General features: G+C 73.1%; 54 protein-coding genes (2 of these 54 only partly in view). 14 read left to right on the forward strand and 40 right to left on the reverse strand.

What is annotated here, in order from left to right:
- Positions 1–263: the final stretch of an SURF1 family protein gene (locus IEZ05_RS11690; protein WP_189229989.1), read on the forward strand. The gene continues 568 nt to the left of window position 1, outside the view; 263 of the gene's 831 nt are visible here — the last part of the coding sequence; the start codon falls outside the window, past its left edge; it ends in the stop codon at positions 261–263.
- A gap of 51 nt (positions 264–314) precedes the next feature.
- Here IEZ05_RS11690 and IEZ05_RS11695 read toward each other — a convergent pair whose 3' ends face one another.
- The 7 genes from IEZ05_RS11695 to IEZ05_RS11725 all read right to left on the reverse strand — a co-directional run bounded on the left by IEZ05_RS11695 (position 315) and on the right by IEZ05_RS11725 (position 6,719).
- Positions 315–1,472 (reverse strand): hypothetical protein, encoded by a 1,158-nt coding sequence (locus IEZ05_RS11695; RefSeq protein ID WP_308426925.1) that lies wholly within the window; start codon positions 1,470–1,472, stop codon positions 315–317.
- Positions 1,469–2,143 (reverse strand): SigE family RNA polymerase sigma factor, encoded by a 675-nt coding sequence (locus IEZ05_RS11700; RefSeq protein WP_373298749.1) that lies wholly within the window; start codon positions 2,141–2,143, stop codon positions 1,469–1,471. Before IEZ05_RS11700 ends, IEZ05_RS11695 begins: the two co-directional genes overlap by 4 nt.
- Before the next feature lie 375 nt (positions 2,144–2,518).
- On the reverse strand, positions 2,519–3,595 hold the full coding sequence (locus IEZ05_RS11705) for an aspartate-semialdehyde dehydrogenase (protein WP_189229991.1): 1,077 nt from the start codon (positions 3,593–3,595) through the stop codon (positions 2,519–2,521).
- Complete coding sequence (locus IEZ05_RS11710; protein ID WP_189229992.1) at positions 3,595–4,872, reverse strand: aspartate kinase; 1,278 nt, start codon at positions 4,870–4,872, stop codon at positions 3,595–3,597. Before IEZ05_RS11710 ends, IEZ05_RS11705 begins: the two co-directional genes overlap by 1 nt.
- 194 nt (positions 4,873–5,066) lie before the next feature.
- Positions 5,067–5,726, reverse strand: coding sequence for a DUF5063 domain-containing protein (locus IEZ05_RS11715; protein WP_189229993.1), 660 nt, complete (start codon positions 5,724–5,726; stop codon positions 5,067–5,069).
- The gene (recR, locus tag IEZ05_RS11720; protein ID WP_189229994.1) at positions 5,719–6,318 is read right to left on the reverse strand and encodes a recombination mediator RecR; all 600 of its coding nucleotides are present in this window, start codon (positions 6,316–6,318) and stop codon (positions 5,719–5,721) included. Before recR ends, IEZ05_RS11715 begins: the two co-directional genes overlap by 8 nt.
- A 59-nt stretch (positions 6,319–6,377) precedes the next feature.
- Positions 6,378–6,719 (reverse strand): YbaB/EbfC family nucleoid-associated protein, encoded by a 342-nt coding sequence (locus tag IEZ05_RS11725; RefSeq protein WP_189229995.1) that lies wholly within the window; start codon positions 6,717–6,719, stop codon positions 6,378–6,380.
- 275 nt (positions 6,720–6,994) lie between these two features.
- On the opposite strand from IEZ05_RS11725, the gene IEZ05_RS11730 reads away from it, so the two are divergent.
- Positions 6,995–7,747, forward strand: coding sequence for an SLATT domain-containing protein (locus IEZ05_RS11730; protein ID WP_189229996.1), 753 nt, complete (start codon positions 6,995–6,997; stop codon positions 7,745–7,747).
- A 505-nt stretch (positions 7,748–8,252) separates the two neighbouring features.
- On the opposite strand, the gene IEZ05_RS11735 is transcribed toward IEZ05_RS11730, so the two are convergent.
- The 3 genes from IEZ05_RS11735 to IEZ05_RS11745 form a co-directional block, all read right to left on the reverse strand.
- Entirely contained in the window at positions 8,253–10,328 is a 2,076-nt protein-coding gene (locus IEZ05_RS11735; RefSeq protein WP_189229997.1) for a serine/threonine-protein kinase, read from the reverse strand.
- A gap of 77 nt (positions 10,329–10,405) precedes the next feature.
- Positions 10,406–10,870 (reverse strand): MarR family winged helix-turn-helix transcriptional regulator, encoded by a 465-nt coding sequence (locus IEZ05_RS11740; RefSeq protein WP_189229998.1) that lies wholly within the window; start codon positions 10,868–10,870, stop codon positions 10,406–10,408.
- Positions 10,867–11,490 (reverse strand): DJ-1/PfpI family protein, encoded by a 624-nt coding sequence (locus tag IEZ05_RS11745; RefSeq protein WP_189229999.1) that lies wholly within the window; start codon positions 11,488–11,490, stop codon positions 10,867–10,869. The genes IEZ05_RS11740 and IEZ05_RS11745 overlap by 4 nt, the downstream gene beginning before the upstream one ends.
- A 165-nt stretch (positions 11,491–11,655) precedes the next feature.
- Here IEZ05_RS11745 and IEZ05_RS11750 point away from each other — a divergent pair, with 165 nt between their 5' ends.
- The 3 genes from IEZ05_RS11750 to IEZ05_RS11760 all read left to right on the forward strand — a co-directional run bounded on the left by IEZ05_RS11750 (position 11,656) and on the right by IEZ05_RS11760 (position 14,616).
- Positions 11,656–13,011: an aspartate aminotransferase family protein gene (locus IEZ05_RS11750; protein ID WP_189230000.1), complete on the forward strand. Its 1,356-nt coding sequence runs from the start codon at positions 11,656–11,658 to the stop codon at positions 13,009–13,011.
- Positions 13,012–13,127: 116 nt separating this feature from the next.
- Complete coding sequence (locus IEZ05_RS11755) at positions 13,128–13,823, forward strand: GntR family transcriptional regulator (protein ID WP_189230338.1); 696 nt, start codon at positions 13,128–13,130, stop codon at positions 13,821–13,823.
- Positions 13,824–13,965: 142 nt separating this feature from the next.
- A complete protein-coding gene (locus IEZ05_RS11760; protein WP_189230001.1) occupies positions 13,966–14,616 on the forward strand; it encodes a hypothetical protein in 651 nt (216 codons plus the stop codon).
- 15 nt (positions 14,617–14,631) lie between these two features.
- Here the strand turns inward: IEZ05_RS11760 and IEZ05_RS11765 are convergent, their stop codons facing one another.
- The 3 genes from IEZ05_RS11765 to IEZ05_RS11775 form a co-directional block, all read right to left on the reverse strand.
- Positions 14,632–14,922, reverse strand: coding sequence for a hypothetical protein (locus IEZ05_RS11765; RefSeq protein ID WP_189230002.1), 291 nt, complete (start codon positions 14,920–14,922; stop codon positions 14,632–14,634).
- Between the two features lie 101 nt (positions 14,923–15,023).
- Entirely contained in the window at positions 15,024–15,224 is a 201-nt protein-coding gene (locus IEZ05_RS11770; RefSeq protein ID WP_189230003.1) for a hypothetical protein, read from the reverse strand.
- Between the two features lie 77 nt (positions 15,225–15,301).
- The gene (locus IEZ05_RS11775) at positions 15,302–16,585 is read right to left on the reverse strand and encodes an adenylosuccinate synthase (RefSeq protein ID WP_189230004.1); all 1,284 of its coding nucleotides are present in this window, start codon (positions 16,583–16,585) and stop codon (positions 15,302–15,304) included.
- 185 nt (positions 16,586–16,770) lie between these two features.
- On the opposite strand from IEZ05_RS11775, the gene IEZ05_RS11780 reads away from it, so the two are divergent.
- Positions 16,771–17,655, forward strand: coding sequence for a diacylglycerol kinase family protein (locus IEZ05_RS11780; RefSeq protein ID WP_189230005.1), 885 nt, complete (start codon positions 16,771–16,773; stop codon positions 17,653–17,655).
- A gap of 380 nt (positions 17,656–18,035) precedes the next feature.
- Here the strand turns inward: IEZ05_RS11780 and IEZ05_RS11785 are convergent, their stop codons facing one another.
- Positions 18,036–18,539, reverse strand: a complete 504-nt coding sequence (locus IEZ05_RS11785) for a GbsR/MarR family transcriptional regulator (protein WP_189230006.1) — start codon at positions 18,537–18,539, stop codon at positions 18,036–18,038.
- Between the two features lie 74 nt (positions 18,540–18,613).
- Between IEZ05_RS11785 and IEZ05_RS11790 the strand changes: the two genes are divergently transcribed.
- Together IEZ05_RS11790 and IEZ05_RS11795 are read left to right on the forward strand one after the other, a co-directional pair.
- A complete protein-coding gene (locus IEZ05_RS11790; protein WP_189230007.1) occupies positions 18,614–19,522 on the forward strand; it encodes an ABC transporter ATP-binding protein in 909 nt (302 codons plus the stop codon).
- Positions 19,519–21,135 (forward strand): ABC transporter permease, encoded by a 1,617-nt coding sequence (locus tag IEZ05_RS11795; RefSeq protein ID WP_189230008.1) that lies wholly within the window; start codon positions 19,519–19,521, stop codon positions 21,133–21,135. Before IEZ05_RS11790 ends, IEZ05_RS11795 begins: the two co-directional genes overlap by 4 nt.
- A 357-nt stretch (positions 21,136–21,492) precedes the next feature.
- Here the strand turns inward: IEZ05_RS11795 and IEZ05_RS11800 are convergent, their stop codons facing one another.
- From IEZ05_RS11800 to IEZ05_RS11845, 10 genes are all read right to left on the reverse strand, one after another.
- Entirely contained in the window at positions 21,493–22,698 is a 1,206-nt protein-coding gene (locus tag IEZ05_RS11800; RefSeq protein ID WP_189230009.1) for a cytochrome P450, read from the reverse strand.
- A 46-nt stretch (positions 22,699–22,744) separates the two neighbouring features.
- Positions 22,745–23,419: a response regulator gene (locus IEZ05_RS11805; protein ID WP_189230010.1), complete on the reverse strand. Its 675-nt coding sequence runs from the start codon at positions 23,417–23,419 to the stop codon at positions 22,745–22,747.
- Positions 23,416–24,798, reverse strand: a complete 1,383-nt coding sequence (locus IEZ05_RS11810) for a sensor histidine kinase (protein ID WP_373298766.1) — start codon at positions 24,796–24,798, stop codon at positions 23,416–23,418. The genes IEZ05_RS11805 and IEZ05_RS11810 overlap by 4 nt, the downstream gene beginning before the upstream one ends.
- 53 nt (positions 24,799–24,851) lie before the next feature.
- Positions 24,852–25,538, reverse strand: a complete 687-nt coding sequence (locus IEZ05_RS11815; RefSeq protein ID WP_189230012.1) for a response regulator — start codon at positions 25,536–25,538, stop codon at positions 24,852–24,854.
- On the reverse strand, positions 25,535–26,911 hold the full coding sequence (locus IEZ05_RS11820; protein WP_189230013.1) for a sensor histidine kinase: 1,377 nt from the start codon (positions 26,909–26,911) through the stop codon (positions 25,535–25,537). Before IEZ05_RS11820 ends, IEZ05_RS11815 begins: the two co-directional genes overlap by 4 nt.
- Complete coding sequence (locus IEZ05_RS11825; protein ID WP_373298751.1) at positions 26,904–28,118, reverse strand: acyltransferase family protein; 1,215 nt, start codon at positions 28,116–28,118, stop codon at positions 26,904–26,906. Before IEZ05_RS11825 ends, IEZ05_RS11820 begins: the two co-directional genes overlap by 8 nt.
- On the reverse strand, positions 28,111–29,100 hold the full coding sequence (locus tag IEZ05_RS11830) for an alpha/beta hydrolase (RefSeq protein ID WP_189230014.1): 990 nt from the start codon (positions 29,098–29,100) through the stop codon (positions 28,111–28,113). Before IEZ05_RS11830 ends, IEZ05_RS11825 begins: the two co-directional genes overlap by 8 nt.
- Positions 29,101–29,253: 153 nt before the next feature.
- The gene (locus tag IEZ05_RS11835) at positions 29,254–30,135 is read right to left on the reverse strand and encodes an alpha/beta hydrolase (protein WP_189230015.1); all 882 of its coding nucleotides are present in this window, start codon (positions 30,133–30,135) and stop codon (positions 29,254–29,256) included.
- A 172-nt stretch (positions 30,136–30,307) separates the two neighbouring features.
- Positions 30,308–31,522: a kynureninase gene (kynU, locus tag IEZ05_RS11840; RefSeq protein ID WP_189230016.1), complete on the reverse strand. Its 1,215-nt coding sequence runs from the start codon at positions 31,520–31,522 to the stop codon at positions 30,308–30,310.
- Positions 31,515–32,378: a tryptophan 2,3-dioxygenase gene (locus IEZ05_RS11845; protein ID WP_189230017.1), complete on the reverse strand. Its 864-nt coding sequence runs from the start codon at positions 32,376–32,378 to the stop codon at positions 31,515–31,517. Before IEZ05_RS11845 ends, kynU begins: the two co-directional genes overlap by 8 nt.
- 241 nt (positions 32,379–32,619) lie before the next feature.
- Here IEZ05_RS11845 and IEZ05_RS11850 point away from each other — a divergent pair, with 241 nt between their 5' ends.
- The 3 genes from IEZ05_RS11850 to IEZ05_RS11860 all read left to right on the forward strand — a co-directional run bounded on the left by IEZ05_RS11850 (position 32,620) and on the right by IEZ05_RS11860 (position 35,233).
- Positions 32,620–33,639, forward strand: a complete 1,020-nt coding sequence (locus IEZ05_RS11850; protein WP_189230018.1) for a hypothetical protein — start codon at positions 32,620–32,622, stop codon at positions 33,637–33,639.
- A gap of 13 nt (positions 33,640–33,652) precedes the next feature.
- Positions 33,653–34,735: a hypothetical protein gene (locus tag IEZ05_RS11855; protein WP_189230019.1), complete on the forward strand. Its 1,083-nt coding sequence runs from the start codon at positions 33,653–33,655 to the stop codon at positions 34,733–34,735.
- A gap of 84 nt (positions 34,736–34,819) precedes the next feature.
- Positions 34,820–35,233 carry a DUF3151 domain-containing protein gene (locus tag IEZ05_RS11860; protein ID WP_189230020.1) on the forward strand — a complete coding sequence of 138 codons (414 nt, stop codon included), beginning with the start codon at positions 34,820–34,822 and terminating at the stop codon, positions 35,231–35,233.
- Positions 35,234–35,303: 70 nt separating this feature from the next.
- On the opposite strand, the gene fbaA is transcribed toward IEZ05_RS11860, so the two are convergent.
- The 9 genes from fbaA to IEZ05_RS11905 form a co-directional block, all read right to left on the reverse strand.
- Complete coding sequence (gene fbaA, locus IEZ05_RS11865; protein ID WP_189230021.1) at positions 35,304–36,335, reverse strand: class II fructose-bisphosphate aldolase; 1,032 nt, start codon at positions 36,333–36,335, stop codon at positions 35,304–35,306.
- A gap of 120 nt (positions 36,336–36,455) precedes the next feature.
- Positions 36,456–37,004: an orotate phosphoribosyltransferase gene (pyrE, locus tag IEZ05_RS11870; RefSeq protein WP_189230022.1), complete on the reverse strand. Its 549-nt coding sequence runs from the start codon at positions 37,002–37,004 to the stop codon at positions 36,456–36,458.
- Positions 37,005–37,014: 10 nt separating this feature from the next.
- On the reverse strand, positions 37,015–37,803 hold the full coding sequence (locus IEZ05_RS11875) for an aldose epimerase family protein (protein WP_189230023.1): 789 nt from the start codon (positions 37,801–37,803) through the stop codon (positions 37,015–37,017).
- Between the two features lie 94 nt (positions 37,804–37,897).
- Positions 37,898–38,671 (reverse strand): SRPBCC domain-containing protein, encoded by a 774-nt coding sequence (locus IEZ05_RS11880; protein ID WP_189230024.1) that lies wholly within the window; start codon positions 38,669–38,671, stop codon positions 37,898–37,900.
- Positions 38,672–38,723: 52 nt separating this feature from the next.
- Positions 38,724–39,482, reverse strand: a complete 759-nt coding sequence (locus IEZ05_RS11885; RefSeq protein ID WP_373298752.1) for a response regulator — start codon at positions 39,480–39,482, stop codon at positions 38,724–38,726.
- Positions 39,479–40,651: a sensor histidine kinase gene (locus tag IEZ05_RS11890; protein WP_189230025.1), complete on the reverse strand. Its 1,173-nt coding sequence runs from the start codon at positions 40,649–40,651 to the stop codon at positions 39,479–39,481. Before IEZ05_RS11890 ends, IEZ05_RS11885 begins: the two co-directional genes overlap by 4 nt.
- Before the next feature lie 268 nt (positions 40,652–40,919).
- Positions 40,920–42,719, reverse strand: coding sequence for a polyamine aminopropyltransferase (locus IEZ05_RS11895; protein WP_373298753.1), 1,800 nt, complete (start codon positions 42,717–42,719; stop codon positions 40,920–40,922).
- 88 nt (positions 42,720–42,807) lie between these two features.
- Positions 42,808–43,344, reverse strand: a complete 537-nt coding sequence (locus tag IEZ05_RS11900; protein WP_189230026.1) for a DUF2617 family protein — start codon at positions 43,342–43,344, stop codon at positions 42,808–42,810.
- Positions 43,345–43,742: 398 nt separating this feature from the next.
- Complete coding sequence (locus tag IEZ05_RS11905) at positions 43,743–44,051, reverse strand: hypothetical protein (RefSeq protein ID WP_189230027.1); 309 nt, start codon at positions 44,049–44,051, stop codon at positions 43,743–43,745.
- Positions 44,052–44,217: 166 nt separating this feature from the next.
- On the opposite strand from IEZ05_RS11905, the gene IEZ05_RS11910 reads away from it, so the two are divergent.
- Positions 44,218–45,408, forward strand: a complete 1,191-nt coding sequence (locus tag IEZ05_RS11910) for a pyridoxal phosphate-dependent aminotransferase (RefSeq protein ID WP_189230028.1) — start codon at positions 44,218–44,220, stop codon at positions 45,406–45,408.
- 79 nt (positions 45,409–45,487) lie between these two features.
- Here the strand turns inward: IEZ05_RS11910 and IEZ05_RS11915 are convergent, their stop codons facing one another.
- The 3 genes from IEZ05_RS11915 to IEZ05_RS11925 all read right to left on the reverse strand — a co-directional run bounded on the left by IEZ05_RS11915 (position 45,488) and on the right by IEZ05_RS11925 (position 49,511).
- Positions 45,488–46,021 (reverse strand): YbjN domain-containing protein, encoded by a 534-nt coding sequence (locus IEZ05_RS11915; protein ID WP_189230029.1) that lies wholly within the window; start codon positions 46,019–46,021, stop codon positions 45,488–45,490.
- 319 nt (positions 46,022–46,340) lie between these two features.
- Positions 46,341–48,938 (reverse strand): ATP-dependent chaperone ClpB, encoded by a 2,598-nt coding sequence (gene clpB / locus IEZ05_RS11920; protein ID WP_189230030.1) that lies wholly within the window; start codon positions 48,936–48,938, stop codon positions 46,341–46,343.
- 237 nt (positions 48,939–49,175) lie between these two features.
- Positions 49,176–49,511 (reverse strand): Rieske (2Fe-2S) protein, encoded by a 336-nt coding sequence (locus IEZ05_RS11925; protein ID WP_189230031.1) that lies wholly within the window; start codon positions 49,509–49,511, stop codon positions 49,176–49,178.
- 326 nt (positions 49,512–49,837) lie between these two features.
- Between IEZ05_RS11925 and IEZ05_RS11930 the strand changes: the two genes are divergently transcribed.
- Both IEZ05_RS11930 and IEZ05_RS11935 read left to right on the forward strand, forming a co-directional pair.
- Entirely contained in the window at positions 49,838–50,854 is a 1,017-nt protein-coding gene (locus tag IEZ05_RS11930; RefSeq protein ID WP_189230032.1) for a helix-turn-helix transcriptional regulator, read from the forward strand.
- Positions 50,851–51,834, forward strand: coding sequence for a helix-turn-helix transcriptional regulator (locus IEZ05_RS11935; protein WP_189230033.1), 984 nt, complete (start codon positions 50,851–50,853; stop codon positions 51,832–51,834). Before IEZ05_RS11930 ends, IEZ05_RS11935 begins: the two co-directional genes overlap by 4 nt.
- Here the strand turns inward: IEZ05_RS11935 and IEZ05_RS11940 are convergent.
- The 4 genes from IEZ05_RS11940 to dnaJ form a co-directional block, all read right to left on the reverse strand.
- Positions 51,797–52,819 (reverse strand): helix-turn-helix transcriptional regulator, encoded by a 1,023-nt coding sequence (locus tag IEZ05_RS11940; RefSeq protein WP_189230034.1) that lies wholly within the window; start codon positions 52,817–52,819, stop codon positions 51,797–51,799. The two genes, IEZ05_RS11935 and IEZ05_RS11940, sit on opposite strands and share 38 nt — an antisense overlap.
- Before the next feature lie 139 nt (positions 52,820–52,958).
- Complete coding sequence (locus tag IEZ05_RS11945; RefSeq protein WP_189230035.1) at positions 52,959–54,074, reverse strand: sugar ABC transporter substrate-binding protein; 1,116 nt, start codon at positions 54,072–54,074, stop codon at positions 52,959–52,961.
- A 248-nt stretch (positions 54,075–54,322) separates the two neighbouring features.
- Positions 54,323–54,778 carry a heat shock protein transcriptional repressor HspR gene (locus IEZ05_RS11950; protein ID WP_189230036.1) on the reverse strand — a complete coding sequence of 152 codons (456 nt, stop codon included), beginning with the start codon at positions 54,776–54,778 and terminating at the stop codon, positions 54,323–54,325.
- 5 nt (positions 54,779–54,783) lie between these two features.
- Positions 54,784–55,799 carry the 3' portion of a molecular chaperone DnaJ gene (gene dnaJ, locus IEZ05_RS11955; protein ID WP_189230037.1) on the reverse strand. Its footprint extends 175 nt past the window's final position, so 1,016 of the gene's 1,191 nt are visible here — the last part of the coding sequence; its start codon lies beyond the right edge, outside the window; its stop codon occupies positions 54,784–54,786.

Genomic DNA, 55,799 nt, shown 5'->3' on the forward strand with positions numbered 1-55,799 from the left:
GCGCCTCCGGGATGCGGGCCGTGCCGGTGAGCGCGCCGCAGGACACCGGCCTGGACCTGAAGGCGTTCCAGAACCTCGGTTACACGGCCGAGTGGTTCGCCTTCGTCGGCTTCGTCGTCTTCATGTGGTTCCGGCTGCTGCGCCGGGAGGCGGAGCTCGCCCGGGACGCGGAGCTGGGCCTGGTCCCGGAGGGGAACGAGGGCGAGGACGTCACCGACGCCGAGGCCGGGCAGGAGTCCCGGCCCAGCCCGACCGGCGTCTGAGCACGGCGCACCCGGCACCGCCCGAGCGTCTGCCGCCGGCCGGTCCCCCGGTCACGTCCCGGCCAGCACTCCCGTCCAGTACACGGTCCCGGCGCACGCGTTGGGCACCGTGACCGCGGCCGATCCCGAGCCCCCCTCCGGGGTGTACGAGACCGTCACGCTGCCGTCGGCCGGACCCTCCTCGGTGACCAGCTGCGTCGTGGTGCCGGTGTCACCGCCCGTGGAGGTGCCGGCGGTGGCGGTCGGCTCCTCGGTGGGCGACGGGTCGGGCGTGGGCTCGCCCGTGCCGCCCCCCGTGGTGCCGCCGGTGGTCGGACAGGTCTCCGAGGGCACCCAGGCGAACTGCACCTCGTAGGAGGCGCCGGACGCCAGCGTCAGCGAGGCCGACTCCAGCGACGGGTCGGGCAGCGCGGCCGCGGCGTCACCGGCGGCGTGCCGTGCCGTGCCGATCTTGGCCGGGTCCGCCGCGCCCTGCGGGGTGGCGGCCACGCTGCCGGGGCCGGCGACGGTACAGCTGTCCGAGGAGACGTTGGTGACGCGGAAGGAGCCGTAGACGGCGCCCGCCGAGTCGGGGCCCGCGCTGTTCGCGACGGCCGGGCCGAGCTGCTGCGTCATGCACAGCGGGAGGTCGGCGGGGCTGCTGGCGGAGGGTCCGACGCCGGTGGCCGACCCCGTGGCGGAGCCGGTCGCCTCGTCCGTCGGCTTCTCCTCCGGGTCGGACTTCTCCTCGTCCTCGGGCTTCCCGGAGGAGCCGGTGATGCCGCTCTGGCCGCCGGCCGGGTCCTTGCCCTGGCTGGTGCCGCCCTGCGCCTGCGAGGCGTTGCCCGCCACGGACGGGTCGGCGCCGGGGCCGGTGGAGTTGGACACGTGGACGAGGGCGGGGACCGCCGTGCCGATGAACAGGGCGGCGGCCGCCATGCCGACGACGGCCTGGCGTTTGCGGGCCCGCCGGGCCGGTACCGCCCGGCGGAGGTGGTCCAGGGTGCCGTCGCTCGGCTCCATGTCCCGCACGGCGCTGTGCAGCATCCTGCGCAGCGCCAGCTCGTCGGGGGCGAGCCCGGCGGGCCCCTGAGTGTCGGGGCCCTGGTCGGCGGGGCCGTGGTTCACAGTTCCGTTCCCAGCGTGCGTGTGCTTCGGATCTTGCCCGGTCGGCTCGGCCGGCTCGTGACCCTCGTGGGCGTCACGCCGTGCCTCGTTGCCGTCGCTCATGCCGGCGCCTCCATGGCCACCCTGAGCGCCGCGATACCGCGCGATCCGTACGCCTTCACCGAGCCCAGCGATATTCCGAGCGTCTCGGCGACCTGTGCCTCGGTCATGTCCGCGAAGTAGCGCAGGACCAGGACCTCGCGCTGGCGGCGCTGCAGTCCCTTCATCGCCTTGATCAGGGAGTCGCGCTCCAGCAGGTCGTAGGCGCCCTCCTCCGCGCTCGCCATGTCCGGCATGGGCTTCGAGAGCAGCTTGAGGCCGAGGATGCGGCGGCGCAGTGCCGAACGCGAGAGGTTGACGACGGTCTGCCGCAGGTAGGCCAGCGTCTTCTCCGGGTCGCGCACGCGTTTGCGCGCCGAGTGGACGCGGATGAAGGCCTCCTGGACGACGTCCTCGCAGGAGGCGGTGTCGTCGAGGAGGAGGGCGGCGAGACCGAGCAGCGACCGGTAGTGGGCGCGGTAGGTCTCGGTGAGGTGGTCGACGGTGGTGCCCGCCGCCACGACGTCATCGGCGCCGTCACGCTGATTCGATATGCGGGCCGGCCGCGCTGCGGGCATCGGCGCGATCACCGGCATGCCACCGGCCGCGCCGGCCACCCGGGGACGGACGGGCCGGACGGGAGCCCGCACTGCGGGGCCACGCGGTGTCGCGGTGAATTCGAGTACCTCTGCCACGCCAGTTGGACACGTCCGACCCCCTGAGGGTTGTACGTGCCGGGCGTCACGTTCCCGCGTCTGCCGGGCAGCCAACCGACCGACGGTGCGTCATAGGCCCTCATTGTCCCGCTCTTCCCCTATGTCCCATGTGAACGAGCGTCCCCACGCCCGCCCTCGGCGTCCCCGCGCCGATCCACGCGCCCCGCACCCTGAATGGGTGACCGCAAAGACGCTCCCCGCCCTCCGCACGGTTGCGGAGGGCGGGGAGGAAATCCTCTGATGCCACAGGTGCCGGTTACAAGTAGTCCGGACCTACTTCCGGATCACATCTCGTTCATGGATCCTACAAACGAACCCCACAGCTGCCAGGGCTTTTTGGCCCCGCCGGCCCGTTCAGCCGAGCTCGGCCGCCACCAGCTCCGCGATCTGCGCGGTGTTCAGCGCGGCGCCCTTGCGCAGGTTGTCGCCGCACACGAAGAGTTCGAGGGCCGTCGGGTCGTCCAGGGCCCGCCGCACCCGGCCGACCCAGGTCGGGTCGGTGCCGACCACGTCGGCGGGGGTGGGGAACTCACCGGCGGCCGGGTTGTCGAAGAGGACGACGCCGGGCGCGGTGGCCAGGATCTCCCGCGCCTTGTCGACGGTGACCTCGCCCTCGAAGCGGGCGTGGACGGTCAGGGAGTGCGTGGTGACCACGGGGACCCGTACACACGTCACCGCCACCGGCAGCTGCGGCAGTCCGAGGATCTTGCGGGACTCGTCCCGCACCTTCATCTCCTCCGACGACCAGCCGTCCTCGCGCAGCGAACCGGCCCACGGTACGACGTTCAGCGCGACCGGCTCCGGGAACGGCCCGGTGTCGTCGCCGACGGCCCGCCGCACGTCGCCGGGGTGGGTCCCCAGCTCGGTCCCGGCCACCAGCGACAGCTGCCGGCGCAGCGTGTCCACGCCGTCCCGCCCGGCCCCGCTCACCGCCTGGTACGAGGAGACGACCAGCTCGCGCAGCCCGAACTCGGCGTGCAGCGCGCCCAGCGCCACGATCATGGACAGCGTTGTGCAGTTGGGGTTGGCGACGATGCCGCGCGGCCGCATCCGCAGGGCGTGCGGATTGACCTCGGGCACGACGAGGGGCACGTCCGGGTCCATCCGGAACGCGCCCGAGTTGTCGACCACCACCACGCCCTTGGCGGCGGCGACCGGCGCCCACTGGGCGGCGACCTCGTCGGGTACGTCGAACATGGCGACGTCGACCCCGTCGAAGGCCTCCTCGGTGAGGGCCAGGACCTCGACCTCCTCACCGCGCACGGCCAGTTTGCGGCCGGCCGAGCGGGGCGAGGCGATCAGACGGATCTCGCCCCAGATGTCCGCATGCTGGGACAGGATCTGGAGCATCACCGAACCGACGGCGCCGGTCGCTCCGACGACGGCCAGGGTCGGCCGTCCGGTGCGCCCGGCGCCTTGGATGTCGGACATCAGCGCCCGGTGCCTCCGTAGACCACGGCCTCGTCGCTGTCGGAGTCCAGCCCGAAGGCGGTGTGCACGGCGCGCACGGCCTCGTTCACGTCGTCCTTGCGGGTGACGACCGAGATGCGGATCTCGGAGGTCGAGATGAGCTCGATGTTCACGCCGGCGTCGGACAGGGCGGTGAAGAAGTCGGCGGTGACGCCCGGGTTGCTCTTCATCCCGGCGCCGACCAGCGAGATCTTGCCGATCTGGTCGTCGTAGCGCAGCGAGTCGAAGCCGATGCCGGCCCGGCTCTTCTCCAGCGCGTCGATGGCCTTGCGGCCCTCGGACTTCGGCAGGGTGAAGGAGATGTCCGTCAGACCCGTGGAGGCGGCGGACACGTTCTGCACGACCATGTCGATGTTGACCTGGGCGTCGGCGATCGCCCGGAAGATCGCGGCCGCCTCGCCCGGCTTGTCCGGCACGCCGACGACCGTGACCTTGGCCTCCGACGTGTCGTGCGCGACTCCGGAGATGAGGGCCTGCTCCACCTGCTTTTCCCCTTGCTTGATCGGCTCGCTGCTGACCCACGTGCCCTGCAGCCCGCTGAAGCTGGACCGCACGTGGATCGGGATGTTGTACCGGCGGGCGTACTCCACGCAGCGGTGGAGGAGCACCTTGGAACCGGAGGCGGCGAGCTCCAGCATGTCCTCGAAGGAGATCCAGTCGATCTTCTTCGCCTTCTTCACCACGCGCGGGTCGGCGGTGAACACGCCGTCGACGTCGGTGTAGATCTCACAGACGTCCGCGTCGAGCGCGGCGGCGAGAGCGACGGCCGTGGTGTCGGAACCGCCGCGGCCCAGCGTGGTGATGTCCTTGCTGTCCTGGCTGACACCCTGGAAGCCGGCCACGATGGCGACGTTGCCCTCGTCCACCGAGGTGCGGATGCGACCCGGCGTCACGTCGATGATCCGGGCCTTGTTGTGGACCGAGTCGGTGATGACTCCGGCCTGGCTGCCGGTGAACGACTGGGCCTCGTGACCCAGGTTTTTGATCGCCATGGCCAGCAGCGCCATGGAGATGCGCTCTCCGGCGGTCAGCAGCATGTCGAGTTCCCGCCCGGCAGGGATCGGGGACACCTGCTCGGCGAGATCGATCAGCTCGTCCGTCGTGTCGCCCATCGCGGAAACGACGGCGACCACCTGGTTGCCGTTCTTCTTCGCTTCCACGATCCGCTTGGCGACGCGCTTGATGCCCTCGGCATCGGCTACGGAGGAGCCTCCGTACTTCTGCACGACAAGGCCCACGTGCGCTCCTCGCTCAATCCGTCTCTTTCCGCACGTACGTACATGTACTGCGGTCGGTTCATTCTATCGAGCGTCCGAAATTCCCCCCTGCGGTATCGCATGGTGAGACCTCCGGTCCGTCCAGGCAGGCTCATGCCCAGGTGGAGGCGGGTCACTCGGAAAAGTGCGGTGAGTCACACGTTCACAAGCGGGGGCTACGTGACCGGGCGCAGGCCCAGCGGGCCCGCGATCTCCTGCACCATGACCCGGCCGGCCTCCCGCTCCAGGGCGTCGTCACCGAGGTCCTGGTCGGTGTCGAGGCCGTCCAGTTCCTCGAGCGGCTGGTTCAGCCGGACGTGGGCGACGACCGACTGGAGGGCGCGCAGGGTCGCCGACGCCGTGGAACCCCAGTTGGAGAAGTAGGAGAACTGCCACCACCACAGCGCCTCCGTGGTGCGGCCCGCCTTGTAGTGGGCCATGCCGTGGCGGAGGTCGGTGATGACGTCGGTGAGGTCGTCCGAGATACGGGCCGGGACCGGGGCCTTGCGCGGCTCGTAGGGGTCGAAGACCTCGGAGTAGACGTCGATCGGCTCCAGGAGGCGGGCCAGGTTCTCGCGGAGGTCGTCCACGTCCAGCTCCGGGCCCGGGTCGGGCTCGTAGCGCTCGTCCGGGACGATGTCCTCGTGGGCGCCCAGGCGTCCGCCGGCCAGCATGAGCTGGGAGACCTCGAGGAGAAGGAAGGGGACGGCCGAGTCCGGTTCGTCGCCCTTGGCCACCTCCGTGACCGCGACCAGGAAGCTCTCGATCTGGTCGGCGATCTGGACCGCGAAGTCGTCGGGGTTCTGGTTGGTCGCGTGCAGCGTGGCGTCAGACATCTAGGAGTCGTCTCCCCTCGAAGGCGCGGCCGAGGGTCACCTCGTCCGCGTATTCCAGGTCGCCGCCCACCGGGAGGCCGCTGGCCAGGCGGGTGACCTTGAGGCCCATGGGCTTGATCATGCGGGCGAGATACGTGGCCGTGGCCTCGCCCTCCAGATTCGGGTCCGTGGCCAGGATGAGCTCCGTGACCGTGCCGTCCGCGAGGCGGGCGAGCAGTTCACGGATGCGCAGGTCGTCGGGGCCCACCCCGTCGATGGGGCTGATCGCGCCGCCGAGCACGTGGTACCGGCCGCGGAACTCGCGGGTGCGCTCGATGGCGACGACGTCCTTCGGTTCCTCCACCACGCAGATGACGGCAGGATCACGGCGCGGGTCGCGGCAGATGCCGCACTGCTCCTCCTGCGCGACGTTGCCGCAGGTCGCGCAGAAGCGGACCTTGGCCTTCACTTCCATGAGGGCCTGGGCGAGGCGCCGTACGTCGGTCGGTTCCGCCTGGAGGATGTGGAAGGCGATCCGCTGCGCGCTCTTGGGACCGACGCCGGGCAGCCGCCCCAGTTCGTCGATGAGGTCCTGGACCACGCCTTCGTACAACGGACTGCCGTCCTTCCTGAGGTTCCTTCACTACGTACGGTAGAGGGCCCCGGCCCGTCTTAGAAAGGCAGACCGGGGATGCCGCTGCCGCCCAGACCCTGGGCGAGGGGGCCCAGCTTCTGCTCCTGGAGGCTCTTCGCGTTCTCGTTGGCCGCCTGCACGGCGGCCACGATCAGGTCGGCGAGGGTCTCGGTGTCCTCCGGGTCCACCGCCTTCGGGTCGATCCTGAGGCCGCGCAGCTCGCCGGAACCCGTGACGGTGGCCCTCACCAGGCCGCCGCCCGCCTGTCCGTCGACCTCCGTCTGCGCCAGTTCCTCCTGCGCCCTCGCGAGGTCCTGCTGCATCTTCTGCGCCTGCTGGAGCAGCTGCTGCATGTTGGGCTGGCCACCACCGGGGATCACGTTCAGCTCCTGTCACCGCTGTCGCCGCGCTGTCGCGGCGGGTTTTTCCCGTTCGGCACGAGCCTACGTGGTCCGGGCGGCCCTCGCCCCAGCACTCTTTCGAGTGAGTCGAGCGGGCGCCCTATACCTGATCAAGGACCTCTTCCGGGCGGACAAGAGGGCAAAGCCGGGTCTTCGCCACCCATTGGGCGGTAGGAAGGGTCCGGCGCGTCAGCCTCGCGTGTCACACGAGCGCCGCGAGGTCTTCACGGACGGTGAGCAGTAGGGAGTGCCGGGTGGGTCAGCCGGAGATGCAGCCCGAGGGGCCGCCGCAGGACGGACCGCACGGCGAGGGGGCGGCCGGGCCGTGTCCGGGCGACCTGACCGGACGGGCGCTCCCGCTCGGCGACTGGGCGCTGCCCGCCGAGCGGCTGGACGAGCTGTACCGGTGGGTGGAGCGGGGCGCGCTGGAGACGGCGGCCTGGTATCTCGCGGACCGGGTGTGGAAGCGGCGGGGAGCACGGCTGCTGCGGGGCGGGGCCGCGGTGGGGGCGCTCGCCGGGGCGGTGCTGCCGTTGCTGGACATGACGGGGGTCGCGGGCGGGGTCGGGCCCTGGGGGTATCTCGCGCTGCTGCTCGGGGTGGCGTGCGTGGCCGGGGACCGGTACTTCGGGATGACCGCCGGGTGGATGCGGGACGTGGCGACGGCGCAGGCGGTGCAGCGGCGGTTGCAGGCGCTGCAGTTCGACTGGGCGTCGGAGAGCGTCCGGGAGGTGCTGGGGCCTGCGGACGGGACGGCGAGCGAGGCGGCCGAGCGGTGTCTGGGGGTGCTGCGGAGGTTCTCCGAGGACGTGACGGAGCTGGTGCGGGCGGAGACGGCGGACTGGATGGTGGACTTCCGGTCCGGGTCGGCGCCGTTGGGGCTTCAGTCGGTGGGGGGCGGCGGGGGGCGGTCGGACGTGGGGGCGGGGGTGCCGGGGAGGTTCTCCGTGGCGTCGAACGGGGCTCGGCCGAACATGCCTCGGCAGCGGCCGCCGGAGCCGAGGTGAGCCGGCGGGGGTGAGGGTGGTCGCGTGGTCCGGCGTTCGGCTGTGCCCGCGTGCTGGTGCGGGCCGGGTGGTGGGTCGGTGACCCCATGCCGACGGGGTGCCCGGCGCTGAGGCTGAGCAGGTGGGTCGCGTGGGCCCGCGCCGGCGGGGTGCCGCTGCGCCCACCCGTGCCGCCCCAGCGGCACGACTGCCCGCAGCTGCGGTGGCATGGGCAGCGGCCCACCGCTACGGCGGCGAGGGCGGGGCCCGCAGCTACGGCGGCGACGGCCCACCACTACGGCGGCACGACTGCCCGCAGCTGCGGCGGCACGGGCAGCGGCCCACCGCTACGGCGGCGAGGGCGGGGCCCGCAGCTACGGGGGCACGACTGCCCGTAGCTGCGGTGGGTTGCCGGGCGCGGCCTGCGGGGGTGTGGGGCGGCTGCCCGCAGCCGTGACGGCGAGGGCGAGGTGCCCGCGGCTGCGGCGGTGGGGCGGTCCCAGCTGGGGAGCGTTGCTGCGGCGGCTTACTGGCGGGTGTAGTTCAGGGTTTCTCCTGTTGTCGTGTTCGTGCGGGTGAGGGTGCCGTCGGGCAGGAGCGTGACCTCGGTGGGTTCCCCCGGGGTGCAGGAGGAGGCCGGGCCCGTCGTCACCGTGGAGGGGCCCAGGCGCAGGGGGCCGTCCGTGCCCGGGTCGGTGGTCAGGTCGGCCTCGAAGACGCAGTGGTAGGTGCTGTTGCCGGCGGGGCCGTCGGCGACGAGGGACATGACCGTGTCGCCGACCTCCCCCTGCTGGATGGTCAGCCGGCGACTGTGCACACCGGAGGCGTTGTCGATGGTCGTGGCCCACGTGCCCAGGTACGCGGCGGGGATCGTGCCGTCCGGGGAGGACGGGGACTCCGGCGCGCTCGACGTGCCGTTCGTCGGGGCCGGCCCGGACGTGTCGGTGCCCGGGGTCTCGGGGGCGGCCGACGAGGTCGCCGGGTCGCCGCCGGCCCCGTCGTCCTCCTTGCCGCCGCTCATCAGCGCGTAGACCGAGCCGCCCGCGCCGAGCGCGACGACCAGGGCGACGGCGACCAGCAGCGCGGTGGAGCGGCCTCTTCGGGACGGTTCCCGGACCGGCCCGTAGGGCGGGGGCGGCCCGTACGGCGGGGTGCCGCCGGGCGGCGGCCCGTAGGGCGGGGTCGAGCCGAGACCGCCGTACGGGTGGTACTGCGGTGGCGGCGCCCCCTGCGCTCCGGGCGGCTGGACCCAGGCCGGTGCCGGGGCGTAGCCGTGCGCAGGCGGGTGAGAGGGGTGCTGTTGCGGGTGGCCGTGTGCGGGCGCGGGGCTGGTGGGCGGGGGCGCAGGGGCGCCCGGGCCGCCCGGGCCGCCCGCGACCAGCGTGGGGAGGTGGTTCGTCGGCGCACCGCTGCCCGGCTGCCGCGGGGGCGGGGGCCCCGGATTCCCGGCCACGCCCGGATCAGGGTCGCCGGGGTTCCGGTCCGGAGCCGCGTCGCCGGGGTCCGGCGAGGGCGTCCGCCCCGGGCGGCCGGAGTCCGGCCCGGCGGCGGCGGATCCCGCCGCTGCGGAGCCCACGGCGGCAGGACCCCCGGCAGCAGGCAGCCCCGACGCCGGAGGGAACGGTGGCGGCGTCCCCGGCGCCGGTGGGACCGGGGCCGGCGGAACCGATGCCCCCGCGTCCTCCGGGTTCTCCGTGTCCAGCAGCCGTACCGCGTGGCGGCCGAGCTGGGCCACCAGGGCGCTGGGCAGCCAGGGTTCCCTGGAGCGGCCCTCCGTGACGGTGTCCTGCGCGCCCGTGCGCTCCAGCACCTCGGCGAGGGAGGGACGCGCCGCCGGGTCCTTCTTCAGGCAGTCGCGGACCAGGTCGGCGATGCCCTCGGGCACGCCCTCCAGGTCGGGTTCCTCCTGCGCGATGCGGAACATCAGCGCGTGCACGCCGCTGTTGGCGGTGCCGAAGGGCAGGTCGCCGGTGGCGGCGTAGGCGAGGACCGAGCCGAGGCAGAAGACGTCGCAGGCGGGCGTGATCCGGTCGCCGCGCACCTGCTCGGGCGCCATGAAGCCGGGCGAGCCCACGAGCGCGCCGGTGCGGGTGAGTCCGCCGTCGGTCACCGTCTCCAGGGCCCGCGCGATGCCGAAGTCGATCACGCGGGGGCCGTCGATGGTGACGAGCACGTTGGACGGCTTGAGGTCGCGGTGCACGATCCCGGCGGCGTGGATGTCCTGCAGGGCGTGCGCGAGCCCGGCCGCCAGGGTCTGTACCGAGCGTTCCGGGAGGGCACCGTGGTCGTGCCCGACGACCTGCTGGAGGCTGGGCCCGGCGACGTACCCGGTGGCGACCCACGGCACGGCGGCCTCGGTGTCGGCGTCCAGCACGGGCGCCGTCCAGTACCCGCCGACCCGGCGCGCGGACTCGACCTCCTGGCGGAACCGCTGGCGGAACTCCTCCTGCGCGGCCAGTTCCTCGCGCACCAGCTTGACGGCGACGGTGCGTCCCCGGTCCGACCGGGCGAGGTAGACCTGCCCCATGCCGCCTGCGCCGAGCCGCCCCAGCAGCCGGTAGGACCCGATGTGCTGCGGGTCCCCGCCCCCGAGCTTGTGCATGTTGCGCCGCCTTCCCCCCGCACGTGAGCAACATCCCGAGGATAGTGCGGGGTGGGCCCGGGGAGAGGCGGCCTTGTCTACGTTTCCGTAACAGCAGGGCCCTCGAGCACTTCCAGTGCCTTCGACAGGCGTTCGAGGACCTCGACCGCCGTCGCCAGTTCCGCCTCTCCCCCGTACGCCTCGGCCAGCCGGTCCGCGAGGGCCGCGTGGCCGGGATCTATCCGGGAGACGGCCGCGCGGCCCGCGTCGGTGGGCGCGAGGAGTTTGGCGCGGCGGTGGGCCGGGTTGGGCCGGTACTCGGCGAGGCCGCCGTCCACCAGCAGGTCGGCGATGCGCTGCACGCTCTGCCGCGTGATGCCCATGACGCGCGCGACACCGGAGACGGGCAGCGGCTCGCGCAGCACCGCGCCGAGCACCTGCCACCGGGCGGCGGTGAGTCCGGCGGGGCCGGCCAGCTCCTCGGCGACGGCGAGGAACTGGCCGTTGAGCCGGAAGACGCCGAGGGCGCTGCGGCTGAGCAGGTCCTGCCGCCGGCGGCTCACGCGGCGCCCGCCTTCTCCAGTACGGCGTACGCGGTCGGGTCGGAGTCGTGGAACAGCCGGTACCAGGCGTCGAGCACCTCGCCCTCGTACACGCCGAGCAGGCCGAGGACCTCGCGGGCGAAGGCGACCGGCTCGGTGGGACCGGCGGTGATCAGGCCGCCGTCGGTGACCGCGTCGGCCTCGACGTACCGCGCGCCGCCCGCGTAGCCGGTGGCCGCCAGATAGAAGGAGACGGCGCTGGTGTGGGCGCGGTCGTCGAGCAGGCCCTCGCGGGCGAGTCCGGCGGTGGCGCCGCAGATGGCGGCGACGGGCACGCCGGCGTCCAGGAAGGCGCGGGCGGCGCGGGCGAAGGGGGCGAGATCATCCGCTGTGTCCCACAGGTCGGCGCCCGGGAGGATCAGCAGGGAGCTGTCCTCGGGGCGCAGGCCGGCCAGCGCCAGGTCGGGCTGGACGCGCAGGCCGCCGATGCTCGTGACGGGGGAGGTGGTGGGGCCGACGGTGCGCACCTCGTACCCGCCGCGGGCCAGGTACGCCGTGGTGTGGCCGGTCTCCCAGTCGGCGAGGGTGTCGTACACGGCGAGGTGGACGGGCTTGCGGGTGCCGTTCGTGGTGCCGTTCATGACTCCTCCTCGGAGCAGGCTCTTATGACAGAAGGCTGTCATTTCGACAGCATGCTGTCAATAGAGGCCGGTCCCCGCGGTGTCGACAACCTGTCGTGGAAAGCCCCCGACCCCATACAGGACGCCGATTCCGTTTCCGCATCGCGGACATCTACCCTCGGCCGCATGACCCCTCAGCCCCATCCCCAGGCCGGCGCCGCCGTGAAGGCCGCGGACCGTGCGCACGTCTTCCACTCCTGGTCCGCGCAGGAGCTCATCGACCCGCTCGCCGTCGCGGGCGCCGAAGGGTCGTACTTCTGGGACTACGACGGCAAGCGCTACCTCGACCTCGCCAGCGGACTCGTCTACACCAACATCGGTTACCAGCACCCCAAGGTCGTCGCCGCGATCCAGGAGCAGGCCGCGCGGATGACGACGTTCGCGCCCGCGTTCGCCGTCGAGGCGCGCTCGGAGGCGGCGCGGCTGATCGCCGAGCGGACGCCCGGCGACCTGGACAAGATCTTCTTCACCAACGGCGGTGCCGACGCCGTCGAGCACGCCGTGCGCATGGCGCGGCTGCACACCGGGCGGCCGAAGGTGCTGTCGGCGTACCGCTCGTACCACGGCGGCACCCAGCAGGCGATCAACCTCACCGGCGACCCGCGCCGCTGGGCCTCGGACAGCGGCACGGCCGGTGTCGTGCACTTCTGGGCGCCCTTCCTGTACCGCTCGCGCTTCTACGCCGAGACCGAGGAGCAGGAGTGCGCGCGGGCCCTGGAGCACCTGGAGTCGACGATCGTCTTCGAGGGGCCGGGGACCGTCGCCGCGGTCATCCTGGAGACGATCCCGGGCACGGCGGGGATCATGATGCCGCCGGCCGGTTACCTGGCCGGGGTCCGCGAGATCTGCGACAAGTACGGGATCGTCTTCGTCCTGGACGAGGTCATGGCCGGCTTCGGGCGCACCGGCTCGTGGTTCGCCGCGGACCTGTACGACGTCGTGCCGGACCTGCTGACCTTCGCCAAGGGCGTGAACTCGGGCTATGTCCCGCTGGGCGGTGTCGCGATCTCCGCGAAGATCGCCGAGACGTTCGCCGAGCGGCCCTACCCGGGCGGGCTGACGTACTCCGGGCACCCGCTGGCCTGCGCCGCCGCCGTCGCCACGATCGGCGTGATGGCCGAGGAGGGCATCGTCGAGCACGCGGCCCGGCTCGGAGCCGAGGTCGTCGGGCCCGCGCTGCGGGAGCTGGCCGAGCGCCACCCGAGCGTCGGCGACGTGCGCGGCACCGGCATGTTCTGGGCGCTGGAGCTGGTGATGAACCGGGAGACCCGGGAGCCGCTGGTGCCGTACAACGCGACCGGGCAGGACAACACCCCGATGGCCGCGTTCGCCGCCTCCGCCAAGGCCCACGGCGTGTGGCCGTTCGTGAACATGAACCGGACCCACGTGGTGCCGCCGTGCAACGTCAGCGAGGCGGAGCTCAAGGAGGGCCTGGCGGCGCTGGACACGGCACTGTCCGTGGCGGACGAGTACACGGAGTAGACCCCCGTCGGCCGACCGGCCCCGGGGGCGCCCCGGGCGCGTAAGGTGACGTGCTCGTACACGCCGACCAGGTGTACGAGCACGCCGCCCGCACCCGACGAGGAGAACGCCCGACCATGCCCGGCCCCAGCGGCGCCGTGACGCGCAGCACCCTGCGGCGCCAGATCGCCGACGCGCTCCGCGACGAGGTGCTGGCCGGACGGCTCCGGCCCGGGCAGGAGTTCACCGTCAAGGAGATCGCCGAGCAGTACGGGGTGTCCGCGACGCCCGTGCGCGAGGCCCTGGTCGACCTGTCCGCGCAGGGGCTCCTGGACACCGACCACCACCGCGGCTTCCGCGTGCACGAGTACTCCGTCGCCGATTTCCGCGGCATGGTCGAGGCCCGCAGCCTCGTCACCGACGGGATGTTCGTCGCCCTCGCCGACGACCACCGGGGCCAACGGTTCCCCGACGGCCAGCGGCTCGTCGCCGCCCTCTCGGGGGTGCGCCGGCGCGGCGAGGAGGCCCAGCGCGCCGCCGTGGCCGGTGACCTCACCGTCCTCATCGGCTACGACCTGCGGTACTGGCGGGAACTGGCCGTCCTGTTCGGCAACCCCTACCTCTCCGACTTCCTGCACCGGCTGCGCGTGCAGAGCTGGGTGTGCACGGTGCAGCACCTGCGCCGGCTCAGCGACCTGCGCGGCGCCCTGTGGTCCGGGCACACCGAACTGGTCGACGCCCTCGCCCGGCGCGACGCCCCGGCCGCCCGGGCGCTCGTCGACGCGTACAACGCCCACTCCCTCGCCCTCATCGAGCGGCTCACCGGGGGATGAGCGGCGGACGGACGGCGCACGAGCACAGGCCGATGACCAACGCCCGACGTGTCGTGGCCCGGCCCCAGATGGGTATGGGACCTGCACGCACCACGCACCGACTACGCTTTCTTGACCACCGTGCTGTGTGAGGAGCCCTCTTTTGGCCTGTGACCTGTGGCTGGTCCCGCTCGTCGACATCCTGTGCCACACGCCGGACAACCCGTTCGCCGAGGAACTCGCGCAATACGACAAGGTGCTCGCCGAGGCCGGACTGCCGCCGGTGCCGGTGTACCAGTACATGCCGGGCCTGTCCGGCGAGGTGGCCCCGGTCGCCGGTTTCGACTACGACGCGCTGCACTTCCTGCGCCGGGCGTACCTGCTCCAGGTGTGCGGGCTGCCGGTGACGCCGGTGGACGAACTCGGCGGGGACTACGAGCAGTTGCTGGAGATGTTCGAGGCGACGGCCCAGCAGTCGCATCTGGTCTGGCACTACGACCACGCGGGCGCCTACGTACCGGTCGACTTCCCGCATCCGCTGTCCAGTGACGAACTCCTGGCCAACGGCGGTCCCTTGGGCTCCTCGCACACGCTGCTGCGGGAGCTGGAGGCCGTCGCCCCGGCCCTCGGTATCGACCCGGCCAATCCGCCGGCCCCGCCGCAGCCGCCGCTCGGCCCGACGGAGCTGGAGGAGCCGGCCGTGGCGGCGCCGTACGATCCCAGCCCCTTCGCCCGTGAGCGCCACGTGTGGCTGGGGCTGCACGCGGCGGCCACGCGGAGCCTGGCCCAGGGGTCGATGATCGTCTTCAGCTGACCGGCGCCCGTCCGGTCAGCCGAGCCGGGAGAGCCCCTTCTGCAGGTCCTCCGGGTTCATCACCGGACAGATCTCGACCTCGGCGTTCAGCTCCCGGAAGAACGGCTCACCGGTGGGCGGCAGTTCGGAGCTGTCCTGCATGTCGAAGACCATGATGGCCGTCCGCTTGCCGCTGAGGGGGCCGAAGTAGGCGGCCTCCGGCTTGAGGTGCTCCATCGTCCGGCTGATCAGCTCGGGCAGCTTCCCGCTGCGGAGCGCCTCGTTCGACTTCTCCGTGTCCAGCGTCGCCTTGAGCATCACGCGCATCGCACTCACCTTCTCCTGCCGACGCGCCGTGTACAGCTTCAGCCTATGCCCGGTGAAGGACGTGTGCCCCCTCGGGTGACGGGGGCGCGACGGGGGCCGGGTCAGCGGATCAGGCGGATCTCCGGCGGCCAGAGCACTCCTTCGGCCAGCAGCAGCGCCGGTCCCAGATGCACGGGGCACACCGTCAGCGGCGTCCGGCGGTACCGGGCTGCCTCGAAGCGGGCCGGGTCGCCGCAGTCCCCGGGGTCGCCCTCGGAGCCGTACGGGCCCTGGCAGGTGGCGGCACGGTCGCGGTCGGTCATGCCTCCGATCCCACACCGTGCCGTGGGCTGCCGCCCGGCCGGGAGGGCCGAACGGCAGCCAGGAGAACCCGGCGGGCCTAGAGGAACGAGTTGATCTCGATCGTCTCGTCCCGGCCCGGGCCCACGCCGATCGCGGAGATCGGCGCGCCGGACATCTCCTCCAGCGCCTTGACGTACGCCTGGGCGTTCTTCGGCAGCTCGGCGAAGGTCTTCGCCTTGCTGATGTCCTCGTTCCAGCCCGGCAGCATCTCGTAGACCGGCTTCGCGTGGTGGAAGTCGGACTGCGAGTACGGCAGCTCCTCGACGCGCTTGCCGTCGATCTCGTAGGCCACGCAGACCGGGATCTGCTCCCAGCCGGTGAGGACGTCGAGCTTGGTGAGGAAGAAGTCGGTCAGGCCGTTCACGCGGGTGGCGTAGCGGGCGATGACCGCGTCGAACCAGCCGCAGCGGCGGTCACGGCCGGTGGTGACGCCGCGCTCCCCGCCGATGCGGCGCAGGGCCTCGCCGTCCTCGTCGAACAGCTCGGTCGGGAACGGGCCGGCGCCGACGCGGGTCGTGTACGCCTTGAGGATGCCGATGACGCGGCTGATCTTCGTCGGGCCCACGCCGGCGCCGGTGCAGGCGCCGCCCGCGGTCGGGTTCGACGAGGTCACGAACGGATACGTGCCGTGGTCGATGTCGAGCAGCGTGCCCTGGCCGCCCTCGAAGAGGACCACCTTGTCCTGCTCCAGGGCCTGGTTGAGGACCAGAACCGTGTCGGCGACGTACGGACGGAGCTTCTCCGCGTACCCCAGCAGCTCCCCGACCACCTGGTCGACGGCGATCGCGCGCCGGTTGTAGAGCTTGGTGAGCATCTGGTTCTTGACGTCGAGCGCCGCCTCGACCTTCTGGGTGAGGATCGACTCGTCGTACAGGTCCTGGACGCGGATACCGACACGGTTGATCTTGTCGGCGTAGGTCGGGCCGATGCCGCGACCGGTGGTGCCGATCTTGCGCTTGCCGAGGAAGCGTTCCGTCACCTTGTCGACGGTCACGTTGTACGGCGTGATGATGTGCGCGTTACCGCTGATCAGGAGCTTGGACGTGTCGACGCCTCGCTCGTTCAGCCCGCTCAGCTCGGAGAACAGGACCGACGGGTCGACGACGACGCCGTTACCGATGACCGGCGTGCAGCCGGGAGACAGGATTCCGGAAGGGAGCAGGTGGAGGGCGTACTTCTGGTCGCCCACGACTACCGTGTGGCCGGCGTTGTTGCCGCCCTGGTAGCGCACCACATAGTCGACGGAACCACCGAGCAGGTCCGTCGCCTTTCCCTTGCCTTCGTCACCCCACTGAGCACCGAGCAGCACAAGTGCGGGCACGCGCGTACACCCCTTCCGGGCGGGGCATGTCCATGGTCGAGGGCGTACGCGGAGGGGATCCACCGCGTGCACCGCGGCCGTCGTTGGCCGCCAACCGTCGGACCGGATGCCCCGGAATAGACGAAGCCCCTGGCGCAATAGCGCAAGGGGCTCTTGCACAAAGATGCTACCCGAGGAAGCGAGGCATGGCCGAGGTGGCGACTTCCGCGAGATCATCCGCGACGCCCGATCAGCTTCTGGTGGTCGTCGATCCGGTCGCCCGGCGGACGGACGGCGAGTCCGTCCGGATCGCGAAGGACGTGCTCGGCGCGGGTGCGGCGCACACGAAGGTGTGCCTGCCGGAGGACCCCGAGGAGTTCGCGCGGGCCCTGCGGAGGCGGGGTTCACGGCGCCCCGTCGTGATCGGCGACGACCGTGCGCTGCTGCGGGCCGTCGCGCTGCTGCACCGGCAGCGGGAGCTGGCCGAATGTGCGCTGTCGGTGGTGCCGGTGGGACCGGTGCTCGGCCTCACCCGGTCGCTCGGGCTGCCGACGGGCGCGGTGGCGGCGGCGCGGGCGGTGCTGGACGGGGCGGTACGGCGGCTGGACCTGCTCGTCGACGACAGCGACGGGGTGGTGCTGGGCGAGGTGGGCATCCCGCCGGCCACGGTGCGCGAGGACGCGGACGCGGACGCCGAGGGCGGGGCGCATGCGGCGGGCCGGCCCTGGCTGCGGACCTGCCAGTCCCTGGTCCGGACGCTGGCCCCCGCGCGGCCGGCCCGGATCACCGCCGGCCCCGGCACGTCCGGTCCGGCCCGGCTGCGGGTGGAGGTCGACGGGGTGACGCTGGTGGACCTGGACCAGCCGGTCGACGCGGTGTCGGTCCTGCCGGGCGCCGGTGGGCTGGCGGAGGTGGAGGTGCGTCCGGTGTCGGTCGGCGCGGAGGCGTCGCCGCTGACGGCGACGGGGCGGACGGTGACCGTGTCGGGGGCGCACTACCGGTACCGGGCGGACGCGGTGGTGTCGGGGCCGGTACGGACGCGGACATGGGTGGCCCGCGAGGGGGCGTGGGGACTGACGCTGCCGGGGTGAGGGCCGGGCGGTGGCCCTGCGGGGACCGTGCCCGGGGCGGTCGGTCCCCGCGGTCGCGGGCGGGGCCGGCATCCTCCGATCGCGCTCAGGGACGCCGCCCTCCGGGGCGGCCCGCCCCAAGCCCCTGCGGCGGAGACGCGCGCGTTCGGCTGCGCTCGCGCGGGGGCCCCTCGCGTTGACGCCGCCCTCCGGAGTGGCTCAGGCGCCCCAAGGCCCCTCCGGCGGACCATGCCGCGGACGCACGCGCTCGGCTGCGCTCACGCGGTGGCCCCCGTCGCCTTTGACACCGTCCTCGCCCGGCAGCCGGGCCCACCGGACGCCGCTCACCGGCGCCGACAAGGTGCCCAGACGTTCCTGCGCCCTGATCCGCCGGCCAGGCGCTAGCCTCCGAAGAGCTTCTCGCGGTGCTCGCGCCAGCGGTCCATCATGGCCGCGATCTCGCCGTCGACGAACTCGAAGAAGGCCAGCGTCTCGGCCATGCGGCGGCCGGCCGGGGTCCCGGCGCCGAGGCTGCTCACGCCCTCGCGCAGGGCGCCTTCCCACCGTTTGATCACGGCCTCCCGGTTGGTCAGCGCCTCGTACCACTGGTTGCTGTGCACCCGGTACCGCTCCCGCCGGGAGCCGGGTTCCCGCTCCCGCGACACCATGTGCTGCTGGGCGAGGTACCGGACGGCCCCGGAGACGGCGGCCGGGCTGACCCGGAGCTGTTCGCCGAGTTCGGCGGAGGTCAGGGAGCCGGAGTCGGAGGCGAGCAGCGCGGCGAACACCCGGGCCGGCATGCGCTGCATCCCGGCCTCGACGAGTTGGGCGGCGAAACCCTCCACGAACCTCGACACCGCCTCGGGATCACGCCCCGGCCCTCTCGCATCCGCTTCTTCCGTCATCGTTCGATCATCTCTCACAACCTTGACGGTTTCTTAACTTCACAAATTTCTGAAAGAAGCGTACGTTCCGAACCATGACGAAGGCAATCAGCGTCTCCGGACTCCACAAGTCGTTCGGCCGGACGCACGCGCTGGACGGCCTCGACCTGGACGTCGAGGCCGGCGAGGTCCACGGCTTCCTCGGCCCGAACGGAGCCGGCAAGTCGACCACCATCCGCGTCCTGCTCGGCCTGCTGCGCGCCGACTCGGGCGCCGCCCAGGTGCTCGGCCGGGATCCGTGGGCCGACGCCGTGGAGGCGCACCGCCGGATCGCCTACGTGCCCGGCGACGTGACGCTGTGGCGCAACCTCTCCGGCGGCGAGGTCATCGACCTCTACGGACGGCTGCGCGGCGGCCTGGACACCCGGCGCCGGGCGGAACTGGTCGAGCGGTTCGAGCTGGACCCGACCAAGAAGGGCCGGACGTACTCCAAGGGCAACCGGCAGAAGGTCGCGCTGGTCGCCGCCTTCGCCTCGGACGTGGACCTGCTGATCCTCGACGAGCCGACCAGCGGTCTCGACCCGCTGATGGAGGAGGTCTTCCAGCGCTGCGTGGCCGAGGAACGGGAGCGCGGCCGGACGGTCCTGCTCTCCTCCCACATCCTCAGCGAGGTCGAGGAGCTGTGCGACCGGGTCAGCATCATCCGCAAGGGGCGGACCGTGGAGAGCGGCTCGCTCGCCGACCTGCGCCATCTGACCCGGACCAGCGTGACCGCCGAACTCGCGGGCGCCCCGAACGGGCTGGCCCGTCTGCCGGGGGTGCACGACCTCGACGTCCAGGGCCGCCGGGTGCGGCTCCAGGTCGACACCGACAAGCTGGACGCGGTGCTCAGGGCCCTGAGCGCGTCCGGAGTCCGGTCGCTGACGTCGACGCCGCCGACGCTGGAGGAGCTGTTCCTGCGGCACTACCAGGCCGGGGCCGCCGAGGAGGTGGCGACGCGATGACCGCCACGGCCACGACGACGGCCTTCGCGGCCCGCACCGGCGGCTCCCGCCACCTGGCCGGCACCGGCACGCTGCTGCGCTTCGCCCTGCGCCGCGACCGGGTGATGATCCCCGTCTGGGTCGCGGTGAACGCGCTCATGGTGCTGTCCATGCCGGGCACCCTCGAGGGCCTGTACGGCACCGCGGCCGAACGTGCCGACCTGATGCGGCAGATGGAGACCAACTCCTCCCTGCGCGCGATGGTCGGCCCCGTCTTCGGCGACTCGCTCGGCGCCCTCACGGCCTGGCGCGTCGGCGTCTACGCCGCTGCCCTCGCGGCAGTCATGAGCCTCCTGGTCGTCGTCCGCCACACCCGCGACGAGGAGGAGAGCGGCCGGCAGGAACTCGTCGCGTCCGGAATGGTCGGCCGCCGCGCCCCGCTGACCGCGGCCCTGCTGACGGCGGCGGTCGCGAACGGGGCCCTGGCGGTCCTGCTGGTCGCCGGGCTGGCCGGGCAGGGGCCGGCCGGGGCGGTGGCCTTCGGGCTCGGTGTCGCGGGCGTCGGGATGGTCTTCGCCACGATGGCGGCCATCGTCGCCCAGCTGACGGAGAGCGCGCGGCCGGCGCGGGGCCTGACGGCGGGGGTCCTCGGGGCGGCGTTCGTCCTGCGCGCGGCGGGCGACTCGGCGAGGGACGACGGCTCGTCTGTCCTGACGTGGCTGTCGCCGCTGGGCTGGCAGACCGACCTGCGGGCCTTCGCCGCCGAGCGGTGGTGGGTGCTGCTGCTGCTCGCCGGCGCGGCCGTGGCGCAGGGCGTGGTGGCCTACGGGCTGGCCGGGCGGCGGGACCTCGGCATGAGCTTCCTGCCGACCCGGCCGGGCCCGGCCCACGGCCGGCTGGGCACGGCCGGCGCGCTGGCCTGGCGATTGCAGCGGGGCAGCGTGCTCGGCTGGAGCGTCGGCTTCCTCCTCGCCGGGGTCGTCTACGGCGGGATGACGGAGGGCGCGGCCGATCTGGTCGGCGACAACGATCAGGCCCGCGCGGTCATCGAGCGGATGGGCGGGCAGGCCGGGCTGACGGACGCGTTCGTGTCGGCGATGGTCGGGATGCTCGGGCTGATCGCCGCGCTGTACGTGGTGGCGTCGGTACTGCGGCTCAGCGGCGAGGAGACGTCCGGGAGGGCGGAGCCGGTGCTCGCGGGGGCCGTGGGCCGGCTGCGGTGGGCCGCCGGGCACCTGGTGATCGCCTTCGGCGGCGCGGTCGTGATCATGCTGCTCGCGGGGCTGGGTTTCGCCGTGGGGTACGGCAAGGACGCCGGGGCGATCCTGGGGGCGTGTCTCGTGCAGGTGCCCGCGGTGTGGGTGATCGGCGGGGCGGCGGTGCTGCTGCACGGGGTGCTGCCGCGGGGGGCGGTCGCGGCGTGGGGGGTCGCCGGGGCGGTGCTGCTGCTCGGGTGGGTCGGGCCCGCGCTGGACGTGCCCCAGACAGTGCTGGATGTGTCGCCGTTCGGGCATCTGCCGAAGGTGCCGGGTGGGGCGATGAGCTGGCCGCCGGTGCTGGTGCTGGTGCTGATCGCGGGCGTGCTGGTGGCGGTGGGGCTCGCGGGTCTGCGGCGCCGGGACGTCGTGGGGTGACCGTCCGCCGGGGCTGGGCGGGGGGTGGGTGCGCGGGCCGGCGCTCGCCGGGTGCCGGGTGCCGCCGCGCCCACCCGTGCCCCTGTCGTGGCGTGACCGCCCGTCGGAGCTGGGCGGGGGGCTGCGGGCCGGCGCTCGCCGGGTGCCGCCGCGCCCACCCGTGCCGCCCTGCGGCACGATTGCCCGCGGCTGGGGTGGCCCGGGCGGCCGGGCGGCGGGCGGCCGGGCGGCCAGGGCGCCGGGGCGGCTGAGTGGCCGGAGTGGCCGCGGCGCCAGAGCCCCGGGGCGGCGGGGGCGACCGGGGCGGCTGGGCAACCGGGGCGCTGAGGCGGCTGGGCGCCGGGGCGCTGGGGTGGGTTATGCGGTTACGTGCAGGGATTCCAAGCCGCGCATGACGAAGTTCGGCTTGCGCTTCGGTTCCTCGGGCAGGGTGAGCGCCGGGGCCTGCTTCAGCAGGGCGTTCATCGAGGCCGCCAGTTCGATGCGGGCCAAGGGGGCGCCGATGCAGTAGTGGATGCCCGCGCTGAAGGAGATGTGGGGGTTGTCGCGGCGGGTCAGGTCCAGGCGGTCCGGGGCGGTGAAGACGGCCGGGTCGTGGTTGGCGGAGCCGAACAGCATCGCGACCTCCGCGCCGCGCGGGATCGTCGTCCCGTCGATCTCGATGTCGTCCAGCACCCAGCGTTCGAAGAGCTGGAGCGGGGTGTCGTAGCGCATCAGCTCCTCCACGGCGGAGGGGATCAGCGAGTGGTCCGCGCGCAGGGCGGCCAGCTGGTCCGGGTTGCGGAACAGGGCCAGCCAGCCGTTGGTCGTCGCGTTGACCGTGGCCTCGTGGCCCGCGTTCAGGAGCAGGACGCAGGTCGAGATCATCTCCTGCTCGGTGAGGCGGTCGTCGTCCTCGTCGTGCGCCGCGATCAGTCCCGAGACCAGGTCGTCGCCCGGCTCCTCGCGGCGGGCGGCGATCAGTCTCCGCAGGTAGTCGGAGAAGTCGAGCGACGCGCGGACCGCCTTCGCCGCCGTCTCCTCGGACGGGTTCAGCTCGTACATGCCGCAGATGTCCGCCGACCAGGGGCGCAGGGGCGCACGATCGGACTCGGGGATGCCCAGCATCTCGGCGATCACGGCGACCGGCAGGGGTTCGGCCACGTCCGTCAGCAGGTCGCCGCCGCCCGCCGCCACCAGCCGGGCCACCAGGTCGTCGGCCAGCCCGTGCACGTAGGGCCGCAGCCGCTCCACCGTGCGCGGGGTGAACGCCTTGGACACCAGTCGCCGGATACGGGTGTGGTCCGGCGGCTCCAGGTCGAGCATGCCGTGGTCGTTGAGCGTGTGGAAGGGCTCGTGTTCCGGCGGGGGCGGCGTGCGGCCGAAGTCCTCGTGGGTGAAGCGGTGCAGGTAGGTGCGGCCCAGCCGGCGGTCGCGCAGCAGCGCCGAGACGTCCGCGTGGTGCGGGACCAGCCACTGGTCGGTGGGCTCGTAGTAGTGCACGCGTCCCCGGGCCCGCAGCTCGGCGAAGGCGGGGTAGGGGTCGGCGACGAAGTCCGCGTCCCACGGGTCGAAGGCTGCCATGGCCGGACGCTAGCGCGGCCGGACCGCCACTGACCAGGGCCGCCGGTCAGCCCGGCGTCACCAGGCGGGCCTCGTAGGCGAAGACCGCCGCCTGGGTGCGGTCCCTGAGGCCCAGTTTCACCAGGATCCGGCTGACGTGGGTCTTGATCGTCGACTCGGCGACCACCAGGTTCCCGGCGATCTCCGCGTTGGACAGGCCCTGCGCGATCAGCACCAGCACCTCCGTCTCCCGCTCGGTCAGATCGCCGTACGCCGCGTGCGCCGACGGCATCGGGCGGGGGCCGTCGGACAGCTTGGAGAACTCGGTGATCAGGCGCTTGGTGACCGAGGGGGCGAGGAGTGCCTCACCGGCGGCCACCACCCTCACGCCGTCGGCGAGTTGGCGGGCGGAGGCGTCCTTGAGGAGGAAGCCGGAGGCGCCCGCGCGCAGCGCCTGGTACACGTACTCGTCCAGGTCGAAGGTGGTCAGCACGAGCACCTTCGCCGCGCCGTCCGCGGCGATGATCTGCCGGGTCGCCTCGATGCCGTTCAGCTCGGGCATGCGGATGTCCATCAGGACGACGTCCGGGGCGAGTTCGCGGACCTTCTCGACCGCGTCCCGGCCGTTGACCGCCTCGCCGGCGACCTCGATGTCCGGCATCGCGTTCAGCAGGACCGAGAAGCCCTCGCGCACCATCATCTGGTCGTCGGCGATCAGGACCCGGATCGTGCGGCCGGTCATGCGTCCCCTTCGCTCACGGTGGTGACCGGCAGGAACACCGCCACCTCGTACCCGCCGTCGTCGGCCTGGCCGGCCGTCATCTCGCCGTTCAGCATCGACACCCGCTCCCGCATGCCGGTGATGCCGTGCCCGGCGCCGGGCGAGGGCTTGACCAGGGACGGTTCGGGCATCGGGCCGTTGACGATCCTGAGGCCCAGGCCGCCCAGGACGTAGGAGACCTCGACGCGTGCGGCGGCGCCGGGCGCGTGCCGCAGGGTGTTGCTGAGCGCCTCCTGCACGATCCGGTACGCCGACAGCTCCACGCCGGGCGGCAGTTCGCGCACCGCGCCGGTCACCGCCTTGTCCACGGTGAGGCCCGCGTCGCGCACGTTGGCGAGCAGCGCGTCCAGGTCGGCGAGCGTGGGCTGCGGGGCGTCCGGCGCCTCGTAGTCCTCGGCGCGGACGACACCGAGGACCCGGCGCAGCTCGGTGAGCGCCGCCACGGCGTTCTCCCGGATGGTGGCGAAGGCCCGCTCCAGCTCCGGGGGCGGGTTCTCCACCCGGTAGGGCGCGGCCTCGGCCTGGATGGCGACCACCGACATGTGGTGGGCGACCACGTCGTGCAGCTCGCGGGCGATGGTGGTGCGCTCCTCCAGCAGGGTGCGCCGGGACCGCTCGTGCGCGGTGACCGTGCGCTGCGCGGTCACCTCCTGCCGGGCCTCGCGGCGGACGTGCCGGACGGCGACCATCAGCAGGGCCAGGGCGGACAGGACCAGCATGGGCGCGGAGGTGTTGAACTCGCCGTCACCGATCAGGGTCTCCACGAGGAAGGCGTAGGCGGCGGTGAGAGCCCACATCCACGCGGCCGTGCGGGGCCGGGTGCGTATCGCCACGATCACCAGCACCGTCAGATGGCAGAGGAAGGCGCCGGGCTGCCACGGCCATTCGCCCAGGCTGCCGCTCAGGATCGCGACCACCGGTGTCGCCGCCATCGACATCCAGAAGGCGCCGACCGGCCGGACCAGCGTGGCCAGCACCGGCGCCGCACACACCAGCCCGCTCACCAGGGCCACCGGCCCGCCCATGGTGCCCGCGGCGACGGAACCGCCGAACAACGCGATCACGGCGAGGGTCACCACCACCGCGTGCGGCAGGCGGGCGGCGTAGGACCGCGGCTTTCCGGAGAGCCGGCGGGTCAGCGGGCCGTCCGTCGCCATGAGCGGCAGCGGACGGCAGGCGAACGCGTCGTGGAACAGGTCCTGGCGCAGTCCGCCCAGGGCGTCCATGGCCAGCCGGTACTCCGGGCTGCGCGTGCCGCCGCTCCCGGAGGGGGCGGTCCGCGTCTGAGTCGTCTCGGTCACCCTGGCAACGGTAGGCGCAGCCGGGGGCGCGGTCGTCAGCAGTGAGAAGGGTCCTGCGGCGTCCGTCTCAAGTACTACGGGACCCGCCCCGCTCAGTACCCGGAGGGCCGCACCAGCCCCGACTCGTACGCGAACACCGCCGCCTGCGTCCGGTCCCTGAGCCCCAGCTTCACCAGGATCCGGCCCACGTGCGTCTTCACCGTCTGCTCGGCGACGACCAGCCGGGTGGCGATCTCCGCGTTCGACAGGCCCTGCGCGATCAGGGCCAGCACCTCCGTCTCCCGCTCGGTCAGGCCGCCGACCCTTTCCTTCAGCGGGGCCCGGGGTCCCTCGCGCAGCCGGGAGAACTCGGTGAGCAGCCGCCGGGTGATGCCGGGCGCGAGCAGCGCGTCCCCGGCCGCCACCACCCGGACCGCCTCGGCGAGCTGGTCGGCCGACGCGTCCTTCAGGAGGAACCCGGACGCGCCGGCCCGCAGCGCCTCGTACACGTACTCGTCCAGGTCGAAGGTGGTCAGCACGAGCACCCTGATCTGCGGGGTCGCCCCGGTGATCCGGCGGGTGGCCTCGATGCCGCCCAGCTCGGGCATGCGGATGTCCATCAGGACGACGTCGGGCGCGAGCTCGGCGACCTTGGCCACGGCGTCCAGGCCGTCGACGGCCTGCCCGACCACCTCGATGTCGGGCTGGGTGTTGAGCAGCACGGTGAAGCCCTGCCGGACCATCTGCTGGTCGTCGGCGATCAGTACGCGGATCACTCGGCCGTCGCTGCCGGTCGTCATGGGGTGTCGTCCTCGGTGGAGTGGTCGGTGGAGTGGCGGGCGGAGAGGTCGGTCGCGTGGTCGGGACCGTCGGCCGGCAGGAAAGCGGCCACCCGGTAGCCGCCGTCCGGCAGCCGCTCGGCCTTCAGGGTGCCGTCGAGCATCGCCACCCGCTCCCGCATGCCGAGCAGCCCGTGCCCCGCCCCCTGCGACGGCGCCGGGGCCCGCGTGGGCCGGGTGTTGGAGACGTCGACGCGCAGCCCGGCCGGGAGATGCGTGAGGCGGACCCGGGCGGTCGCGCCGGGCGCGTGCCGCAGGACGTTGCTGAGCGCCTCCTGCACGATCCGGTACGCCGACAGCTCCACGCCGGGCGGCAGCGGCCGGCGCCGGCCGTCCTGCTCGACGGTCACCGTCAGTCCGGCGGCCCGGGTGTTCTCCACCAGCGCGTCGAGCCGGTCGAGGGTGGGCTGCGGGGCGTGCGGGGCGGTGCCGCTGCGGTCGGGCGTCGTCCCGGGGACGTCGGGGTCCTCGGAGCGCAGCACGCCGAGGACGCGGCGCAGTTCGGTCAGCGCCTCCAGTGCGTTCTCCCGGATGCCCGCGAGGTTCTCCTTCAGCTCGTCCGGCGGGTTCTCGACGAGGTGGGGGGCGACCTGGGCCTGGATGGAGATGACGGACATGTGGTGGGCGACGACGTCGTGGAGCTCGCGCGCGATGCGGCTGCGCTCCTCCAAGAGGGTGCGCCGGGCGCGTTCCTCGGCGGTGAGCGTGGTCTGCTCCGCGAGTTGCGTGCGGGCCTCGCGGCGGCCGCGCAGGGCGACGCCGAGCACCGCGACGACCGCGAAGAGGATGACGGCGAGCCGGCCGGTCGGCTGGTAGTTCACCGCTCCCACCGCGCCCTGCACGACCGAGGTGGCCAGCGCGCTGAGGGCCAGCGTCTCCATGGTCACCCGGGTCCGCACCCGCAGGGCGAGCAGCAGCAGGACGAACATGTGCCCGATGATCCCGGCGGCCGACCAGGGCCAGGTGAACTGGACACCGTTCGCGATCATCTCGGCCCGCACCGCGAAGGCCCCCACCAGCATGGCGGCCATGGACAGCCACCACGCCGGGACCGGCCGCCACAGAGCGAGGGCCATCGCGCCGCTCTGGCCGAGGGCGATCAGGAAGGCGAGTCCTCCGCCGAGTCCGCCGTTGTCACCGAGCTGCGCCGCGTCGCCGAGCAGCACGCCGAACGCGGCCAGCCAGACGATCCCGTGCGGGAACCAGCGCAGCCACACCGAGGGCGGCAGGGGATCCACCCGCGCGGTCCACAGGTCGTCGCGCAGTACCCCCAGCCAACGCGTGCCGATCGCCCGCATGCTCCCCCCTGGCATCACACCGCCCAGCCTAGACATGCCGCACACCCTTCGTCGTCGCCCCTGTCCGCGGGCGGTGGGTGCGGACGACCCGTGAGCGGCGGCGGTCGTCGCCGCGCTCGAAGCGGTGGAACGCCGCCCAGCACAGGCCCAGGAGCAGGGCGAACACCGGCAGCCAGACGAGCCGGGCCGCGACCCAGTCCGGTCCGTCGGGGAGCGTGTGCAGTCCGGGCAGGCGGCCCGCGAGGAGGCCGGTGGCGGTGGTCGCCATCATGGCCGTCTGGTGCCACAGGAAGATCGTCATCGCGAAGAGGTTGACCAGCGCCACCGCCGCCCAGGCCACCGGCCGCCGCAGCGCGCGGCGCAGCCGCTCGCGCAGCAGCAGGGCGAGGCCGCACTGGGCCAGGCCGAAGGTCACCGCGGCCAGCGTCGGCGGGTTGAGGTTCGAGACGGCGGCGCCGGGGACGCCGACCATGGACGCCGGGTAGCCCGCCCAGGCGACGAGCGCCGCGGTCGCCGCCGTACCGCCGGTGAGCAGGACCCAGCCCGCCCTGCGGTGCTCCAGCTCCCCGCGGCTCCAGGCGGCGCCGAGGGTGTACGGCACCGTCCAGCCCGCGGCGAGGTTGATCCAGCCGAGCCAGGAGGGCCCGCCGAGGCCGAAGCGCAGCAGGTCGACGTGGAGGACGACGGCCAGCGGCCACAGCGGGTGCAACCGGGCCAGCAGGGGCGTCGCCGCGGTCAGCGCGGCGAAGACCAGCAGGAACCACAGCGGGGACAGGGCCAGTTTGACCAGCGTGCGCACGGTCCCGTGGTCGGCGCCGGTCAGGAACAGCAGGACCGCGGTCACCGTCCACAGGGCGAGGACGGCCACGACCGGCCGGAACAGCCGGCCCAGCCGGGCGGCCAGCCACCGCCGGTACGGTGTGCCCCGGTCACGGGCCGTGGCCCAGCCACGGGTGGCCACGTGCCCGCCGACCAGGAAGAACACCGCGAGGGTCTGGAAGGTCCAGGAGACCGGGGCCAGCCAGGGCATGTGCTGCAGGGGACTGGCGGTGTGCAGGCCGCCGCCGTCGGAGACCAGGGCCGTCACCAGCCAGTGGCCGAGGACGACGCCGAGGATGGCGAAGGCGCGCAGCGCGTCGACCGCGCGGTCCCTGGAGGCGGGCGTCGCCGCGTCGATCCGGGCGGCGGTGTGCCGCAGGGCGTTCAGGGCACCGGTCCCGGCCGGCCGCCTCACGTCAGTCACGGGTCACCTCCGTGGGCTCGCCCAGGGCGATGCGGGCCAGGTTGGTCAGGGAGCGGGAACCGGCGTCGAAGTAGTCGCTGTGGCCGCCGTCGCCGGCGTCGAAGACCCGGGCGCCGAAGGCCGGGGAGACCGGGTCGGTGCCGAAGCCGAGGGTCGTGCCGAACAGTCCGGCGCTGACGTGCGGGACATGCTCCACCCAGTCGTCGGCGCCCCGCGCCGCCCAGATCCGGGCGCTCGTGCGCAGGTCCGCGGCGGAGTCGGCGCCGGTGCCGGGGCTGCCGACCAGGGCGATGTCGGCGACGTCCAGGCCGGCGGCGGCACGGGCGCAGACGACCGAGCCGTAGGAGTGGCAGAGGAGGGCCACCCGGGCGTGGGGGCCGGTGACGCCGCGCAGGTCGTCGACCAGGCCGCGCAGCTTCGGTGCGGCTTCGTCGGCACGGCCGGTGGTGGCGACGGTGGTGCTGACGGTGCCGGGTGTCCGGTAGCCGAGCCAGGCCACGACCGCCGTGCGGGTGCCGTCCGGTGCCTGCGCGAGGAGCTGCCGGTGCAGGGCGAGGGCGGCGGCGCGGAACCGGCCGTAGGTGTCGAGGCCGGTGTCGGAGCCGGGGACCAGGACGGCGACGCGGTCGGCGTGGGCCAGGTCGCCGAAGACCTCCGTGGCCAGCCCGGCGCCCCGGCCGTCGAAGGAGAGCAGATGCCGGGACGGTTCGGCCAGCGCGCGGTCCGCCGCCGCGCGGTGACGGTCGCCGTGGGCGTCGGCCATCCGGGCCGCCTCGGCCGCGTTGGCCCGGTGGGCGGCGTACGTGTCCGCCAGCGTGTCCGCCGTCGGGGCGGCGAGCACCGCGGGAGGCGGGGCGGGTATCCCGGGCCGCGCGGCGGCGGAGAGCGGGAACGCCACGGCACCGGCGACGAGTGCCGCCAGTGCGGCCCTGCGTGTTCTCCCCGCGCGCCTGCGCCGACGTACCGCCGTACCGGGCCCCATGGCCGCTCCCCTCCCGCGCGCCCGCTCATCGGGCGCGTCCGGAAGGGAAGTTATGAGGCGGAGCGGGTAACCGGCGTCCCGCCGGAGAGCTCATCCCCGGCGTAGCTCTCAGGTATTACGGGGGTGACGGGGGTGGCGCCAGGGCGCATCGCGTCACCAGGCCAGCTGGGCGATCTCCTCCGCCACCACCGCGCAGGCGTCCGCCGCCGGGTCGATCAGCGGGAAGTGGCCGACGTCCTCCAGCAGCGTCACGCCCACCATCTCACCGGCCCTCGCCGCCGCGTCGGCGTACGCCTCGGCGACCGCCTGCGGGACGTCCACGTCGGCGCGGCCCTGGACGACGGTGGTCGCGATGCCGGTGGGCAGCAGCAGGGCCGGGTCGGCGTACGGCCGGCGCTCGGCGTAGTGCTCCTCACCGCCCACGAGTTGCCGCGCCGCTCCCCCGCACACGTTCAGCTTCCCGGCGACCTCGAAGTCGGCGATCGGTGCGAGGGCGACCACACCGCGCAGGGACGGCGGTCGGTCGAGGCGCCACGGCGCGTCGGCGGGCAGCACGTGCCGGGCCGCCGCCCACAGGGCGAGGTGGCCGCCCGCCGAGTGACCGGTGAGCACCGTGCGCCGCGCGTCGGCCCCCGGCAGGTGCTGCCCGGCCAGCGCGGGCAGGGCGTCCAGCGCGGCGGCCACGTCGTCGAAGGTGTCGGGCCAGCGCCCCGCGACCGCCTGGTCGCCCGCGCCGCCCCGCCGGTACTCCACGCTGGCCACGGCGAGGCCCCGGCCGGCCAGGAACCCGGCGAACGGGCTGACATGGCGCCGGTCGTACGGAGCCCGCCACGCGCCTCCGTGCAGGACGACCACGACGGGCGCGGGCCCCGGGCCGCCAGGGCCGCGCGGGACGTAGAAGTCGATCACCTGGTCGGGGTGGTCGCCGTACGGGGCGGTGCTGTCGGGGTCGACCGCAGGGTGCGAGAAGGCCGACTTCTCCTCCGCGGCGTTCCGCGCGGCAGCGGTGCCCGGTTCTGCGGCGGCGTCCGGCATGCTCAACCTCTCAGCGACGAAACGGTGTTGGCGGACCGGGGGAAGGGAGTCGGCCGTCGGCGGGACGCTATCAGGCCGGTGACGTGCGCGGACACGGGGATGTCACGCTGGGTGAGGGCGGCGCCCGGGCAGGCCCGGCCGTCCTGGCGACGCCCTCACGGCGGTCCGTTCCTCAGGCCACCGGTGACGGGCCCTCCGCCAGGACCTCGGCGAGCACGCGCGCCGCCCGCTCCACGTCCGCGAACCCGACGTACAGCGGGGTGAAGCCGAAACGCAGCACGTCGGGGGCGCGGAAGTCCCCGACCACCCCGCGCTCGATCAGCCGCCGCATCACGTCGCCTGCGTCGTCACAGCGCAGCGCCACCTGGCTGCCCCGCTCGGCGTGCGCGGCCGGCGTCACGGACTCGACCCGGCCCTCGGGGACGTACTCCCCGACGCAGCGCAGGAAGAAGTCCGTCAGGGCGAGGGACTTGGCGCGCACCGCCTCGACGGACACCCCCTCCCACACGTCGAGGGACGCCTCCAGGGCGAGCATGGAGAGGATGTCCGGCGTGCCGACCCGGCCGCGCACCGCACCGGAGGCCGGGGCGTACCCGGGCCGCATGCCGAAGGGTTCGGCGTGCGAGTTCCAGCCGGGCAGCGGGGAGTCGAAGCGGTCCTGGAGGTCGTGGCGCACGTACAGGTAGGCGGGCGATCCGGGGCCGCCGTTGAGGTACTTGTAGGTGCAGCCGACCGCCAGGTCGACGCCGTGCTCGTCCAGCCCGACCGGCAGGGCGCCCGCGCTGTGGCACAGGTCCCAGACGGCGTACGCCCCGGCCTCGTGCACGGCGGCCGTGAGCCCGGGCAGGTCGTGCAGCCGGCCCGTGCGGTAGTCGACGTGGTTGAGGAGGACCGCGGCGGTGCGGTCGCCCAGCGCCGAGGGCACCTCGGCCGGGGCGACGGGCCGCAGCGTGCAGCCGGTCATCCGGGCCGCGGACTCGGCGACGTACCCGTCCGTGGGGAAAGTGGTGGCGTCGACGAGGATCTCGTCCCGGCCGGGACCGTCCTCCCCCGCCATCCGTACGGCCGCGACGACCGCCTTGAAGACGTTCACGCTCGTGGAGTCGCCCACCACGATCTGCCCGGCCGCCGCCCCGACCAGCGGGGCGATCCGGTCGCCGATCCGCTCGGGGGCGGTCCACCAGCCGCTCTCGTCCCAGGACCGGATGCGCAGCTCGCCCCACTGGCGCCGTACGACGTCCGCCACGCGGTCGGGGACGTGCGCGGGCAGGGCGCCCAGCGAGTTGCCGTCCAGGTACGTCACGTCGTCGAGGACGAACCGGTCGCGCACCGCGGCCAGCCCGTCGGCGGCGTCCAGCCGCTCCGCCTCGCTCATCAGCTCAGACATAGGACCGCGCCGTCCACAGCTCGGGGAACACATTGCCCCGGGCGCGCTTCTCCAGCCAGGCCACCCCGGCGGAGCCGCCGGTGCCGGTCTTGGAGCCCATCGCGCGGCGGGTGGCGACCAGGTGGTCGTTGCGCCATCGCCACACCAGCTCGGCGACGTCGGTGAGCGCCTCGCCGAGGCGGGCCAGGTCGCCGTTCTGGTCGCCGGAGTAGACGGCGGTCCAGGCGGCCTCCACCTCGGGCGCCGCCTCGTACTTCCGGGTGACGTCCCGCTGGAGCACGGCGTCCGGGATGTCGTAGCCGCGCCGGGCGAGCAGCCGGACGACCTCGTCGTACAGGCTCGGCTCGTGCAGCGCCTTCTCCAGCTCGGCGTGGACGCGCGGGGCGCCGCGGTGCGGGACGAGCATGGACGCGGACTTGTCGCCGAGCAGGAACTCCAGGCGGCGGTACATCGCCGACTGGAAGCCGGAGCCCTCGCCGAGGGCGCTGCGGTAGGAGTTGAACTGGGCGGGCGTGAGACCCGCCAGCGGCGTCCAGGAGGCGTTCAGCGCCTCCAGCTCCCGCACCGAGCGCTTGAGCGCGTCGGTCGCCGGCTGGAGCCGGTCCTCGCGCAGGGCGCGGGCCGCGGTCTCCCACTCGTGGACGATGACGGTGAACCACAGCTCCATCACCTGGGTGGTGACCAGGAAGACCATCTCTCCGGGATCGTCGGAGAGGGTGTGCTGCAGGTGGGTGAGGACGTCGGCCTTGACGTAGTCCTCGTAGGGGGTCGTGCCCGCGAAGTCGAGGTTCGGCGTGTCCGGCTCGCTGTCCTGCGAGGGCGCGTGCGCGGGCGTGGGCGTGGGATCAGAGGACATCGCTGTCTCCGTATCTACGTGCTGCCGGGTAGCGGTCCGCCCCTTCCTCTCCGGCAACAGGGCCCCGGTCCCCTCGGGCCCGGCACCGACCGGACCCACCTCGCATGATGCGCGGTGAATCGGAAGAGGGCAAGGTCGGGCGGAAGGGCCCGGGGCCGGGCGGCGGCGGACCAGGGGCGGCGTGGGGCGGCCCCTGCGGCGTGTGTCACGATCTCCCCCGACCTGTGGGGGGTGTTGCGGTATGGCGCAGGAGGTTGCGCTGCGGCCGGTGGTGGATCCGGCCCTCGATGACGCGGAGCGCGCGCTGCTGGAGGAGTCCGCCGACGGACTCTTCCCGGCCACCCTGCCGCTGCCCGAGGAGCCGGGGCTGGGCGGCCGTACCAAGGCGGACATCTGGGTGGCCCTGGGGGTGTCCGCGGTGTGTGCGCTGCTGCCGGTGACGATCCTGTGGGCGCTGATCGGCGTGTGGGCCGGCCTGGCCGTCGGGCTCGCGGCGCAGGCGGGGCTGATCTGGGTCGGGGTCCAGTTCGGGTTCGAGGCGTTCGTCCTGACCCTTGTGGGCGTGCACCTGCTGGCCTGGCTGTTGATCGTCGTCCTCGGCTGCGGGACCGACGAGCGGCAGCGGGTGGCCCGGCTGCGCCACGGCCGCTACTACCTGGCCGAGGACTTCGGCGACGACTCCCTGCGCGAGCTGCTGGGCCACTCGCCGCTGCGCCGGATGGAGCGCGCCCAGGTGGCCGTGACGACGGTGCTCCGGTCGCAGGTCGACCGGGCCGGGCTGCTGGACGACATCGCCAACGACGTGACGCTGCCGGCCCAGCAGTACGAGATCGCCCAGCGCCTGGCCGAGCTGACCCGGCTGGCGCGGAAGGTGCGCACCGCCGCCGGGAACGCCTCCGGCTCGCGGGTGGAGGAGGTGCTGCGGACGCAGCGGCAGGCGCTGCGGCTGTCGTCGAGCGCGCTGGAGGAGCGGGTGGAGGCGCTGGAGCGGTACGCCGAGAACACCCGCGCGGCGGACGCGGCGTACCGCGAGTGGGAGGCCGTACGGGAGCTGGAGCAACTCGGCGAGGACATGCACGAGCTGGTGGTGAACACGGTGCGGGACGAGCTGGCCGTCGCCGAGATCGAGGGGCTCGCCGACCGGTCCCGGCTCCAGGACCTGCACCGGGTGCTGGACGAGGCGCGGGAGGCGGGGCTGCTGGCCACGCGGTCCGTCGACGAGCCGGCCGACCGCCGGTCCGGCGACAGCGGCCGGGCGTGAGGGGGAGGACGACATGACGCAGACATCCCGGCCGAGAGGCGAGCGCCACTCCGGCCGCGCCAGGAAGACCTTCGACCGGATTCCGGGCGGGTTCCACCCGGTCGGCTTCCTGGTGATCCTGCTGGAGGTGGTCCTGCTCGGCGCGGTGGGCCTGGCCCTGGCCGTCGACGGCCCGAGCGACGACGGGGCATCCGCGGACAAGGGCCCCCAGCGGGTCGCGGTCACCTACATCGCGACGGGCGACCACCCCTCGGTGAACCTCACCGTCGGGGAGGCGAACAGCCACGTGCCCTACGGGGTCGTCATCCTGCCGTACCGCAAGACCGTCACACTGGCAGCGGGCGCCGACTTCTATCTGGACGTCAGGAGCCGCGAGGACCAGGAAGGGGGCACCCTCACGTGCACCGTGCTGGTCGACGGCAAGGTGGTCCAGCAGGCGCACAGCACACCGGACTCCTCGTCCGCCACCTGCGCGGGCAGCACCGCGGACGCCCCGCAGCGGGGCATCCCCGTACCCACTCTCACCCCCGGCGCCTCCCCGCTGCCCGAGGAGCGGCGGCTCACCGGCACCGTCAAGGTGCCGGACTACCCGGGCGAGGGCTCGCCGGTCATCGGCACCGTCACGGACTCCTCCCTGGAGTACGCGGAGCTGGGCGGCACGTGGGACCGGAGCAAGCCGCTGGATCCGGTCTTCGACGGCTTCACCCGCAAGCAGGAGGGGCGCCAGCGCGCGCTCGTCAAGTCCACGCAGGTCGACGAGGACATCATGGCCGCGGCCGGCGGCACCGGGGAGCTGCGTGGCGTGGCGGACGCGGTGATGGACGAGCGGCGGCGCTACGAGTACCCCCGGGACCAGGCGATCCTGGTCGACGTCGCCTCGCAGCCGCTGAAGGTCGACGGACACGACGCCTGGCTGCTGGTCAGCGAGATCCACTTCCACAAGCGCGGGGTGCCGTCCACGATGGACCTGAACGCGGTCCTCGTGGTCGACACCGGGCGGGTCCGCCCGTCGGTGCTGTGGGTCGTGCTGCCGGAGACGAACAAGAAGCTCTGGCCGGACCTCAACACTCTGGTGACCTCCGTCCGGGTCCGCTGACCTGCACCGTTATGGGACGGGCCCGGGCGCGCGACGCGTCCCGGGCCCGTCCCGTACTCCGCGCCGGATGGCAGACTGGAACCCATGGCAACTCACGAGAACCTGCTCGGCGGACCGGAGCCGACCCACCTCCCCGACGACCCCGGACCGCGTGACCTCCTCGCGAACGGCACCGACCCGTCGGAGGTCGCCGCCCAGTTCCCCGCGTCGTCCCTGGCCTGGGCGCAGCTCGCGGACGACGCCTTCCGGGCCGGCCGGACGGTCGAGTCGTACGCGTACGCGCGCACCGGCTACCACCGCGGCCTGGACTCCCTGCGCCGCAACGGCTGGCGCGGCCACGGCCCGGTGCCGTGGGAGCACGAGCCGAACCGCGGCTTCCTGCGCTCCCTGCACGCCCTCGCCCGCGCGGCGCAGGTGATCGGGGAGACCGAGGAGTACGAGCGCTGCTCGCAGTTCCTGAAGGACAGCTCGCCGACGGCGGCGCAGACTCTGTCCTGACGCTTTCCCGAGCGTGCGCACGACGGGCCCGGCACCTCGCGAGGTGCCGGGCCCGTCGTGCGGAGCGGGACTACTTGATCTTCTGGCCGGCGGACCGCAGGTGGCCGCAGGCCTCGACGACGCGCGCGGCCATGCCGGCCTCGGCCAGCTTGCCCCAGGTGCGCGGGTCGTAGGTCTTCTTGTTGCCGACCTCGCCGTCGACCTTCAGGACGCCGTCGTAGTTGCGGAACATGTGGTCGGCGACCGGACGCGTGAAGGCGTACTGGGTGTCCGTGTCGATGTTCATCTTGACCACGCCGTTCTCCAGCGCGGTCGCGATCTCCTGCTCGGAGGAGCCGGAGCCGCCGTGGAAGACGAAGTTGAACGGCTTGCTGCCGGCGGGCTGGCCGTACTTGGCGGCGACGCCCTCGTTCAGCTCCTTCAGCAGCTCGGGACGGAGCACCACGTTGCCCGGCTTGTACACGCCGTGCACGTTGCCGAAGGACGCGGCGAGCAGGTAGCGGCCCTTCTCGCCGAGACCGAGGGCCTCGACGGTGCGGATCGCGTCGTCGACCGTGGTGTAGAGGGAGTCGTTGATCTCGTGGGAGACGCCGTCCTCCTCGCCGCCGGTCGGGGTGATCTCGACCTCGAGGATGATCTTCGCGGCGCGGGCGCGCTCCAGCAGCTCGGTGGCGATGGAGAGGTTGTCGGCCAGGGTCTCGGCCGAGCCGTCCCACATGTGCGACTGGAACAGCGGGTTGCGGCCGGCCTTGACGCGCTCCTCGGACACGGCGAGCAGCGGACGCACGTACGCGTCCAGCTTGTCCTTCGGGCAGTGGTCCGTGTGCAGCGCGACGGTGACGTCGTACTTCTCGGCGACGATGTGCGCGAACTCGGCGAGGGCGACGGCGCCGGTCACCATGTCCTTGTTGTGCTGGCCGCCCAGGAACTCGGCACCGCCGGTGGAGATCTGGACGATGCCGTCGCTCTCCGCCTCCGCGAAACCGCGCAGGGCCGCGTGCAGCGTCTGGGAAGAGGTCACGTTGATGGCCGGGTAGGCGAACTTTCCTGCCTTCGCCCGGTCCAGCATCTCGTTGTAGACCTCGGGAGTTGCGATGGGCATGTCCGCTCCTTGTATGTGCGGGTGGGCGTGCTACGTGCTTACGGCCCTGACCTAGACCTTGGGGGCGACGTCATCGTCGGCCCCATCTTTCCAGACGGGGCGGGATACTCCGAGTGGACCTCAGTCGAGGCCCAGCTCGTCCTTGGAGTAGGCGTACCGGTACGGCACCCCCGCGCCCTCCTGGATCTTCTCGGCGGCGCCCGTCGCCCGGTCGACGATCGTCGCCACGGCCACGACCTCGGCGCCGGACTCGCGCACGGCCTCGACGGCGGTGAGCGGGGAGCCGCCGGTGGTGGAGGTGTCCTCGACGACGAGGACGCGGCGGCCCTTGATGTCCGGGCCCTCGACGCGGCGCTGCAGCCCGTGCGCCTTGGCGGCCTTGCGGACGACGAACGCGTCCAGGCGCTTGCCGCGCGCGGCGGCGGCGTGCAGCATGCTCGCGGCGACCGGGTCGGCGCCCATGGTCAGCCCGCCGACCGCGTCGAACTCCAGGTCGTCGGTCAGGTCCAGCAGCACCTGCCCGACCAGCGGCGCGGCCTCGCCGTCCAGGGTGATGCGGCGCAGGTCGACGTAGTAGTCGGCCTCCAGCCCCGAGGAGAGGGTCACCTTGCCGTGCACCACGGCCTTGTCCTTGATCTGCTGCAGCAGCGCCGCGCGTACGTCCGTCATGCGCACCAGCTTAGAGCCGGGTCCAGCTCCAGGTCGTCGTGGCCTCCAGCGGCTCCAGCGGCGTGACCAGGCGCGGGAGGGTGTTCAGGCCGTTGGGCGGCCCGGTCTGCGGCTCCACGCAGACGGCGGCCTCCTGCTCGTCGTAGACCACGGCCCACTGCTGCGGACTGGTCACCCTCAGCTCCAGCCGGCCCGGCCAGGTCAGCGTCACGTCGACGCCGTCCGGCATGCCGAAGCAGTCGTCCCAGGGCCCCGGCTTCGGGTCGGTCCGGTTGCCGGTGGGCAGGTGGTCGTCGCCGCGCTCCTCCTGCCAGGCGGGGTCGAAGGCGATCGCCACGTCCGTCCCGTCGAGGGTGCGGTTGAACCACGGGTGCCAGCCGATCTGCGCCGGGAAGGACGACTCGTACGTCTCCACGGACATCGTCAGCGTCAGGGCGTCCTCGGCGAGCGCGATCACCTGCGTGACGCGGCCCGAGTACGGCCAGGGGTCGACGAGGTCGTACGTGATGACGGCCTCGTTCCCGGTGACGCGGGCGGTGCGCCAGGCGCCGTCGCGGGCGGTGCCGTGGATGGCGTGCGGCGGGGAGTTCAGCGGCATCTGGTGGACGGCGGCACCGTCCCGGAAGCGGCCCTCGCGGATCCGGCCGCACCAGGGGACCATCGGGAAGCAGCCGTAGCGGTCGCCCTGGCGCAGCAGCTCGGTGCCGCCGACCCGGAGCCCGCCGATCCGGCCGCCGTTGCCCGGCAGCACGGTCGCCTCCGCGTCACCCGCGGTCAGCGTGATGGGTTCGTTACTCACGCCACGACCCTACTGGGGCGATCAAGGGGGCCCCACCGGGCCGGGCCGCCGGCGACCCGCGGGCCCGCGCCGCTGCTCGGTGGGCGCCCGCGGGTCAGTGGCGCTTGTTGCGCAGCGCCCTGCCGACCACGATCGCCGAGGCCACGGCCAGTGCCGCCGCCGGGGCCGCCCAGCGCAGGGGGGTGCCGGACGCGTTCGACTGGGGTGCCGGGACGGGGGCGTAGCGACCGCGGGGCGGGGCGTGGTCCACCTCCTCGGCGCTGCGGCCGATCATCGTGCGGCGCGCGTGCGCGGCCTCGGCGGGGGGTTCGGCGGCCTTGTCGCCGTCGTGGGCCTCGGGTCCGGCCGTGCCCGCGTCCGCTTCCGCGTCGGCGTCGGCGTCGCCGTCGAGGGAGGACGGGGGGACCTCGGTGTCGAAGACCGACGTGTGCCGCGGCTCCGTCTCCGCGGCCGCCGCGCCCAGATTCTCCGCGAACCGGGTCACCAGGCGGATGGTGGCCGACGTCACCGACTCCTCGGGCAGCTCCGTGACCCGCCCGTCCGCGGTGGCCGTCCCGGTGAACGCGAGGGTGGTGCCGCCGTCGGCGTCCCGCACGTGCAGGACGAGCGCGAGCGCGACCGCGCCGGTGCCGCGCGACTCCGTGGCGTCGCCCTCGACGACGTACGCCCCGTCGTCGCGCGCGGACAGGCGCAGCGAACCCCGGTAGGTGATGGAGTGGCTGCCGATGCGCACCTTGAGCCGTCCCGCGACGGGCTCGGCGCCGGCGTCCTGCTGGAGCCCCGGAATCGCCCGGGCGACCCTCACGGGATCGGCCAGCACGTCCCTGAGCCGCTCGGCCGGAACCGGAACGAACACCTCATGCTCCATGTCAGCGCAGCCTACCCAGCGGGCGCCCGGCGCACCCCCCGTCGGCACAAACTCACCCGCCGCCCGCGGCACCCCCGGGCGTCACGAGTCCCGTCTCGTACGCCACCACCACCGCCTGGGCCCGGCTGGTCAGGCCCAGCTTGGTCATCGTGCGGTTGAGGTGGGTCTTCACCGTGGCCTCGCTGATGAACAGGCGGTCGGCGGCCTCGGCGTTGCTCAGGCCGCGGGCGACCAGTCTCAGGACCTCGGCCTCCCGGGTGGTCAGCGCCGTCAGCTCGGGCGGCTGCCCGGAGTCCTGGGGCTCCGACATCCGCGTGAACGCCTCCACCAGGCGCCGGGTGACCGCGGGGGCGAACAGCGCGTCACCGCCGTGCACCGCGGTGACCGCGGCCAGCAGCCGTTCGGGGCCGGCGTCCTTGAGCAGGAACCCCGAGGCGCCGGCGCGCAGGGCGCCGTACACGTACTCGTCGAGGTCGAAGGTGGTGAGGACGAGGACGCGCGGCGCGGGGTCCACCGCCTCGGCGAGGATCCGCTCGGTGGCCTGGATGCCGGTCATGCCGGGCATGCGGATGTCCATCAGGACGACGTCCGGCCGGGTCGCCGCGGCCAGCGCCACCGCCTCCGCGCCGTCGGACGCCTCGCCGACGACCTCCATGCCGGGGGCGGCCCGCAGCAGCGCGGCCAGTCCGCTGCGGACGAGGAACTGGTCGTCGACGACGAGCAGCCTGATCGGACGGTCCGTCGCGCGGTCGTCCGGACGGTCCGTCGCACGGTCGGTCGGATGGTGGGTCGGACGGTCTGCGTCGGTCATTCCCGGACGGTGTCTCCCCGGCGTGCGGTCTGTACCGGCGTCGGCAGGGTCAGGCGCACGCCGAATCCCCCCTCGCTGCGCGGGCCGACGGCGATCGTCCCGCCGTAGAGCTTGGCCCGCTCGCGCATACCGATCAAGCCGTGGCCGCCGCGCTCGGGGATTGTGTCCGAATCCACCCCCTCCCGCCGGGCGTCCCCGGAGCCGTCGTCGGTCACCGACACCGTCACCTCGCCCGCGCGGTAGGCGAGTTCGACGGCGGCGTGCGCGCCGGGCGCGTGCTTGAGGACGTTGGTCAGGGCCTCCTGGACCACCCGGTACACGCACAGCTGGACGCCCGGCGGCAGGGCGCGCGGTTCGCCGGTGACGCACAGGTCGACGCCGACGCCGCCGGTGCGCACCCGGGTGACCATCTCGCCCAGCTGGTCGAGCCCCGGCGCCGGGGCACCGTCCGCGCCCTGCACCCCGTCGGCGCGCAACAGGCCGAGCATGCGCCGCAGTTCGGCGAGGGCCTCGCCGCTCGCGCCCTCGATGGTGTCGAGGGCGTCGCGTGCGGTGGAGGCGTCGGAGTGGAAGACGAAGCGGGCCAGGCCGGCCTGGACGTTGATGACGGCGATGTGGTGCGCGACCACGTCGTGCAGCTCGCGGGCGATCCGCACCCGCTCCTCGGCCACCTCGCGCCGGGCCCGGTCGGCCTGTTCGGCACGGAGTTCCCGGGTGAGTTCGGCCGTCCGGCGGGCGACGTACCCGAACCGCCACAGGACGAGCGGGAAGCCCACGGCCTGGCCGACGACGGACGCCATGGCGTCGGCGTCGCTGACGATTCCCGCACCGATCCAGACACCGGCGAGCAGGGCGGCCGAGGCGGCGGCGACGCGGGTGGAGCGCAGGGAGGCCACGGTGTAGACGGCGAGCATGGGGCCGAAGGAGCCGACCACGGGCCACTGGCCCAGCGCGATGGAGACCGCCCAGCAGCCGTGCGAGACGAGGCAGACGGTGACGGGGGCGCGGGTGCGCAGGGCGAGCGGCAGGTTCACCAGGGCGACGAGCGTCCAGGCGAGCGGGCCGAGCGCGGGCCACCCCTGGGCGACGGCCTCGGTGCCGAGCAGAACGGCCACGGTCGTCAGCGCCGCGGCGATCAGGCCGTCGGCCGCCAGGGGGTGCAGGCGCATTGCCGCAGGGTAAGTCCGCCCGCCCGGCGGCGGCGTCATCCTTCCGCCGTACCGCGGAAGTTGCAGGAACCGCGCGTCTACCGCGCCGGGTGGGCTCCGGTGTCCACCCGCCGCGGGATTCCGGGGCGGGCGGGGCGGCCGTAGGTTCTCGGTGCGAACGATCCACAGGGGGCGCGGCGGCCCGTCCCGGGGGAGGGGCGGGCCGCCGCGCGGGGGTCGTCCGGGGGGGGCGGGCCCGCGCCGGGGGGCGGGGGGCGCCCCGGCGGGCTCAGTACCGCGGATGCACCAGTGTGGACGGCGGCAGGCCGGGCACGCACGTGCCGGCCGCCGACCGGGCGGCCGCGGCGAGGGACTGCCGGGTGAGGGTGTGCGGGCGGGGGGCCGCCGGGTCGAGGCGCAGGACGGGGGGCGTGCGGGCGGCGAGGACGAAGCCCCGGTCCCGCGGGGCGCGGGAGGTGCCGGCCGCCCGGTCGGGGCCCGCGGTGAAGCCGGTGTCGCGACCGCCGACCCGGTAGGCCACGGTCCGCAGGCCGGCCGCGCGCAGCGTCGCGTCGACGGTCCAGAACGCCCGGGGTCGCGAGGAGACCGGACCGGCGTGCACGACCAGCCGCCCGCCCGGCGCGAGCACCCGCCGCAGCAGGCCGTAGAACTCCTGCGAGTACAGCTTGGTGCTGGCCGTGATGCCCGGGTCGGGCAAGTCGGAGATCACCACGTCGTACGTCGCGGTGGGCGCCGAGCGCAGCCGGTGGAAGGCGTCCGCGGCGGTGACGTGGACGCGCGGGTCGCCGTAGGCGTGCTCGTTCAGCGCGGACAGGCCGGGGTCGTGCCGGGCCAGCCGGGCGAGTCCCGGGTCGAGTTCCACGACGTCGACGCGGCGCACGTCCGGATGGCGCAGCACCTCCCGCGCGGCGAGGCCGTCGCCGCCGCCGAGGATCAGCACGCGCGCGTGCCGTCCGGTCATGGCCGGCTGCACCAGGGCCTCGTGGTACCGGCGTTCGTCGCTGCCGCTGACGCGCAGGCGGCCGTCCAGGAAGAGGTGGAGGCTCCGGCCGTCGGTGCCGCCGGTGAGGACCACCTCCTGCACGCCGGTCTGTACGGCCACGCGGACGTCCTGGCCGTAGACCGCGTGCCGGGCGGCGCGTTCGAAGTCGTCGGCGAGGACGGTCGCCGAGGTGAGGAGGGCGAGCACGACGACGTTGGCGGTCACCAGCAGTCGGCGGGCCCGGCGGGTCAGGTCCCGCCGGAACAGGCCGAGGACCAGCGCGGCGCCGACGGCCGCGTTGACCGTGCCGGTGAGCAGTGCGCCGGTCAGCTGGCCGAAGAAGGGCAGCAGGACGAAGGGGAAGGCGAGGCCGCCGACGAGGGCGCCGACGTAGTCCGCGGCGAACAGGTCGGCGACGGCGCCGCCCGCGTCCTGGCGGCGGATGCGCTGGATCAGCTCCATCAGCAGCGGCACCTCGGCGCCGATCAGCAGGCCGATGGCGAGCGAGAAGGCGACCAGGAGGAAACGCGGGCCGTCGGACCACAGGCCGCCCCAGCCGCCGGTCCAGGCGAAGACGGCGTACAGCGCCATGGCGCTGGAGCCGCCGACGAGGGCGAGGACGGCCTCGACCGCGCCGAAGCCGGCCGCCGCGAACCGGCGCAGCCGCTTGGCGGCGAGCGAGCCGATGCCCATGGCGAAGACCATGACGGACAGGACGACGGACGCCTGGGTGACGGAGTCGCCGATCAGGTACGAGGCGAGGGCGACCAGTTCGAGTTCGTACACGAGTCCGCAGGCCGCACAGACGAAGACGCCCGCGAGGACCAGGAACCGCCCGGTGCCGGGCCGGACGGGCAGCCGGACCGTCGGCCCGGGTCCCGGCGCACCGGGGCCGTTCGGTCCGGGGTCGCCAGGTCCGGGCTCCGTCGGTCCGGGGCCGTTCGGGCCGGTTCCCGTCGGGCCGTTCCGGCCGCCCGGCCCGCGGGGCCCGCGCCGGCTGTCCGGCCCGCCCGGGCCACCGCGCCCGTCCGCGCCGTCCCAGGACGGCGGTGAGCCGGGCGGGGCGGGAGCGTGCGGTTCGATCACGCAGTGACGTTACGTCACTCCCCGGCTGCACTTCGTCACCCACACGTGTGAAACTTGCGCCCCGCGGGACCGCACAGGTTTATCCGTGTCACACCCCGGACGGGCTGAGCTGCCGCGTCGGCACCCGGGCGCCGACCCGGGTCCGGGTCGCCACCAGCTGGCCGTCCTGCGGATAGGCGTGCCAGGTGCGCCAGTGCACCTGCCCCTCGTGCCGGTGCGCGAGCAGCGCGGTGAAGGCGTGCGGACTGCCGGGGAAGACGCCTGCCAGCCCGTGCGGATGGTCGGCGACCAGGGCCAGCAGTTCCTGGGCCCGGCCCGCGAAGGAGCCCGGCGTGAGCAGCTCCACGCGGGCGGCGAACTCGTACTCCCAGTCGCCCACCCGCTTGGCCACGCCCAGCGGAAGCGGCGTGCTGCTGCCCGGGATGCACGCGACCGTCTCCGAGCAACTGCCCCGCTCCTCCTCCAGCAGGACTTGGTGGGAGGCGCCGAGGAGTCTCAACTGCAGCTTGGCCCCCGTCAGCTCGATGTCGAGACTGGCCAGCGCGGGCAGCGGTTCGCGCCCGAGGGCCCAGGCCAGGTCGGCGGCGCGGGTGTCGGTGTAGGCGGTGTTCAGGGTCGTGAGCATGGATCGGCTCCGCAAGCACACATGGAGAGGAAGGTGTGGGCCTGCGCACCCCGGTCACTGTCGGGGAGGCGGCCCGGGCAGCCCTGTCGGCCGGTCAGGAGGGGGGTCAACAGGTCGTCCGGGGGGCTGCGTTGACGAGGGAGAGGGAATCATGAACTGTGGCGGCACCACAGCGTTTTTACCCAACTTCGTGGCGTTTCCATCCCCCGGGGGGTCCACAGCTCAACTGTTCAACCATGGCGCGCGCCCGGCCCGCTCGGCGCGCGCCGGTGTGTGCGAGCGCCCGCCGGGTGTGTTTCCCGGCGGGCGCTCTCGGTGGGGACGTGGGGCCCGGACCCAGGTGCGGGCCCCCGCGAAGCGGATGCGGTTCCCCCTGGCAGGAGCTCAGCTGCCCCGTGTCAGCTGCCTCCACCGCATCCGCCGCCCCCTCCCCCGCAGGACGACCCGCCTCCGCAGGACGAGCCGCCGCCGCAGGACGAACTGCTCCCGCAGGAGTGGCCTCCGTGGTGGTGCCCGCCCGAGGACGAGCCGCCGTCTCCCCCACCGGCCCACCAGCTGTTGTTGCTGCTGTTGCTGCTGTAGCTGCCGCCCGACGACCGCGAACCCCGGCCGCGCACCCGCCCGGCGGTGGAGCGGCCGCGCACGCCGGAGACGATCCCGGCGACGACCAGAGCGACGATCACGATCAGGATGATGCCGAAGACCATGGCGTCACCCTCCTTCCGATTCCCCCGGGCTCCCGCCCGGAAGTTCCCCCGAAGCAACCCCCCGTCGGGCGCCCCGCTTTCCGTGAAGCTCGTTGCGTGAACGGGGGATGCCCTCACCCGCCACGCCCCAAAGCAGAGTTGAGGAACTCCAGAGCTTCGGCGCAGGATGACCGCCATGACCTCCAGCGCACGCCCCTTCCTCAATCGCCGGCTCGCCGAGTTCGGGACCACGGTCTTCGCCGAGATGTCCGCCCTGGCGGTGAAGACCGGCGCGATCAACCTGGGACAGGGCTTCCCCGACACCGACGGCCCCGAGGAGATCCGGGAGGCGGCCGTACGGGCCCTGCGCGACGGACGCGGCAACCAGTACCCGCCGGGGCCCGGCGTCCCCGAGCTGCGTACCGCCGTCGCCGCCCACCAGCAGCGGCGGTACGGCCTGTCCTACGACCCGGACACCGAGGTCCTGGTCACCGCCGGCGCCACCGAGGCCATCGCCGCCTCACTACTGGCCCTGCTGGAGCCCGGCGACGAGGTGATCGCGCTGGAGCCGTACTACGACTCGTACGCGGCCGGCATCGCCATGGCGGGCGGCACGCGGGTGCCGGTGACCCTGCGCCCGCACGAGGGCACGTTCCGCCTCGACCTGGACGAGCTGCGCGACGCGGTCACCGACCGCACCCGCCTGCTGCTGCTCAACACCCCGCACAACCCGACGGGCACCGTCCTGACCCGCGCGGAACTCGCGGCGGTCGCCGAGCTGGCCGTGGAGCGGGACCTGCTGGTGGTGACGGACGAGGTCTACGAGCACCTGGTCTTCGACACGGCCGAGCACATCCCCCTGGCGTCCTTCCCCGGGATGCGCGAGCGCACGGTGACCATCGGGTCGGCCGGCAAGACGTTCTCGTTCACCGGCTGGAAGGTCGGCTGGATCACCGCCCCGCCCGCCCTGGTCACCGCGGTCCGCTCGGCCAAGCAGTACCTGACCTATGTGGCGTCCGGCCCCTTCCAGTACGCCGTCGCCGAGGCTCTCGCGCTGCCCGACTCCCACTTCGCCGCCTTCCGCGCGGACATGCAGGCCAAGCGGGACGTCCTCGCGGCCGGCCTCGCGGAGGCGGGCTTCGGCGTCTACCGCCCCGCCGGGACGTACTTCGTCACCACCGACATCCGCCCCCTCGGCGAGAGCGACGGCTTCGCCTTCTGCCGCGGCCTGCCGGAACGCGCGGGTGTCGTCGCCATCCCCAACGCCGTCTTCTACGACCACCGGGAGGCGGGTGCCCCCTTCGTCCGGTTCGCGTTCTGCAAGCGGACGTCGGTGCTGGAGGAGGCCGTACGGCGGCTGAAGACGCTGGGGGGCTGAACGGCGAGAGCCCGGCCCCGGCACACGACCCCAGGTGGTGGTCGGTGCCCGGCCGGGCTCCCCGGTACGCGGGGGCGGACTACTCGCCGCCCTCGTCCTCGGGCTTCTCCGCCTCGTTGACCTCCTGCTCCAGGCCGAGCTGCTCCACCAGCCAGCGGTCGAACTCGATGGCGGCGCGCACCCAGCTGACCGTCGAGGAGACGAAGTGCTCCAGGCTGACACCCATGCCGATCAGCATCTGCGCCTCGCCGATCAGGCGGACGGTGCCGTCGTCGTGGGTGTGGGAGTACACCTTGGGCCACAGGGTGCGCCGGTTCCAGTCGTCGAGCGACTCCAGCAGCTGCGGCTTGACGTCGATCTGGTGGGGACGGTCGTAGAACGTCCGCACCGAGAAGATCTGCTGGTCGCCCTCGCCACGGAACATGAAGTACGTACGGAACTGCTCCCACGGCGCCGCGAGGTCACCCTCGTCGTCGACGACGTACTTGAGCTCCATCTGTTCGAGGAGCTGCTTCACGAGGTCCTGATCCGGGACGACGGGGCCCGCCGGCCCTTGGGGCTGCGGCTCGGGCTGGCCCCCGAAGTTCGGAATCGAGGACGGGTCGATGCTCACCGTGTTTTTCCCTTCGTACGGATCACACCATCCTCCCCCATGCGGGGAGGGGCGTGGCAAGCCCGCCGTGGCCCTGTCAGCCCTGGGCTGACACGATCCGGCCGGTCGGGTGGACCCCGGCGGACGGCGGCGGGGGCGCGTACGGGCGAGAGCTTGCCGGACATCCGCCGCGGCGCCGCCCTCCGCTCCTCCGTCCGGGTGTCCACGAGCGGCTCGCGCACACCTGCCCGGCGCCGGCCCGGTTCCGGGCGCGCACCGTACGACGCAGGGCGGCCCGTCACCCCACGGGGAGTGACGGGCCGCGCCGGGACCGCCGGGGCTACAGCGTCTTGCCGGTCGCCGGGCCCACGATCAGGTCGTCGCCGAAGCGGTCCACGCGGACCGTGTCGCCGTCCTTGATCTCGCCGGAGAGGATCTCCCGGGCGAGCCGGTCGCCGATCGCGGTCTGGACGAGGCGGCGCAGCGGGCGGGCGCCGTAGGCCGGGTCCATGCCCTCGTCGGCGAGCCAGGCCAGGGCGTCGTCGGTGACGTCCAGGGTGAGGCGGCGCTCGGCGAGGCGCCGGGCGAGCGCGTCGATCTGGAGCCGCGCGATCCGGCTCAGCTCGTCCTTGCTCAGGGCCGAGAAGACCACGAGGTCGTCGAGCCGGTTGAGGAACTCCGGCTTGAACGACGCCCGGACCACCTCCAGGACCTGCTCCTTCTTCTCCGCCTCCCCGGTCAACGGGTCGACCAGGTACTGGCTGCCCAGGTTGGAGGTCAGCACCAGGATGGTGTTGCGGAAGTCGACGGTGCGGCCCTGCCCGTCGGTGAGACGCCCGTCGTCCAGCACCTGGAGCAGGATGTCGAAGACCTCGGGGTGCGCCTTCTCCACCTCGTCCAGCAGCACGACGGTGTACGGCCGCCGCCGCACGGCCTCGGTGAGCTGGCCGCCCTCCTCGTACCCGACGTATCCGGGCGGGGCGCCGACCAGCCGGGCGACGCTGTGCTTCTCGCTGTACTCCGACATGTCGATGCGGACCATGGCCCGCTCGTCGTCGAAGAGGAAGTCGGCGAGCGCCTTGGCCAGCTCGGTCTTGCCGACACCGGTCGGGCCGAGGAAGAGGAACGAGCCGGTCGGACGGTCCGGGTCGGAGATCCCGGCCCGGCTCCGCCGCACGGCGTCGGACACGGCCCGCACGGCCTCGGTCTGCCCGATCAGCCGCTTGCCGAGCTCGTCCTCCATGCGCAGCAGCTTCTGCGTCTCGCCCTCCAGCAGGCGCCCGGCGGGGATGCCGGTCCAGGAGGCGACGACGTCGGCGATGTCGTCGGCGCCGACCTCCTCCTTGACCATGGTGTCCCTGGCGACCTCTTCCTCGGCCTCGGAGGCGGCCTCCAGGTCGCGCTCCAGGGTCGGGATCTCGCCGTACAGGAGCTTCGAGGCGGTGTCGAAGTCACCGTCGCGCTGCGCCCGTTCGGCCTGTCCGCGCAGTTCGTCGAGCTTCTCCTTCAGCTCGCCGACCCGGTTGAGGGACTGCTTCTCCTTCTCCCAGCGGGCGGTGAGGCCGCGCAGCTCCTCCTCCTTGTCGGCGAGGTCGCGGCGCAGCCGCTCCAGGCGCTCCAGGGAGGCGGCGTCGGTCTCCTTGCCGATCGCCAGCTCCTCCATCTTCAGCCGGTCCACGGCACGCTGGAGTTCGTCGATCTCGACGGGGGACGAGTCGATCTCCATGCGCAGCCGGGACGCGGCCTCGTCGACGAGGTCGATGGCCTTGTCGGGCAGGAAGCGGGAGGTGATGTACCGGTCCGAGAGGGTGGCGGCCGCCACCAGCGCGCTGTCGGCGATCTGCACCTTGTGGTGGGCCTCGTAGCGGCCCTTGAGCCCGCGCAGGATCGCGATGGAGTCCTCGACGGTCGGCTCGGCGACCAGCACCTGCTGGAAGCGCCGCTCCAGGGCGGGGTCCTTCTCGATCCGCTCCCGGTACTCGTCCAGCGTGGTCGCGCCGACCATGCGCAGCTCACCGCGCGCGAGCATCGGCTTGAGCATGTTCCCGGCGTCCATGGCGGAGTCGCCGCCGGCACCGGCCCCCACGACGGTGTGCAGCTCGTCGATGAAGGTGATGATCTGGCCCTCGGAGTCCCTGATCTCGGCGAGGACGGTCTTCAGCCGCTCCTCGAACTCGCCGCGGTACTTGGCTCCGGCGACCATCGCGCCCAGGTCCAGCGAGACCAGCCGCTTGCCCTTCAGCGACTCGGGCACGTCGCCCTTGACGATCCGCTGGGCGAGCCCCTCGACGACGGCGGTCTTGCCGACACCGGGCTCACCGATGAGGACGGGGTTGTTCTTGGTGCGGCGGGACAGCACCTGCACGACCCGCCGGATCTCCTGGTCCCGCCCGATGACCGGGTCGAGCCTGCCCTCGCGGGCGGCGGCGGTCAGGTCGGTGCCGAACTTCTCCAGCGCCTTGTACTGGCCCTCGGGGTCGGCGGTGGTCACGCGGCGCCCTCCCCTCGCCTTGCGGAAGGCCTCCTGCAGTTTCTTCGCACTCGCGCCCTGCCCCTCCAGTACCTCACCGGCCGCGCCGCCCTTCGCGGCGATGCCGAGGAGCAGGTGCTCGGTGGAGAGGTACTCGTCCCCGAGTTCCTTGGCGCGGGCCTGGGCGTCGGCGACCACGGCGAGCATCTCACGGTTGGGCTGCGGCGGCGCGACCGTGGATCCGGTGACGCTGGGCAGTCCGGCGAGGATGCGCTCGGCGCCGGAGCGCACGGCCGCGAGGTCGGCCTCGACGGCGGCGAGCAGGTCGGTGATGTTCTCGTTGTCCTGCCCCTGGAGCAGAGCCAGGAGCAGGTGGGCGGGGGTGAGGTCGGGGTGTCCCTCGGTCACGGCCCGGTTGCTGGCCGCGTTGATCGCGTCCCGGCTCCGGTTGGTCAGCTCGGCGTCCACGTTCTGGCTTCCCTCCTTGCGGTGCTGACTCGCGCAACGTGCACAAAGTTGAGTCTATTCCACTCAAGAAGGAAACGGCGGCGGGCTGTACCGCGAGAGTCTTTTCGGCCAGGCGAAGAAGCCGGCGACACCGGGAAATGTCCCCGCACACGACAGCGGCGTCACCGTGTTCAGGTCACGGTGACGCCGCTGCCGGGGGGAAGCACCTGAGCGATTTGTTACGACGGGGGAATCGCGTCAGGCACTGCGGGGGGTGGCCGAGATGGTCCTCACTTCGGAGACCTCCGGCTGCGCGAGCCGGTGGTCCCTCTGGTCCAGGTTCACAAAGATCATTCCGTATCGGACGGCACACCGCACCGGCTGCGGCGCCCCCCGAGGCCGCCGCAGACACCGGTACGCCCGCACGTCGCCGTCCTCGTCCAGCGTGACGACGACCGGCTCACCGAAGACGGTCACCATCAGCGAATCGCCGGCGTGCGGGATCGCGGTGACCAGATCGATGAAGTGCCAGCCGGAGCGGTAGGCGGTGGCCATCTCACGGCGGAAGGAGCGGTCGTCGGGTGGAGTGGTCATGTCGATCAGTCCCACTTGCTGTCCGCCGGGAGACTGACTGCCTCGCCGCCGACCGTGACGGCGGGCGCAATCTCCGCTCCCACAACCGCACCGTGCGCGTCGCTCTTCGCACCGGAGAGGCCAGCCAGAGCTCCAGAGGCCACAACGGCGGAGACGGCGACAACAAGCACCGAGCGAAGCATTTTCTTACGCATAGTCGGCTTCGTCCTCACTTGAAGATCCCCTCTGTCCCCCGTCGGATAAGACGATGGCTCATTCAGGCACGTCATGGCCACACAATCGGTGCATCATGTTCCTGCACGTTCAGGACCCTGGGGGGTGGAGATTTGATAGCAAATGGGACCAATACGACACATCCCCACGCGGTCACCGAGCTCTGCGAGGACGGAAGGCGCCTCTACGCCGATGCGCTGCGAACCGGACGCATCCTGCGCACGGACGCCGAGTCCGCTCCGTGCCTGATGGAGTTCGCACTGCTTCATCCCGATCCTGACGACGCGAAATGGCTGCGTCCCGTGCCGCCGGCGATCGCCCTGGCCCAGCGGCTCAACCCCATCGAGCGCGAGATCACCGAGCACCGACGGCTGTCGATCGCCCTCTCCGAAGTCTTCGAGCCGTTCATGGCCCTCGGCGTCCAGGCCACCGCCCCCACCCACTCCATCAGTGTGCTGGAAGGCCTGGACCGCATCAACGCGGCTCTCGACCTGGCCACGGCCCAGTGCCGGACCGAGATGCTCACCGTTCAGCCGAGCAGCAGCGCCCGCAGCGCCGAGAACCGCCTCCTGGAAGCCCTGGAGCGCGACAAGCCGCTGATCGAGCGGGGGGTGCGCATCCGCACCCTCTACCAGCACACCGCACGGTACAACCCCGAACGCCTGGCCTACGTGGACCAGTTCGCGAACGGCAAGGTCGAGTACCGCACCATCGACGAACTCGTCGAGCGCCTCATCATCTGCGACGAGACGGTCGCCTTCATCCCCATCCGTGAGGACCGTCAGGTCGCCCTGGAGATCCGTCACCCGGGCCTCGTCCGCTACCTGATCAAGGTGTTCGAGTTCATCTGGAGCCGGGCGGTCCCGCTGACCGCCGGCGCACCCTACGAAACGGCCCCCGACGGCATCACCGACATCCAGCACTCGATCGCCAAGCTCCTGGTGGAAGGCCACGTGGACGAGGCGATAGCACGGCGTCTCGGCATGAACGTGCGCACCTGCCGTGCCCACATCGCGAAACTGGCGACGGTGCTCGGCAGCGGCAGCCGTGCCCAACTCGGCTACCTCATAGCCCAGTCGGGTGTCCTGGAGCACGGGTCCCCGGGCCTGGGCGGAGAGACCCGCACGTGACCGACACGCCGCACCGGCACGGGGACGAGGAACTGTGCGAGGCGGGTCTCGATCTCTACTCCCGGGCCCTGCGCGAGGGTCATGTGCCCGGCGTCGCGGCCGCAACGGCGCCCTGCCTCATCGACATCGGTCTCCTGCACCCGGCCGTGGACGAGCCGGACCGGCTGGAGCCCGTCGCACCGGCCGTCGCCCTGCAACGGATGCTGCGCACCTCGGAGGAGCGCATCGCCGGTGAGCGCCGCCGCGGTCAACGACTCGCCGACGCCTTCGAACCCCTCCTGCGTCTCGACAGGCCGGCGGCCGCGACCGAGGACACCCCGTCCCTCAGACTCCTCACCGGCAAGGAGAGAGCGGGCCGGGCCATCGCCGAGGCCATGGCCGAGGGCAGGGAGCAACTCCTGGCCATCCAGCCGCACGACGGCATCGTCACCGGCCCCTTCCACCACCACGAAGCCGCCATGGAACGCGATCAGGCGTTCCTCGACCGCGGGGGACGTGTGCGCGCGCTGTACCAGCACACCGTCCGCCACGCCCCCCTGATCATCGGGCGCTACGAACGCCTCACGGGTGACGTGGAGGCCCGCAGCCTGAACGAGGTCACCGAACGCCTCGTCATCGTGGACCGCACCGTCGCCTTCATCCCCGCCAGCGCCGACCGCTCCCTCGCCCTGGAAGTCCGCCACCCCGCTCTGGTCGCCTACTTCATCACCACCTTCGACCGCCTCTGGCACCTTGCCACCCCCATGCACCCCCGAGCGGTCCAGCAGCCCACCCTCGACGGCATCACCCCCCGCCAACGCGCCATCGCCGCCCTGCTCGTCGAAGGGCACACGGACGCCTCGATCGCCGACCGCCTCGGCATGAACGTGCGTACCGCCCGCGTCCACATCGCCAAGCTCGCCGCCACCCTCGGCAGCGAGAGCCGGGCGCAGCTCGGTTATCTCATCGGACAGTCGGGGATTCTCGACCGGGAACGCTGACGGAGGGCGAGCCGTCCAGGCCGGCCTGGGCGATGCGCACCCCCAGCTGGGTCCGGCTGGCCGCGCCCAGCGTCTCCGACAGACGCGCGATGTGCGCCCGGCACGTCCGCACGCTGATCCCCAGCCGCTCCGCGATCACCGCGTCCTGGTGGCCCTCCGCCAGCAGCGCGGCGATGGACTGCTCGCGGTGCGAGACGCCCTCGAAGCCGGTGTCCGGAAGCGGCGCCGTCAGGGGGATCGCCAGCCGCCACAGCCGCTCGAAGACCGTCACCAGGTAGGCCACCAGCGCGGGGTGGCGCAGTTCCAGGGCCATCGTGCGGTCGGTGTTGGCGGGGATGAACGCCACCGTGCGGTCGAACAGGATGAGGCGGTCGACCACCTCGTCGAGGGTGCGGGCCTCCACCGCGTCCCCCATCAGCTCCAGGTAGTTGAGCAGCCCCTGCCCGTGCCGGGCCACGTGCGTGTACAGGTCCCGCATCCGCACCCCGCGCCCGCGCAGCGCCAGCGCCCGGTGCAGCCCCTCCGACAGCTCGGGCTCACGCCGGATGCCGCCCGGCTGGACGGTGAGCACCTCCGTCGTGCACGCCTCCGTCGCCTCGTCCATCGCGGCCTGGATGCGGGCCAGCCCGTCCAGGACCCGGATCGCCGTGCCCTCCGTGGCCGCCGACGCCTCGATGTGCCGGCCGAGACCCGCGTACCGCTCGAAGGCCTCCACCGCCGAACCCACCCGCCGCTGGCTGGCCCTCACCTCGTCGTACACCCCGCGCAGCAGCCGGGTCATGACCTCCTGCGGGGAGGTCGGCACGAGCCAGTCCATGTCGTCGGGGTCCGGGTGCAGCAGGGCCAGCTCCAGCAGGCAGGGCACCGGCTCCGCGTCCCGGCGCGGCACCCGGCCGCGCCGTACGGCCCGGGAGTACACGCGGTCCCCGGCCGCGCACAGCCGGTCGGCACCGTGCGGGTGCTCCTGAGCCCCGTGCCCGGCCATCGCCCATCCCACCCCCGGTTCCGGCTCTTTCCGCAGCGCAACTATGCGCGGCCGGGAGCGGGTCCGCAACACGGCTCCTCGCCGGGCCACGGCCGGAAGACGCCGGTTCGCGCCGGAATGCCCGGGCGGTGGGCGACGGCTACTTCAGCCCGATCTCCGCGCAGTCCGCCGCGAACTTCGCCGTGCAGATGTCGGACACCTTGTAGAAGCCGTCCGCCACGACGGTGTCCTTGATGTTGGCCTTCGTCAGGGCGACGACCGGGACCAGCTGCGCCGGAATGCCCCGGTGGCTGGGGCTGTCGACCTTGTCGCGGGTGAGCGCGTCGAACTGGATGTCCCGGCCCTGGATGTGCGCCACGACCATCTCCGCGGCGTTCTCCGCCTCCTGCGGGTAGGACTTGTAGACGCTCATGTACTGCTCGCCGGCGACGATCCGCTGGACCGCCGGCAGCTCCGCGTCCTGGCCGGTGATCGGCGGCAGGTCGGTGACGCCCGCGGCCTCCAGGGCCTTGATGACGCCGCCCGCCATGCCGTCGTTGGCGGAGTAGACACCGGCGATGTTGTCCTTGCCGATCGACTGGATCGCCTCGGCCATGTTCGCCTCGGCGTTCACCGGCTTCCAGTCCTTGGTGTCGAAGGACTGGGCGATCGTCACCTTGCCGTTCAGCTCGGACATCGCACCGGCCTTGAACTGCTTGGCGTTCGGGTCGGTGGGCGAGCCGTTCATCATGACGATCTTGGCCGAGTTGTCACTGTCACCGAGCGCCTCGATGAGGGAGCGTCCCTGGACCTCGCCGACCAGCTCGTTGTCGAAGGAGATGTAGGCGTCGATCGGCCCCTCGGCCAGCCGGTCGTAGGCGATGACCGGGATGCCGGCGTCCTTGGCCTTCTGCACGCTCGACGCGATGGACTGCGCGTTCACGGCGTCCAGGACGATCGCGTCGACCTTGTCGTCGATCATCTTCTGCATCTGCTCGGCCTGCTTGGCCTCGTCCGCCCCGGCGTTCGCGTACTCGACCTTGCCCTCGTTGCGGGTCAGGGAGGCGATCTTCTTCTCGAAGTACGGGTGGTCGAACTGCTCGTAGCGCGTGTTCTCCGTCTCCGGGAGCAGCAGGCCCACCGTGATGTCGTTGCCCTTGGACGGGCTCGCGTCGTCGCTGCTCTCCGAAGCGCCCAGCACCCCGCAGCCGGCCAGCGAAACGGTCATCGTGGACGCGGCCACGGATATGGCGATACGACGGATGCAGGAGCTCACTTCTGGTGCCTTCCGGACGCGGGGGCCGCATTGCAACCCAGGTGACTGAAAAGCCAACGCGTCAGCGCCCCCCACCGTCAAGCGGAACCACTTAACGAGATGACAACACCACGCTCCGCAGCCGACGTGGAGACGGAGCGGAATCGCCTCCCGGGTCCCTTTACACGCCTCCCACACGAAGGGCACACGAAGGGGCCCGGAGGTTCGGGCGAACCTCCGGGCCCCGTCGGGGAAACCTCCACGCGCCGTCAGTCCGGCGACTGGTGCTGCCGCTTGGGCCGCCACACCACCAGCGCGCTGGTCTGCTGGACCTCCTGGTACGGCACCAGGTCCCGGCGGTACGAGGCGTGCACCGCCGCCTCCCGCTGACGCATCGCCGTGGCCGCGCCCTCCAGCGCGTCCGACAGCTCCGCTATGCGGGACTGGAGCGCGGCGACCTGGTTCTCCAGTTCGATGATGCGCTTGATTCCGGCCAGGTTGATGCCCTCGTCCTGCGACAACTGCTGCACCTGGCGGAGCAGTTCGATGTCGCGGGCCGAGTAGCGCCGGCCGCGCCCGGCCGTGCGGTCCGGGGAGACCAGGCCGAGGCGGTCGTACTGGCGCAGGGTCTGCGGGTGCAGACCGGAGAGCTGGGCCGCCACCGAGATGACGTAGACCGGGGTGTCCTCGGTCAGTTCATACGGATTGCGCCGACGACCGTCCATTCCCGTCAAGCTCCCTTCGCGGCCTGGAACAGCTCCGCCCGCGGATCCTCGTCCGCGGTCGCCTCGCGATACGCCTCGAGCGCGTCACGAGCCTTCCCCGTCAGGTCCTTCGGGACACTCACCTCGACGGTGACCAGGAGGTCGCCGCGGGTGCCGTCCTTGCGTACCGCGCCCTTGCCGCGGGCGCGCATGGTGCGGCCGTTGGGCGTGCCCGCCGGCAGCTTCAGCGTGACGGGGGGTCCGCCCAGGGTCGGGACGCGGACCTCGCCGCCGAGGGCCGCCTCGGCGTAGGTGACCGGGACGGTGACGGTGAGGTTGTCGCCCTTGCGGCCGAAGACGGGGTGGTCCTTGACGTGCACCACCACGTACAGGTCGCCCGCCGGGCCGCCCCGCTCGCCCGGTGCGCCCTTGCCGCGCAGCCGGATGCGCTGCCCGTCCGACACCCCGGCCGGGATGCGGACCTGCATCGTCCGCGAGGACTTGGCGCGTCCGGAGCCCTTGCAGACATCGCAGGGGTTCTCCGCGATCAGGCCGCGGCCCTTGCAGTCCGGGCACGGGTCGGTCAGCGAGAAGCCGCCGCCGGAGCCCCGGGCGACCTGGCCGGTGCCGACGCAGGTCGGGCACACGCGCGGCGTGCCGTTCTTGTCGCCGGTGCCCGAACAGGCCTTGCAGGGCTGCTGGCTGGACATGCGCAGCGGGACCGTCGCGCCCTCGATGGCCTCCGTGAAGCTGAGGGTGACCTCGGACTCGATGTCCTGGCCGCGCCGCGGCTGGGTCCGCGTGCCGGTGCCGGGACCGCCGGCGCCGGTGCGGTTGAACAGGCCCCCGAAGACGTCGCCGAGACCGCCGCCGAAGCCGCCGGCCCCGCCGCCCTGGGCGCCGCCTCCGAAGAGGTCGCCCAGGTCGAAGTTGAAGGTGCCGCCGCCGCCCGCGCCCGGCCCCGGGCGGAACCCGCCGTTGCCGAAGAGCGCGCGGGCGTCGTCGTACTCCTTGCGCTTCTTGGCGTCACCGAGGACGTCGT

Source organism: Streptomyces flaveolus (genome assembly GCF_014648815.1).
Classification (GTDB): domain Bacteria; phylum Actinomycetota; class Actinomycetes; order Streptomycetales; family Streptomycetaceae; genus Streptomyces; species Streptomyces flaveolus.

Coding starts and splice junctions, on each gene's coding strand:
- IEZ05_RS11695 (WP_308426925.1), bottom strand. CDS start 1,472: ATGAGCGACGGCAACGAGGCACGGCGTGACGCCCACGAGGGTCACGAG.
- IEZ05_RS11705 (WP_189229991.1), bottom strand. CDS start 3,595: ATGTCCGACATCCAAGGCGCCGGGCGCACCGGACGGCCGACCCTGGCC.
- IEZ05_RS11715 (WP_189229993.1), bottom strand. CDS start 5,726: ATGTCTGACGCCACGCTGCACGCGACCAACCAGAACCCCGACGACTTC.
- IEZ05_RS11735 (WP_189229997.1), bottom strand. CDS start 10,328: ATGCACAAGCTCGGGGGCGGGGACCCGCAGCACATCGGGTCCTACCGG.
- IEZ05_RS11745 (WP_189229999.1), bottom strand. CDS start 11,490: ATGAACGGCACCACGAACGGCACCCGCAAGCCCGTCCACCTCGCCGTG.
- IEZ05_RS11750 (WP_189230000.1), top strand. CDS start 11,656: ATGACCCCTCAGCCCCATCCCCAGGCCGGCGCCGCCGTGAAGGCCGCG.
- IEZ05_RS11755 (WP_189230338.1), top strand. CDS start 13,128: ATGCCCGGCCCCAGCGGCGCCGTGACGCGCAGCACCCTGCGGCGCCAG.
- IEZ05_RS11765 (WP_189230002.1), bottom strand. CDS start 14,922: ATGCGCGTGATGCTCAAGGCGACGCTGGACACGGAGAAGTCGAACGAG.
- IEZ05_RS11770 (WP_189230003.1), bottom strand. CDS start 15,224: ATGACCGACCGCGACCGTGCCGCCACCTGCCAGGGCCCGTACGGCTCC.
- IEZ05_RS11780 (WP_189230005.1), top strand. CDS start 16,771: ATGGCCGAGGTGGCGACTTCCGCGAGATCATCCGCGACGCCCGATCAG.
- IEZ05_RS11785 (WP_189230006.1), bottom strand. CDS start 18,539: ATGACGGAAGAAGCGGATGCGAGAGGGCCGGGGCGTGATCCCGAGGCG.
- IEZ05_RS11790 (WP_189230007.1), top strand. CDS start 18,614: ATGACGAAGGCAATCAGCGTCTCCGGACTCCACAAGTCGTTCGGCCGG.
- IEZ05_RS11795 (WP_189230008.1), top strand. CDS start 19,519: ATGACCGCCACGGCCACGACGACGGCCTTCGCGGCCCGCACCGGCGGC.
- IEZ05_RS11800 (WP_189230009.1), bottom strand. CDS start 22,698: ATGGCAGCCTTCGACCCGTGGGACGCGGACTTCGTCGCCGACCCCTAC.
- IEZ05_RS11805 (WP_189230010.1), bottom strand. CDS start 23,419: ATGACCGGCCGCACGATCCGGGTCCTGATCGCCGACGACCAGATGATG.
- IEZ05_RS11815 (WP_189230012.1), bottom strand. CDS start 25,538: ATGACGACCGGCAGCGACGGCCGAGTGATCCGCGTACTGATCGCCGAC.
- IEZ05_RS11820 (WP_189230013.1), bottom strand. CDS start 26,911: ATGTCTAGGCTGGGCGGTGTGATGCCAGGGGGGAGCATGCGGGCGATC.
- IEZ05_RS11830 (WP_189230014.1), bottom strand. CDS start 29,100: ATGGGGCCCGGTACGGCGGTACGTCGGCGCAGGCGCGCGGGGAGAACA.
- IEZ05_RS11835 (WP_189230015.1), bottom strand. CDS start 30,135: ATGCCGGACGCCGCCGCAGAACCGGGCACCGCTGCCGCGCGGAACGCC.
- kynU (WP_189230016.1), bottom strand. CDS start 31,522: ATGTCTGAGCTGATGAGCGAGGCGGAGCGGCTGGACGCCGCCGACGGG.
- IEZ05_RS11845 (WP_189230017.1), bottom strand. CDS start 32,378: ATGTCCTCTGATCCCACGCCCACGCCCGCGCACGCGCCCTCGCAGGAC.
- IEZ05_RS11850 (WP_189230018.1), top strand. CDS start 32,620: ATGGCGCAGGAGGTTGCGCTGCGGCCGGTGGTGGATCCGGCCCTCGAT.
- IEZ05_RS11855 (WP_189230019.1), top strand. CDS start 33,653: ATGACGCAGACATCCCGGCCGAGAGGCGAGCGCCACTCCGGCCGCGCC.
- IEZ05_RS11860 (WP_189230020.1), top strand. CDS start 34,820: ATGGCAACTCACGAGAACCTGCTCGGCGGACCGGAGCCGACCCACCTC.
- fbaA (WP_189230021.1), bottom strand. CDS start 36,335: ATGCCCATCGCAACTCCCGAGGTCTACAACGAGATGCTGGACCGGGCG.
- pyrE (WP_189230022.1), bottom strand. CDS start 37,004: ATGACGGACGTACGCGCGGCGCTGCTGCAGCAGATCAAGGACAAGGCC.
- IEZ05_RS11880 (WP_189230024.1), bottom strand. CDS start 38,671: ATGGAGCATGAGGTGTTCGTTCCGGTTCCGGCCGAGCGGCTCAGGGAC.
- IEZ05_RS11885 (WP_373298752.1), bottom strand. CDS start 39,482: ATGACCGACGCAGACCGTCCGACCCACCATCCGACCGACCGTGCGACG.
- IEZ05_RS11890 (WP_189230025.1), bottom strand. CDS start 40,651: ATGCGCCTGCACCCCCTGGCGGCCGACGGCCTGATCGCCGCGGCGCTG.
- IEZ05_RS11900 (WP_189230026.1), bottom strand. CDS start 43,344: ATGCTCACGACCCTGAACACCGCCTACACCGACACCCGCGCCGCCGAC.
- IEZ05_RS11905 (WP_189230027.1), bottom strand. CDS start 44,051: ATGGTCTTCGGCATCATCCTGATCGTGATCGTCGCTCTGGTCGTCGCC.
- IEZ05_RS11910 (WP_189230028.1), top strand. CDS start 44,218: ATGACCGCCATGACCTCCAGCGCACGCCCCTTCCTCAATCGCCGGCTC.
- IEZ05_RS11925 (WP_189230031.1), bottom strand. CDS start 49,511: ATGACCACTCCACCCGACGACCGCTCCTTCCGCCGTGAGATGGCCACC.
- IEZ05_RS11940 (WP_189230034.1), bottom strand. CDS start 52,819: ATGGCCGGGCACGGGGCTCAGGAGCACCCGCACGGTGCCGACCGGCTG.
- IEZ05_RS11950 (WP_189230036.1), bottom strand. CDS start 54,778: ATGGACGGTCGTCGGCGCAATCCGTATGAACTGACCGAGGACACCCCG.